This is a genomic window from Rubrivivax sp. A210, assembly GCF_904426505.1.
GTDB lineage: Bacteria > Pseudomonadota > Gammaproteobacteria > Burkholderiales > Burkholderiaceae_C > Rubrivivax.
On sequence record NZ_CAJGBN010000001.1, the window covers coordinates 225,542 to 282,633 of the forward strand.

Below are 57,092 nucleotides of genomic sequence, written 5' to 3' on the forward strand. Positions count from 1 at the left end.
CGCCACCTTCGTGGTCTGGCGCCCGGCCGACGACGAATTCCTGCTCGCCTGCAGCGCCGATCTGCTGCCGGCCGTACTCAAGCGCCTGACGATGTTCGTGCTGCGCGCCAAGTGCAAGCTGAGCGACGCCACGGCCGAACGGGCGCTGTGGGGCGCTGCCGGCAGCGCAGTGGGCGAGCTCTGCGCAGGGGCAGATGCCGCTGCAGCGTGGACCTGCATCAAGGGGCCGGCGGGTGACGCCATCGTGCTGCCGGCCGCCGTGGTCGACGGACTGTCTATCCCGCGCGTGTTGCTGGCGCGTGCGCCCGATGCGCCGCTGCCGCAGACGCTGGCACCCGCGGCCTGGCAGTGGCTCGAAGCGCGCAGCGGCGTGGCGCGGGTGATGGCGGCCACGTCCGAGCAGTTCGTGCCGCAGATGGTCAATCTCGAACTTGTCGGCGGCGTCAATTTCCAGAAAGGCTGCTACCCGGGCCAGGAGGTGGTGGCGCGCAGCCAGTACCGCGGCACGCTCAAGCGCCGCGGCCTCGTCGTCGACAGCGCCACGGCGCTGCAGCCGGGCCAGGACATCTTCCACAGCGCCGACCCCGGCCAGCCGGCCGGCATGGTGGTGCTGGCGGGATCGCTGGGCGAAGACCGCCATGCGGCGTTGGTCGAGCTCAAGCTCGCGGCCATGACCGGCGGAAGTCTGCATGCCGGCAGCGCTGACGGCCCGCTGCTGCAACTGGGCGAATTGCCTTACGAGATTCCGGCCGAGGCGGCTTGAGCGGCGAGATCTTCGTCTACTGGCGCGTGGGCCCCGAGGCTGCGCCAGCCGCCATCGCTGCGGCACGCGATTTTCAGGCTGCGCTGCAAGCCTCTCATCCAGGATTGGCGGTGCGCTTGTACCGCCGCGTCGACGTCGCCCGCGGCCAGGTCACGGTGATGGAGACCTATGCAGCGCCGGACGTCGTGAGTGAAGCGCTGTTGGGCCGGGTGCGGGAGGCCGCATGGTGCCCCGCCGAGCGTCACGTCGAGGTCTTCGAAGCCCTGGCCTGATCCAGGCGCAGGCGCATCGCCTGGTGCGGCAGGCCGGCTTCGACGTAGACGGGGCCTTCGGCGACGAATCCGGCGCGGCTGTACAGCGGCACGGCATCGATGGCTGCTTCAAGCCTCACCTCGGTGCAGCCACGTTCGGCCGCCGCGCCCAGCAAGGCTTCGAGCATGGTGCGGCCTACGCCGGCGCCGCGCACGCCGGGCAGCGCGGCCATGCGGGCAAGCCGCGCCACCCTGCCCTCGTCGGCCCGCTCGTCCATGCTCAGCCGGCCGCAGCCCACCGCCGCGCCCATCCGGTTGAGCGCCAGCAAGTGCAGGGCCGGTACGTCGCTTTCGTCGCCCGCCAGCTGCGCCGGCAAGCCTTGCTCGTCCACCAGAACGGCCTGGCGCACGGGGCTGATCTGCGCGCCCAGCGCCGCCCAGTCGCCCAGTTGCAGCGTCACCATCGCCGCGCCCGACTCAAACGCCAGGATGGCCTCGCGCAGCGGTGCCGGCAGCGGCCTGGCGGTCTGCGTTGCCGGGTCAGCATAGACGTAGACCAGCTCACCGTGTACCAGGCGCCGCTCGCCGCGAAAGACGGCTGCCTGCAGGCGCATCGAGCTGTTGCCCTGGTGGATGCAGCGCACGCCGATGTCCAGCCGCTCATCGAAACGCGCCGAGCCCTCGTAGTCCAGCGTCGCCTTGCGCACGAAGAGATCGCCCCCCAGGCCGGCCAGCGTCTCGGCATAGGGCAATGCGAGCGCGCGCCACCAGCCGGCCACCGCAGTGTCGACGTACATCAGGTAATGGCCGTTGAAGACGATCTTTTGCAGGTCGACCTCGGCCCAGCGCACGCGCAGGCGTTCGAGGTGGCGGAAATCGCTGCGTTTCATGTCGGGCTGGCCTGGCGCAATGCCGCGGCCGCGGCGTCCAGGGCGGTCACGGCTTCCTTCAGAGCACGCCCCATCTTGATGAAGTCGTGCGTCACGCCGCGATAGAGCTCCAGTTGCACCGGCACGCCAGCCATGCGAAGGCGGTCGCCATAGGCCAGGCCCTCGTCGACCAGCGGATCGCACTCGGCCAGCACGATGCACGCGGGTGCAACGCCGTCGAGATCGGCCTCCAGCGGGGCGAAGCGCCAGTCGCGCCGGTGGTGGTGGGGGATGGTGTGGTCGAACATCCAGGCGATGGTCACGGCGTCGAGCAGAAAGCCGTTGGCAAAGAGGCGGTGCGACGCGGTGTCGGCGTGGGCCGTGGTGCCGGGCGTGATCAGCAACTGCAGCGCCAGCGGCAGGCCGCGGTCGCGCGCATGCAGGGCGCTCACGGCCGCCAGCGTGCCGCCGGCGCTGTCGCCACCGACGGCGGCGAGCTTGGCGATGCCGTGTCGGGCCGGGTCGGCGGCCAAGGATTCCATCGCGGCCCAAGCATCGTCGACCGCGGCCGGAAACGGGTGTTCGGGCGCCAGCCGGTAGTCCAGCGCCACCACGGCCCAGCCGCTGCGCCGCGCGAGCTGGCGGCACAGGCTGTCGTGGGTCTCCAGGCTGCCGATGACGAAGCCGCCGCCGTGCAGGTAGAGCAGCGCGGGTCGCGGCTCGGGGCCGGCTGCATAGAGACGGGCCGGGCGCGGCGCGCCGCCGCCACCCGGCAGGGTGAAGTCCTCGACGCGGGCCAGCGGCGCGCGTGGCAGATCCAGCACCTCGGCGGCGCGTTCGTAGGCCTGGCGAGCCTCGGGCGGCGTCATCGCGTGCAGCGGGGTGCGGACGGCGCGCTGGATGCGGTCTAGCAGGCCGGCCATCTGCGGGGTGAGAAGCTGGGTGGTCATCGCTGCCGAGAGCATACTTTCAGCTCCGCATCCGCACACCGAAGGCCATGGCGCGCATCCTCTACCTGACCCAGATTGACATCGACCACGGCGCCGTGCGCCTGCTGGCGACCGAGTGCCAGCGCATCGGCATGCGGCGGCCTCTGGTGGTGACGGACGCCGGCGTGCGTGCCGCCGGCGTGCTGCAGATGGCGCTGGATGCGCTGGGCGACCTACCGCACGCGGTGTTCGACGGCACGCCGTCCAACCCCACCGAGGCCGCCGTGTACGCCGCGGTGGCAGTGCTGAAGGAAGCAGGCTGCGACGGCCTGGTGGCGGTGGGCGGCGGCTCCAGCATCGATCTGGCCAAGGGCGTGGCCATCGCCGCCACCCACGAAGGGCCGCTGAAGACCTACGCCACCATCGAAGGCGGCAGCCCCTTGATCAGCGACCGCGTGCTGCCGCTGATTGCCGTGCCCACCACGGCCGGCACCGGCAGCGAGGTGGCGCGCGGGGCCATCGTCATCGTCGACGACGGCCGAAAGCTCGGCTTCCACAGCTGGCATTTGATGCCCAAGGCGGCCCTGCTCGACCCTGATCTCACCGCCGGCCTGCCGCCGGGCCTGACGGCGGCCACCGGCATGGACGCCATCGCCCACTGCATGGAGACCTTCATGGCACCGGCCGTCAACCCGCCGGCCGACGGCATTGCGCTGGACGGCCTGGCGCGCGGCTGGGGCCATATCGAGCGCGCCACGCGTGATGGCACAGACCGCGAGGCGCGCTGGAACATGATGAGCGCCAGCATGCAGGGCGCGCTGGCCTTCCAGAAGGGCCTGGGCTGCGTGCATTCACTCAGCCACAGCCTGGGCGGCGTCAACCCGCGCCTGCACCACGGCACGCTGAACGCGATGTTCATGCCCGCGGTGGTGGCTTTCAATGCCCAGGCCGACAGCATCCGGCGCGAGAAGCGCCTGCCGCGCATGGCGCAGGCCATGGGCCTGGCCGGCTGCGACGAGGCCGGCACCGAGCTGATCGCGGCATTGCGGGCGATGAATGCACGCCTGGGCCTGCCGGCCGGCCTGGCTGCGATGGGCGTGGGCGAAGACGTTTTCGAGCGCGTGATAGCCGGCGCGATGGCCGACCACTGCCACAAGACCAATCCGCGGCTCGCCAGCTGCGACGACTACCGCGCGTTGCTGGCCGCCTCGATGTAGCGGCCGGCCCGGGGACCGGCCGGCCCCCGGGCGCTAGGCCGGGGTCGCCTCAGCCTTCGGCTTGTCGCTTTTCTTGGGCGGCTGGATGTCGAGTTGCACCGCTTCCTTGTCGTCGATGTCCACTGTCAGTCGGCCACCGTCGACCAGGCGACCAAACAGCAACTCGTCAGCCAGCGCGCGGCGTATCGTGTCCTGGATCAGGCGCTGCATGGGACGCGCGCCCATCAGCGGGTCGAAGCCCTTCTTGGCCAGGTGCTTGCGCAGCGCATCCGTGAAGGTGACTTCCACCTTCTTCTCGGCCAGCTGGCCTTCAAGCTGCAGCAGGAACTTGTCGACCACGCGCAGGATGATGTCTTCATCGAGCGAGCGGAAGTTGATGATGGCGTCGAGCCGGTTGCGGAACTCGGGCGTGAACAGGCGCTTGATGTCACCCATCTCGTCGCCCTGCTCGCGCTTGTTCAGGAAGCCTATCGTCGCCTTGTTCATGGTCTCGGCGCCCGCATTGGTGGTCATGATGATGATCACGTTGCGGAAATCGGCCTTGCGCCCGTTGTTGTCGGTCAGCGTGCCGTGGTCCATCACCTGCAGCAGCACGTTGAAGACGTCGGGGTGCGCCTTCTCGATCTCGTCCATCAGCAGCACCGCGTGCGGCTTCTTGCTGATGGCCTCGGTGAGCAGGCCGCCCTGGTCGAAGCCGACATAGCCCGGGGGCGCGCCGATCAGGCGGCTGACGGCGTGGCGCTCCATGTACTCCGACATGTCGAAGCGGATCAGGTCTATGCCCATCACATAGGCCAGCTGCTTGGCGACCTCGGTCTTGCCGACGCCGGTGGGGCCGCTGAAGAGGAAGCTGCCGATGGGCTTGTCGGGCTTGCCCAGGCCCGAGCGAGCCATCTTGATGGCCGCGGCGATGGCATCGATGGCCGGGTCTTGCCCGAAAACCACGCTCTTGAGATCGCGGTCGAGCAGCTTGAGCTTGCCGCGGTCATCGCTGGAGACGCTGGCCGGCGGGATGCGCGCGATCTTGGCGACGATCTCCTCGACCTCGTTGCGCGTGATGGTCTTCTTGCGCTTGCCGGCCGGCAGGATGCGCTGGGCGGCGCCGGCCTCGTCGATGACGTCGATGGCCTTGTCGGGCAGGTGGCGGTCGTTGATGTACTTGGCCGAGAGCTCGGCCGCGGCCTGCAGCGCGCCGACCGCGTACTTGACGCTGTGGTGCTCCTCGAAGCGGGTCTTCAGGCCCTTGAGGATTTCTATCGTCTGCTCGACCGAAGGCTCGACCACGTCGACCTTCTGGAAGCGCCGCGAGAGCGCCGCGTCCTTCTCGAAGATGCCGCGGTACTCGGTGAAGGTGGTCGCGCCAATGCACTTCATCGTGCCATTGCTGAGCGCGGGCTTGAGCAGGTTGCTGGCGTCCAGGGTACCGCCGCTGGCGGCGCCAGCGCCGATGAGCGTGTGGATCTCGTCGATGAAGAGGATGGCGTTGGGGTGGTCTTTCAGCTGCTTGAGCACGCCCTTGAGGCGTTGTTCAAAGTCGCCGCGGTACTTGGTGCCGGCCAGCAGCGCGCCCATGTCCAGCGCGTAGACGGTGGCATCGCCCAGCACCTCGGGCACGTCGTTCTGGGTGATGCGCCAGGCCAGGCCCTCGGCGATGGCGGTCTTGCCCACGCCGGCCTCGCCCACCAGCAGCGGGTTGTTCTTGCGCCGGCGGCACAGCACCTGGATCACGCGCTCGACCTCGAGCTCGCGGCCGATCAGGGGGTCGATCTTGCCGTCGCGCGCCAGCTGGTTGAGGTTCTGGGTGAACTGCTCGAGCGGCGAGCCCTTGGCGTCGCCGCCCTCTTCCTTCTCGCCCTCGTTGTTGCCATTGGCCTCATTGCTCTTGGCCGGCTCGGGCGGGTCGTTCTTCTTGATGCCGTGGGCGATGTAGTTCACCACGTCCAGCCGCGTCACGCCCTGCTGGTGCAGGTAGTAGACAGCGTGCGAGTCCTTCTCGCCGAAGATGGCCACCAGCACATTGGCACCGGTGACTTCCTTCTTGCCGCTGCCGGTGCTCTGCACATGCATGATGGCGCGCTGGATGACGCGCTGGAAGCCCAGCGTCGGCTGGGTGTCGACCTCGTCGCTGCCGCCGACGGTGGGCGTGTTTTCCTTGATGAAGCCGGCCAGGCTCTTGCGCAAATCATCGATATTGGCGGCGCAGGCGCGCAGCACTTCGGCGGCCGAGGGGTTGTCGAGCAGTGCCATCAACAGGTGCTCGACCGTGATGAACTCGTGGCGCTGCTGGCGCGCCTCGACGAAGGCCATGTGCAGGCTGACTTCTAGCTCTTGGGCGATCATGCGGCCTCCATAATGCATTGCAGCGGGTGTCCTTCACGGCGGGCCGCCGTGAGCACCAGTTCGACCTTCGTCGCGGCGACGTCCTTGGGGTAGACGCCGCAGATGCCGCGCCCTTCGTGGTGGATCTTCAGCATGATGTGCGTGGCAGTATCCGCATCACGCTGGAAATAGTGCTGCAGCACCATCACGACGAATTCCATCGGTGTGTAATCGTCGTTGAGCAGCACCACCTGGTACAGCGATGGCGGCTTGACGCGCGCCGCCTTGCGCTCGGCCACCACCGAACCGCCGCCGTCCTGATCGGGTGTCACGGGGGGCTGCGTAGGTGGCGATGGCGGTGTTTCCTCGGGCATGAGGCATTCTATCGAGTTGGGTTCTGGCTGCACGGTGCCGGGATTAAGGCCGGCCGATGGCGTGATGTTGGACTGATTCGGCGGCCTTCAAGTCGGCAATCTGCAACCGTCCGGATACATCCGCTTGCAAGCAACGGGCCACCCTGAGCATCGAGATGCCAGTTAGATACATGCCAGCGGTGGCAATCTCGTCAAATTCTTGACACCTTTTCCACGGCACGCGCAGAATTTGCCGCTGTCAGAAGGGGCACATCATGATGTCAGGCACGGTCAAGTGGTTCAACGACGCCAAGGGCTTCGGTTTCATTGAACCCGACGGCGGCGGCGCCGACGTCTTCGCCCACTTCTCGGCGGTGCAGATGGAAGGCTTCCGCACCCTCAAGCAGGGTGGTCGGGTGAGCTACGAATTGGTGCAGGGCCCCAAGGGTGACCTGGCCCAGAACATCCGCGCGCTCGTCGCCGACGGCGATACCGCGGCACCAACTTCGCCGCAGACGGCGGTCGGCACGATAGCCTGAACCGCGCGGCTCAGGCCGCTTCCAACCGCCACATCCCGAAGGCCGGCCCCGACGCTGGCAGGGTGATGCAGTCGTCGGCATCGGCACGCAGGTCTGCCGTGCCGGCGATTCCCGCAAGTTCTGCCCCAAGCACCGCCACCGGCAAGCGCACCGGCGCGTGTACGGCCCGGGCGGCATGCACCAGGATGGACTCGCCTGGCGCCTCGCGCAAGAAGGTGATCGCGTCGTCGGCCACGTTGAGCCAGCGCAGGCCACCGCGTCGCAGCGCCACGCTGCCGGCGCGGGCCGTGAACAACGCCCGCGTGTGGGCCAGGCGGCGCGGATCCCAGCGCTGAGCTTGCGCCCAGGGCATGGGGATGCGGGCTTGCTCAGGCCCCAGGGCGGCCAGCCCGATCTCGTCGCCGGCATAAATCATGGGCACGCCGGGATAGGCGGCCAGCATGCCGAAGGCGACGTCGACGAGGCCGGCATCACCCAGCAGCGATGCGACGCGGTGGGTGTCGTGCGAGCCGATCAGGTTCATCGCGTGCAGCGTGCCCTGCCAGGGCGTGACACCGGCGAACTCACGCATGGCCTCCACCACCAGGCGGCCCGCCAGATTGGGCAGCGTCGGGTACTTGCCGTGGGCATAGGGCCGGGCCTGGGGCGGCAGCAACCATTGCCACAGCGGCCGCGTGAAGGCGGCGTAGTTCATCGTGCCCTGGTAGCCGTCGCCCAGCAGGTCGCGGCTGGCGTCATGGTTGGACTCGGCCTGCAGGAAGGACTCTTTCGCCACCTGCGCCATCGTGCGCCGTATGGTGGTGGCCACCTGATGGCTGAGGTTGATGTCGCCGTGGATGCCGGTCATGTTGGCGACGTCGATACGCCAGGCGTCCAGTGCATGCGGGCCCAGCCACCGGGCCACCACCGAATCGGGCCCGTCGTAGAGGCGGCGGCGCAATTCGGCGCTGCGGTGATCGAAGATGGGCATTTCCTTCATGCCCCACCAGCCAGCGTACTTGTCGGGATGCTGCTCGAAGAAGAAGAAGCCGGCCTCGGGTGATTTCGGGTCGGCCACCGCGGCGCGGAACCACTCGTGGGTGTCGCCGCCGTGGTTGGTGGTGAGGTCTCCCATCAGCCGCATGCCGCGCGCACGGGCGGCGGCGGCCAGGCGGGCCATGGCTTCGTCGCCACCCAGCAGCGGATCGACGCGGCCGAAGGTCGAGGCGTTGTAGCGGTGGTTGGATGCGGCCGGAAAAAAGGGCGTGAGGTAGATCGTGCCCACGCCCAGCGAGGCGATGTGGTCGAGATGGGCCGCGATGCCGTCGAGATCGCCGCCATAAAGCTGGCGCGGCGTGTCGGGGCCAACGCCGATGACCGGGTCGTCCCAGGCCGCCGGCCGGGCCCAGGGCGGCGCCGGGCGCTCGCAGGACTTGGCAAAACGGTCGGGAAAGATCTGGTACATGGTGCCGGTGGCCCAGTCGGGCGGCGGCGTGTAGGTGCTGAGCCTGAAATCGGCCGCGTCAGCGACATCGCGGCCGTGCAGGCCCGTGCCGTTGAGCCACTGATAGCCCTGGCTGCCGCCGTCCAGCAGCCAGCGGTAACTGAGCACCGGGTTGACGACGGGCACGCGGGCTCGTAGCCAGGTGTCGCGGCTTTCCCGGCGGTCAACCGTGGCAGGCACCAGTTCGGGCTCGCCGTCGCTGATCACGCGCACCCAGGCCTGGCTGACATCGCTGGCGCGCGGAACGCGCAGGAAGACGTCGACCTTGCCGCCGAGCCTGGGCGTCGGATCCGGCACATAGAGCGCCGACCCGTCGTGGTGGGCGCGCGTCCAGTCGGCAGCCTGCATCGCCGTCTCCTCGGTGGGTTCTGCCAGGTCGGGTCAAGCCGGACGGTGCCAGCCTTCCAGCCGCGCCATCAGGCCGGCGGTCGAGCCATCGAGGCCGCGGGTGTCGCCGCTGGCCAGGCGCGGCAGCAGGTCGCCGGCCAGCGCCTTGCCGAGCTCGACGCCCCACTGGTCGAAGCTGTTGATGCCCCAGAGCGCGCCGCTGGTGTAGACGCGATGCTCGTAGAGGGCGATCAGCGCGCCCAACGAGGCCGGGGTCAGGCGGTCCAGCAGCAGCGTGGTGCTCGGCCGGTTGCCGGGAAAGGTGCGGTGGCGGGCCAGGGTCTCGGGCGCCAGCGTCTTCGATGCCGTGGGCGCCTTCTCGGCCGCGGCCTGGGCCGTGGTCTTGCCCAGCATCAGCGCCTGGCTCTGCGCCAGGCAGTTGGCCAGCAGCTTGGCATGCAGGTCATGCAGGCCGTGGGCCGGGCACTTGACGGCGATGAACTCGACCGGGATCACATCGGTGCCCTGGTGCAGCATCTGGAAGTAGGCGTGCTGGCCGTTGGTGCCCGGCTCGCCCCAGACCACCGGACTGGTGCCGAAGGGCAGCGGCTCGCCATTTAGGTCGACGCACTTGCCATTGCTTTCCATCTCCAGTTGCTGCAGATAGGCTGGCAGCCGCTTGAGGCCCTGGTGGTAGGGCGCGACGCTGCGGCTGGTGAAACCGTGGAAATTGCGGTACCAGACATCGAGCAGGCCCAGCAGCACCGGCAGGTTGCGCTCGAGCGGCGCGCTGGCGAAGTGGCGGTCCATCGCGTGGGCGCCGGCCAGCAGCGCACGGAAATTGTCGGCACCGATGGCGATGGCGATGGGCAGGCCGATGGCGCTCCACAGCGAATAGCGCCCGCCCACCCAGTCCCAGAAGCCGAAGGTGGTGGTGATGCCGAAGGCCGCTGCCGCCTCGACATTGGTGGTGCTGGCGGCGAAGTGGCGCGCCGTGTCGGTGCCGCCCTGGGCCAGGAACCAGTCGCGCGCCGCATGGGCATTGGCCATCGTCTCCTGGGTCGTGAAGGTCTTGCTGGCGACGATGAACAGCGTCTCTTCGTGCTTCAGGCCGCGCAGCACCGGCGTGATGTCGTGGCCGTCGACATTGCTGACGAAGTGGAAGCTGAGGCCGCGGTGGGCGAACTCGTCCAGCGCCGGCAGCACCATCTGCGGCCCGAGGTCGCTGCCGCCGATGCCGATGTTGACGACGTGGCGGATGCGGCCGTCGGCGCGGATGCGCTCGGCATAGGCCAGCATCGCGTCGAGCACGCCATGCACTTCGTCGCTGTGCGGCCCCTGCCCGCGCGGCGCGCGCAAGGCGGTGTGCAGCACGGCGCGGCCCTCGGTGGTGTTGGTGGGGGCGCCGGCCAGCATGGCGTCGCGTCGCGCCTCCAGATCGCAGGCGCGCGCCAGGGCCAGCAGCAATTGCAGGGTGTTCGCGTCGACCAGGTTCTTGGACAGGTCGGCAAAAACCTCGGGTGCCTCGACACCCAGGGCCTGGAAGCGGCCGCGGTCGGTGGCAAAAGCCTGGCGCAGGTCGAAGGCGCGCCCCTGTGCTTCATAGTGGGCGCGCAAGGCCTGCCAAGCGGGGGTGCGGTCGCAGCGGGGTGCGGTCATGGTGTTCTCCGTTCTAGGCATTCAGAGGGACTCATTGTTCTTCGCCCCAGACAAAGCCGTCGCGCGCCACCAGGGCGCTGGCCGCGGGCGGGCCCCAGGTGCCGGCGCCATAGGGGCGCGGGCCAGCTTCGTCGGCCTGCCAGGCGGCCAGGATGGGCTCGACCCAGCGCCAGGCCTGCTCCTGCTCGTCGCTGCGCACAAAGAGGTTGAGCCGGGCCGCGATGGCGTCGAGCAGCAGGCGCTCGTAGGCGCCGATGCGGTCGGCCGGGAAGGCGCGGTCGAAGTCGAGGTCGAGGAAGACCGGCGCCAGCGCGTCGGTGGTGCCGCTGCCCTTGGCGGCCAGCAGGTGCAGTTCCAGCCCGTCCTCGGGCTGCAACTTGATGACCAGCTTGTTGGGCGTGTGGCTGCCGGGGAAGATGGGGTGGGGCACGGGGCGGAAGTTGACGACGATCTGGGCGTCGCGCGCCGCCAGGCGCTTGCCGGTGCGCAGGTAGAAGGGCACGCCGGCCCAGCGCCAGTTCAGAACCTCGGCGCGCAGCGCGACGAAGGTCTCGCAGCGGCTGTCGGCCGGCACGTTGATCTCTTCCAGATAGCCCGGCACCTTGGCGCCGTCCACCGTGCCGGCCTTGTACTGGCCGCGCACGACATCGCGCGCCACGCTCTCGGCCGTGAAGGGGCGCAGCGCGTGCAGCACCTTGAGCTTCTCATTGCGGATGGCGTCGGCGTTGTTGCTGGATGGCGGCTCCATCGCGATCATGGTCAGCAACTGCAGCGCGTGGTTCTGGATCATGTCGCGCAACGCGCCGGTGCGGTCGTAGAAGTCGCCGCGCGTGCCCACGCCCAGATCCTCGGCCAGCGTGATCTGGATGTTGGCGATGCTCTCGCGCCGCCACAGCGGCTCGAACAGCGCATTACCGAAGCGTAGCGCCATCAGGTTCTGCACCGCCGACTTGCCCAGGTAGTGGTCGATGCGCAGCGCCTGCTGCTCGCTGAACACCGCCTGTACGGCGCGGTTGATGGCCTGGGCGCTGGCAAGGTCGTGGCCCAGCGGCTTCTCGAGCACGATGCGCACGCGCGGCCCGTTCAGGCCGCTGGCGCCGAGCTGCTGGCAGACCATGGGAAACAGATGCGGACTGGTGGCCAGATAGTGAACCACGGTGCTGGCCGCGCCGCCGGGACGGCCATCCACCCAGACGTGCAACTGCTGGTAGTCGTCGGTCTGGGACAGGTCCATGCGCCGGTATTGCAGCAGCGCGAGGAAGCGGGTGAACGCATCCTGGTGAGGCAGGCGGTCGGAGACGCCGTCGTCGAAGCGTTTTTGCAGCCAGGCGCGGTAGCTTTCGTCGCCATGCTCGTCGCGCGCCACGGCGAGGATGCGGCCGTCAGCCGGCAGGCGCCCCTTGCGGAAGGCGCGGAACAAGGCCGGCATGAGCTTGCGCCAGGCCAGGTCGCCAGTGCCGCCGAAGAGGATCAGATCGAAGGACATGCTGAGGCTCCGGGTCTGGGTGTCCGGCTGGCGGCCGTCACCGCGCACGCGGCCGGCCGCCGGGGGAAGGCGCCGAAAGTGCCGCACAGGGCAACGGCCCGGGCCCTGCCGTGCTACCGATAAGGTGGTGAATCTTGCGCATCAAAAGCGCTTTGAATGATATCCCAAACGCTTTGGGCATCACTCAGGACTTTTTTGCAGAACCTGCGGGGCCCTCAGACCGGCGTCGCCACGCGCTCGTAGAGGGCCAGGTAGCGCGCCGCCGCGGCGTCCCAGTCGAAGTGCTGGGCCATGGCGCGGGCCTGCACCAGGCGCCAGTCGGCGGTGCGCCGGTACAGCGCGATGGCGCGGCGCAGCGCGGAGACGAAATCGGCGCGCTCGAAGCGGTCAAAGACCATGCCGGTGGCAAGGTCGTCGTCCAGGCTTTCCAGCGTGGCGTCGACCACGGTGTCGGCCAGGCCACCAACGCGGCGCACCAGCGGCAAGCTGCCATAGGCCAGTCCGTAGAGCTGCGTCAGGCCGCAGGGCTCGAAGCGCGAGGGCACCATGATGACGTCGGCGCCGGCGACGATGCGGTGGGCCAGGGCCTCGTCATAGCCCAGGCGCAGCGCCACCTGTTCCGGGTGTTGCGTGGCCGCGGCACGCAAGGCGGTTTCGAGAGCCGCGTCGCCACTGCCGAGCACCACCAATTGGGCGCCGCGCTGCAACAGGTCGGGCAGGCCGGCCAGGACCAGGTTCATGCCCTTTTGCTCGGTGAGCCGGCTCACGACGCCGAAGAGCGGCGCCGCGGTCTGGTCGCCGAGGCCGAACTCGGCCTGCAGCGCGGTGCGGCAGCGCGCCTTGCCGGCCATGTCCCGGGCACTGTAGTGGGCGGCGATGTGGCTGTCGGTGGCCGGGTTCCAGACCGCCGGGTCGACGCCGTTGAGGATGCCGCTCAGGTCGTGGGCGCGCGCCCGCGTCACGCCGTCCATGCCGCAGCCCTGCTCTTCGCCCTGGATCTCCTGGGCATAGGTGGGGCTCACCGTGGTCACCTTGTCGGCATAGACCAGGCCGGCCTTCATGAAGCTCACCTGGCCGTGGAATTCGAGCCCCTGGACGTGGAAGAAGTCGCCCGGCAGGCCCAGTTCGGGCACGACGCCAAGCGGAAACAGGCCCTGGAAGGCCAGGTTGTGTACGGTGTAGACCGAGCCCGCCAGGCGCACGCCCCGCCGCGCCGAGGTTTCCTGCAGATAGGCCGGCGCCAGGCCGGCATGCCAGTCGTGGCCGTGGACGACCTGCGGCTTCCAGCTTGCATCCAGCCCGTCGGCCAGCATGGCCGCGGCACTGCCCAGCATGGCGAAGCGCAGATGGTTGTCGGCATAGGCCAGACCATCGGCGCCGGCATAGGGGTTGCCTTCGCGCTCATAGGCGGGGTGGTCGACCAGAACGCAGGGCGTGCCGTCGGGCAAACGGCCCTGCAGCAGCCGCGTGCCGGGCAGAGGCAGATGGCCCGGCAGGCCCTCGGCCAGCGGCCTCACATCGGCCACGCCGCGCTTCACGGCCGGAAATGCCGGCAGCAGCACGCGCACCTCGCAGCCGCGCGCTCGCAACGCCGCCGGCAGCGCGCCGCAGACATCGGCCAGGCCGCCTGTCTTGAGCAGCGGAAACAACTCTGCGCAAACCTGCAGTACCTTCATGGCCTGGTCCTCCGGTGGATGGGGCGCCTCTGTTCCCGCAGCGCCTGCGGACCTGACGGTTTCAGAGCGAGTTCAGGATCTCGCGCCGCTTGTTCTGGTATTCGGTCTCGTCGATCAGGCCCTGCTCGCGCAGGCGCTTGAGGCCCTTGAGCCTTTGCTCCTGCTGCTCATAGAAGGCGGCGTCGCGGGCCGCGGGCGGAGCGGGAGCTGCGGCGGCCGCCGGCGCCAACGCAGGCAGGGCAGCGCCCGCCGGCACGGCCACGGCCGGAATGGCAACCGCGGCGGGAGTGACGGCGGCGGGGGCCGCGGCAGCCGGCGCCGCCAGCGGCAGCGCGAGCCAGTCGCCACGCACCTCTGTGGCACGCGCATGGCGCAGCACCGCAGCGCCCTGCTTTGAACGCGAGCCGTAGCTGAACTCGGGTGTGCGGTTGCTGCCCCGCATCGCGTTGTAGAACTCGAAGCGCGTGTCGCGCACGATGAGCTGCAGCCGGCCCTCGGCCACGAAAAGCCGCGCCGTCACCGCGATGGGTTGCATCATGCGGACTTCGCCGCGCCGCGCACTGCTGACCAGCAGCAGATCTTCTTGCGGGCCGGCCTGTCCCAGTGCCTCGGCCAGGGGCACGGCCAGTTCGGCAGCCTCGTCGGCATCGAACAGTGCGCGGCGGCGGCCACCGTCATCGAAGGTGATATCGATCAGTTGCCGACGCAGCCACTCGGGCTCGAGCGCCGCCGGGTGCTGGTTGGGCACGACGCCAGCCTCGCGTGGCACGAGCCGAATTTCGCTCTGATCCCGGATGACCCACAGGCGCTGCGTCGCTGGCGCGCGCCGGCCCGAGACATCAGCCGCCGCCAGCACCATGACGGGCTCTGCAGTTGCGGCGACCGCGGGGGTGGAAACGGCTACCTGGCCACTGGCCATGGCCGCGCACAGGGCCAGCGTGCCCGGAAGCCGCGCGGCACGCTGGCAGCGCATGGCGCGTCGTGTGAACTCGAAGTCATTCATGCAGTTGCCCGAAGTTGGGCTCGGGCACGGCGCGCAGGCCGCCGTCGAGCGAAGGCCGGAAAGGCGGGCACTGTAGTCGAATTCATGCAGGGCGCAGCCACCGCTGACGCCCGCGCGTGGTTACGTGAAGGTTACATGTTGCTTGCGCGCACACCTAGCGCAAACCCGAGTTGGGGCGCGGGTCAAGCGATGCCTACATTGCCGACCGTCTTCGATGAGGATGCTGATCGGAGGTCGGATGTTGCGGGACTGATCAACCAGCCTGCGATTGAGGGCCTGGCTTCCCGACAACGACGGTACGACCTTGTCCTGTCCGGATCAAGTCCGGTGGGACATCGGAAACCGGCGGTGCCGCCGACACTTCGCGATCGACGGCAATGCCGTGTTTTTTCCAAAACGTTTTGAGGAGATAAACAATGAAATTCCGGACCACCTTTCTTGCCGCTGCGGCGCTGAGTGTCCTTTCCACCGCCGCCAGCGCCGTCGACTGGGGCGGCTACACCCGCATCGGCCCGGGCCAGAAGTCGACCTGCTACAACGGCGGCGGCGCCAGCGGTTTCGGTTCGCAGGCGCCCGGACACGGCGGCATCGGCCGCCTGGGCAATGAATGCGAGACCTATGGCGAGTTCGCGCTCAGCCAGGGCATGGATGCCGGCGGCGTCAACTACAAGGCCCTGCTGATGACCAACTTCTTCAGCTCCGGCTCGACGCCCCTGCGCAACACCGACCCCACCGGCGGCAACAACGACAACACGCCGCGCATCGCGCAGCTCTATGTCGAAGGCAAGGGTTTCGACGTGATGCCCAACGCCAATTTCTGGGTCGGGCGCCGCTTCTACCATCGTGCTGACGTGCATTGGGACGACAGCTTCTACGTGATGGGCGGCCTGCAGGGCAGCACCGGCGCCGGCGTCGACGGCATCTCGGTCGGTGGCGGCTCGCTGGGCGTGGCCATCTTCCGCTCGCCCGACGAGGCCTCGGTGACCAATGCCGGCACACTGATCAACATCGATCTGCAAGGCATTTCGGTGAACCCGGGCGGCAAGCTGCGTGCAACGCTGTCGTTCAGCAAGTTCGGCGGCACGGGTGGCGAGAACGGCTCGGGCCTCAGCCTGCAGCACAACCAGTCCATCTTCGGCGGCGAGAACACGCTGTGGGTCCAGTACTCGCAAGGCTCGACCTGGCTGGACATGGGCTTTGCCGGTGCCACCGACGATTCGAGCAAGAAGCGCTGGCGCATCGCCGACAGCTTCGCGCTGCTCAACGGCCCGCTGACCGCACAGACGCTGATCCACTACGGTGAGGTCGATGCCGACACCAACGGCAAGAAGGCCAAGACCTTCTCGCTCGGCGGCCGTGTCGCCTATGCCTTCACGAAGAACTTCAAGCTGCAGGGCGAGGTCGGCTACGCCACCACCAAGAACGAGCTGACCGGCAACAACAACGAGAACGTCACCAAGTTCACGATCGCCCCGACGCTGACGGTGGGCCCGAACTACTACGACCGTCCGGAACTGCGCTTCTACGTCACGCAGTACAGCATGAACGAGAACTACCGCCTGGCCAATGGCGCCGCCAAGAAGAACAAGACGGCCTTCGGCTTCCAGGCCGAGATCTGGTTCTGATGCACTGACGGCATCGCGCCCCGTGCTGGCGCCGCAACCCAACCGGGTTGCGGCGCCTTTTGCTTCATGTGGCCCGCTTCACCAGTTCCAGCGGCAGCTTGCGTGGCGTGGCGCCGTCGAGCAGCACGCGCACGCACAGCTCGCCCTTGCGGAAGGGGTCGTGCCTGATCGTCGTCAGGCCCGCGGCCGCGGCGGCCGGGATGTCGTCGAAGCCGACCAGGGCCACCACCTTGATGCCACGCCAGCCGCGCACCACGCGCTGGGCGGCCAGCGCGATGCGGTCGCTCATCGCCACCAGCGCCACGCGCGTGCCCGCTGCCAGCTGCGGGCGCAGTGCCGCCACCCGTTCGGCGGCCGTCTCGGGCGCCCAGTCGTCCACCGTCAGCCAGCGCATGCGTTCGCTCGGGAAGCCGGCCCGCAAGGCGCCCAGGGCATAGCCGGCGGCGCGCTCGGTGCCGACGAAGGCGGTGGCGGGCACCTCGCGCAGCAGGCCGGCGCGCCTGCCGGCTTGCGTCCGCGGTGGCTCGGAATGCGGCAGGCTCAGCACCACCACCACGTCGGGTGCGGCGGCCAGGGCGTGCGCCATCGCCAGTGCCGCGCCCTCACGATCCGGGATGCCCACCGAGGCGAAACCCGCCACCATCGAATCGACCAGCACCACCGGCTTGCCCGCCGCGTTCAGCTCGGGCACCAGCTCGGGGCCGATCTCGGCATGCACGATCATCGCGTCGGCCGTGGTCTGGAAGGCCGCGCCGAGCAGCAGCTTGCGGCCCATCTTGGGCACCAGCTGCAGTGTCAGCTGGCGCGCGTCAAGTTCCTTGGCGACGCCGGCCAGGAAGCGCAGGCTGGTCGGGTCCGACAGCGCGTAGCTCAGATCGTGGTGGAAGATCACGCCAACCTCATGCAGCCCGCCGCGGCGCAGTGCCCGGGCCCTGGGATCGGGCCCCCAGTAGCCCAGCTCGCGCGCCTTGCTCAGGATGCTGTCGCGCAATTCTTCCGAGAGCTGGCCCGGCCGGCTGAAGGCATTCGACACGGTGGTGCGGCTGACCCCCATCGCCTGCGCCACATGCTTGAGGGTGAGCCTGCCGCCGCCGTGGGCGTGCGGGGATGGTGCGTTGCGCGTGGAAGGAGGAACGGCCATGACGGGTTGGAATCTGTGTGCGTCAGCGGGCATTCCGGGGCCCGCTGCTGCCGGCTCGAATGCTGACGAGCTTTCGCCGCGGCGCAAGCCCGGACAGCCTGGGGAAAGCCCGGAGCAGGGGCAGATTGACTTTGTTCTTGATCGATCAAGAATAGCGCGATTCGACAGCGTCCGAACCGTTTCGGATGCCGCTCATTCTTCAGGAGAGCAAGATGGCAAAGACGATGACGCCGCGCAGCGTGGCGACTTTCGGCGCGGTGGCCTTGCTGCTGGCACCGGCCCTGCCGGCCGGCGCCGCCGAAGCCGGCAAGCTGCTGGTGTGGTTCAGCGTCGACGGCTCCAAGGGCGTGCAGAAGCTGGCCGAGGAGTTCACCAAGAAGACCGGCGTGCCGGTGACGGTGGAAGCGCCCGAGGACGGCCCCGGCAAGTTCCAGCAGGCCGCGGCTGCCGGCAAGGGCCCCGACATCTGGATCTGGGCCCATGATCGCATCGGCGAGTGGATCTCCGGCGGCCTGCTGCAGCAGGTGTCGCCCAGCAAGAAGCTGCTGGCCGACATCGACCCGCTGGCCCAGAAGGCCTTCACGGTGGGCGGCAAGCTCTGGGGCTATCCCTTCTCGATCGAGGCGGTCTCGCTGGTCTACAACAAGGCCCTCGTCAAGACCCCGCCCAAGAGCTTCGAGGATGTGATGGCGCTGGACAAGCAGTTGTCGGCCCAGGGCAGGAAGGCCATCCTGTGGGACTACACCAACACCTATTTCACCTGGCCGCTGCTGGCCGCCAACGGGGGCTATGCCTTCAAGCTCAAGCCCGACGGCACCTACGACGCCAATGACACCGGCGTCAACAACGCCGGCGCGCTCAAGGGCGTGGAACTGCTCAACAAGCTGCTGCGCGAGAAGTACATGCCCGAAGGCAGCGGCTATGCCGAGATGGAAGGCGGCATGGCCCAGGGCAAGGTCGCGATGATGATCAACGGCCCCTGGTCCTGGGACAACCTGCGCAAGGCCAAGATCGACTTCGGCGTGGCCCGCATCCCGACCGTCGGCGGCAAGAAGGCCGCGCCCTTCGTCGGCGTCAAGGGCATCATGATCAACAAGGCCACGCCCAACAAGGATCTGGCCGTGGAGTTCATCGAGAACTACATGCTCACGCCCAAGGGCCTGAAGACCATCAACGAGGCCGAGCCCATCGGCGCGCCGGCGAGCAAGGCCTTCTACGCCGAACTCAAGAACGATCCCAACATCGTGGCGGTGATGGAGTCGGCACAGGATGGCGCACCCATGCCCAACAACCCCGAGATGGGCCGCTTCTGGTCGGCCATGGTGTCGGCCCTGGGCAATGTGATGGAGGCCCGCCAGTCGCCCAAGGAAGCGATGGACGGCGCGGCCAAGCGCATCCTGTCCAAATAAGGCTGCCGGCCTGCCGGGAAGGCCTCCCGGCGGGGCCCATGGGTCTCGCCGGAGTCCTGCAGCGCGCGCATGTCCATGCGGAAGGCAATCGTGAGCAAGCCATCATCTGCAAGCCGCCTTGTCGGCCCCGCGCTGGTCGTCCTGGTCTGCCTGGCCGCGCTTTACCTGATAGGCCTGGTCTACGCCGTCGGCCAGACACTGCTGGCGGCCACGCTGCTGGTGATCGTGGCGCTGGCGCTGTGGACCTACACCTCGCGCCATACCTTGGCATTGCGCTACCTGTTCCCCGGCGTGGCCGCGGCAGTGATCTTCGTGGTCTTCCCGATGATCTACACGGTGGCCACCGGCTTCACCAACTACAGCTCGCGCAATCTGCTCGACCTCGAACGTTCGCGCCAGTACCTGCTCGACGAGACGATACGTGACGAAGGCCCGGCCTACGGCTTCACCCTGCACCGCGACCTGCACCAGTACCGCCTGCGCCTGGAGGACCTGGATGACGACAAGCGCGCCTTCGTTTCCAGCCCGCTGGCGCTGGCCAGACGCGCCGCGATCACCGTCGAGTTGCTGCCCGAGGCCGACGCCAAGACCGTGCTGGGCGACGCACTGACGCTCAAGGACGTGATCGCGCAACAGGCGGATTTGAAGAGCCTCGCCCTCAGGCTGCCCGACGGCAAGCTGCTGCGCATGACCTCGCTGCGCGAATTCGCCCAGGTGCGGCCGGCCTACAAGGTCAACCCCGACGGCACGCTGGTCAGCCAGGCCGACGGCGGCGTGCTCAAGCCCAATCCCACCACCGGCTTTTTCGAGACCGCCGCCGGCGAGGCCAAGGGCCCGGGGTTCAAGGTCAACATCGGCTTCGCGCACTACGCGCGCATCTTCACCGACCCCAAGTTCAGCGAACCCTTCATTCGCATCTTCATCTGGACGGTGCTGTTCTCGGGCCTGACCATCGTCTTCGCCGCCAGCATCGGCGTCTTCCTGGCCGTGCTGCTCAACTGGGAAGGCCTGCGCTTCAAGGGCGTCTACCGCCTCATGCTCTTCCTGCCCTATGCCGTGCCGGGGGTGATCTCCATCCTCATCTTCAAGGGCTTGTTCAACCAGAACCTGGGCGAGGTCAACCAGATCCTGGGCGCGCTGTTCGGCATCAAGCCGGCCTGGTTTGCCGATCCGCTGCTGGCCAAGACCATGCTGCTGATCGTCAACACCTGGCTGGGCTTTCCCTACATGATGGTGGTCTGCATGGGACTCATCAAATCGATCCCGTCAGACCTCTACGAGGCCTCGGCCGTGGCCGGCGCCGGGCCGTTGACCAATTTCTTCGTCATCACCGCGCCGCTGATCCTGAAGCCGCTGACGCCGCTTCTCATCGCTTCCTTCGCCTTCAATTTCAACAACTACGTGCTGATCGCCCTGCTCACCGGCGGCCGGCCCGACTTCCTGGACATCAGCGTGCCCGGCGGCACCACCGACATCCTGGTGTCCTACACGCTGCGCATGGCCTTTGGCGATTCGGGCCAGCAGTTCGGCCTGGCCTCGGCCATCTCGACGGTGATCTTCCTCATCGTTGCCGCCATCACCCTGCTGCAGATGCGCTTCACGCGCCTGGCGCAGGACGACAAGCGCTGAAGGGGGGCCCACACCATGGCCATGGTCGTCGACAAGTCCCAGCGCTGGCGCGTGCTGGCCGCGCACGCCTTCCTGATCTGCTTGTGCCTGCTGGTGATCTTCCCCTTCCTGGTGGTGCTTTCGGTGTCGTTCCGGCCCGGCAACTTCGCCTCGGGCAGCCTGCTCCCCACCACCATCAGCTTCGAGCACTGGCGCTATGCCTTCGGCCTGCCCTACCAGGCGGCCAACGGCCAACTGGTCGAGCCCGACCTGCCGGTCCTGCGCTGGCTCTGGAACTCCATCAAGGTGGCCACGCTCTCGGGCCTTGTCACGCTGCTGCTGTCCACCACCGCGGCCTATGCGCTGGCGCGCATGCGCTTCAAGGGGCGCTCACAGGTGCTCACCGGCCTGATGCTGATGCAGATGTTCCCGGCCGTGCTGGCCCTGGTGGCCATCTACGCCATCTTCGACCGCATCGGCGCGGCCTTCCCGGCCTTCGGCATCGATTCGCACTGGGCCTTGCTGCTGGCCTACTCGGGTGGCCTGGCCATGCATGTGTGGACCATCAAGGGCTATTACGAGACCATCCCGTATGAGATCGAAGAGGCGGCCAAGGTCGACGGCGCCTCGCCCTGGCAGGCCTTCCGCCTGGTGCTGCTGCCCATGGCCCTGCCCATCCTGGCGGTAGTCTTCCTGCTGTCCTTCATCGGCGTGGTCATCGAATACCCGGTGGCCTCGGTGCTGCTCAATCAGCAGGAAAATCTCACGCTGGCGGTGGGCATCAAGCTCTTCGTCAACGAGCACAACTTCAAGTGGGGCGATTTCGCCGCCGTGTCCATCCTCTCCGGCCTGCCCATCACGGTCGTCTTCCTGCTTGCGCAGAAATGGATGATCGCCGGGCTCACCGCGGGCGGCACCAAAGGCTGAGCGCCCGCGTCTTCCAGAGCCATTTCCAACACGCATGAGGAGTCAACGCATGAGCTTCCAACGCCATTCACTCGCCCGCCTGCTGGCCGCTGCCGGCCTCGCGCTGGCCGTTTCCGCGCCCGCACTGGCCGCGCCGCCCGAAGGCAAGATCGTCATCAACTACAACCGCTGCGACAAGAACTATGAGGGCTGGGGCGCCCACCTCTGGAAGTACCCCAGCTTTCCCCTGGAAGGCATCGAGTGGGGCAAGCCCATGCCGCCCAGCGGCACCAACGATTTCGGCGTCTTCTGGCAGGTTGACCTGGCCGCCTTCGGCAGCACCGGCAGCGTCAACTACATCATCCACAAGGGCGACATCAAGGAGCAGGGCGGCAAGGACATGAAGTTCGACGGCAAGACCAAGCGCGAGGCCTGGGTGCTCGGCGGCGACAGCAAGATCTATTTCAGTGCCGAAGACGCCGCCAAGGCCCGCGGCGAAAAGCCCTGCCCCTGAGCCGCGGCCGGCCCTGTCCGATGGCTCTGCCGCGCGCCTTCCGCGCCCCAAGCGCCTGCCTGGCCTCGGCCCTGCTGTGCGGCGCGCTCGCGGCCTGCGGCGGCGGGGGGGGCGGTGGTGCGGCGACCGAGCCACCGCCGGTAGACGTATCGGCCGTGGCCGCGGCCGACCCGGGCACGGCGCTGCCGGCCAGCTGGAAGAACGGCGCCTTCATGGAGATCCATGTGCGCGCCTACAAGGACAGCGACGGCGACGGCAAGGGTGACCTGCGCGGATTGATCCAGAGCCTGGATTACCTGCAAGGCCTGGGCATCACCGGCCTGTGGCTGATGCCCGTCACCGACAGCCAGGACCGTGACCACGGCTATTCGGTCAGCAATTACCGCGGCATCGAACGCGATTACGGCAGCCTGGCCGATTTCGACGAGTTGCTGGCCCAGGCCCATGCCCGCGGCATCGGCGTGATCATCGATTACGTCATCAATCACAGCGCCTTCGACAACCCGATATTCGCCCATTCGCGCAACTCGACGGCCAATGCCTACCGCGACTGGTACGTCTGGCAAGCCGTCGTGCCTGCCGGCTGGAGCATCTTCGGCAGCAACCCCTGGTACGGTGCCGGCACGGGCGCCTACTTCGCCGCCTTCTTCAGCCAGATGCCCGACTTCAACCTGCGCAACACGCAGGTGCTGGACTACCACCGCAGCAACCTGCGCTTCTGGCTCAACCGCGGCGTCGACGGCTTTCGCTTCGATGCCGTCGGCAACCTGGTCGAGAACGGCCCCGCGGCCTGGGAGAACCAGCCCGAGAACGATGAAGTGATGAACGCGATGCGCCAGGTCGTGGCCGGCTATGCCAACCGCTACATGGTCTGCGAGGCGCCGGGCGCGCCGCAGCGCTATGCCGCGCCCACCTCCTGCGGCGGCTCCTTTGCTTTCGGCCAGCAGTTCAACATGGTGAACGCGACCAGCGGCGATGTAGCAGCAGTGGCTGCCACTGCAACCTACTACAACACCGGTCCGACGAATCCCTCGGCGGCCACCTTGGCCGGTTTCCTGAGCAATCACGACAGCTTCGCCAGCTTCAATGGAAATCGTGTCTGGGACTGGGTCGGCGGCAACGCGGCCCGTTACCGCCTGGCCGCCGCCACCAATCTGCTGCAATCGACCACGCCCTTCATCTATTACGGCGAGGAAATCGGCATGGCGGGTGGCGCAGGCCTCAGCGGCGACCCGAAGCTGCGCACGCCGATGAGCTGGAACGGCAACGCCGTCAACGCCGGGTTCACGACCGGCCGGCCCTTCCGCGCACTCTCGGCCAATGTCGCTGCCAACAACGTGGCGGCACAAGAAGCCGACGCGAATTCGCTGCTCAGCTTCTACAAGGCAGTGATCTCGCTGCGCAAGTCGCGGCCCTCGCTGATGAGCGGCAGTTACGTGGCGGGTACGGCCAACGGCACCTTGGCGAGCTTCCGCCGCGTATTGGGTGCCGAACAAACCCTGGTGGTCTTCAATTACGGCAGCACGCCGGCCACGGCCACCATCGATGGCCTGCCGGCCGGCGTCACCCTGCCCCGCCTCTGGCCTGCCAGCGGCGGGGCGGGCAGTGTGGATGTCGCCGGCCAGGCCCGCATCGATCTGCAGGCCCAGAGCTTTGCCGTTTTCGCGGTCGGGCCCTGAGTCATCACCCACCTTGACGCAGCGGCCATGAAGAACCTGCATCCCCGGCTTGCCACCGCCCTGCTGCTGGCCGCCTTGCTGGCCGCTTGTGCGGCGCCGCAGTTCAGCCCCCCTGCCGCTCCCGCGTCACCTGTTGCCACTGCACCCACCGCCGCTGCACCGGCCCCGGCCGCCGCCCCCGCGCCGCGCCTGCCGCTGCAGGTGCCGGGGAGCTTTGCCGACAACCCCATCGTCTACTTCGTCGTCACCGACCGCTTCTACAACGGCAACCCCGGCAACGACGGCGCCTACGGCCGCAGGCGCGAGGACCAGCCCAAGGACGACGTCGGCACTTTCCACGGCGGCGACCTCGCCGGCCTCACGGCCAAGCTCAAGGAAGGCTGGTTCAAGGCCCTGGGCGTCAATGCGATCTGGATCACCGCGCCCTATGAGCAGATCCACGGCTGGGTGGTGGGCGGCAACAAGGAATTCAAGCATTACGCCTACCACGGTTATTACGCGCTCGACTACACCGTGCTCGACCGCGCCATGGGCACGCCCGACGAGCTGCGCGAAATGGTGGACACCGCCCACGCCCAGGGCATACGCATCCTCTTCGACGTGGTGATGAACCACCCGGGCTATCTCGACATCCAGACTGCGGTGGACCTGAAGGTGCCGGTGCTGTGGCCGGGGGCGCTGGAAAAGGCCAATCTGACGAACTACCACCGGCAGATCGACTACAACAACTTCGCCTTTGGCGACTGGTGGGGCCGCGCCTGGGTGCGCGCCGGCCTGCCGGGCTATATCGACGGCGGCAAGGACGACCTCACGGGCATGCTGGCCTATCTACCCGACTTCCGCACCGAGAGCACCGAGGCCGCCACCCTGCCCAGGTTCATCAAGAACAAGGCCGACACGCGCGCCGTCGACCTGCCGGGCACCACCGTGCGCGGCTACCTGGTGAAGTGGCTGTGCGACTGGGTGCGCGACTACGGCATCGACGGCTTCCGCGCCGACACCGTCAAGCACGTCGAGCCCGCGGCCTGGAGCGAACTCAAGGGCTCGTGCAGCCTGGCCCTGGCCGACTGGAAGCAGCGCAACCCGGCCAAAAAGGTCGACGACGCACCCTTCTGGATGACCGGCGAATACTGGGGCCACGGCCCCGAGCGCGGCAGGCTGCACGAGGCCGGCTTCGATTCGATGATCAATTTCGAATTCCAGGGCCGCGGCAGCGAATTCGCCCGCCCCGAAGGGCTGTTTGCCGGCTACGCCAGATTGCAGGCCGGCAAGCCGTCGCAGATGCTCAGCTACATCTCGTCGCACGACACCCGGCTCTTCCCGCGCGACCGCCTGCTCGAGGCCGGCAGTGCCCTGCTGCTGGCCCCTGGCGGTGTGCAGATCTACTACGGCGACGAGAGCGCGCGCCCGCCCGGCCCCGTGCCCAGCAGCGATCCGCAACAGGCCACGCGCTCCGACATGAACTGGGCCGGCATCGACCAGGCCGTGCTGCAGCATTGGCGGCGCCTGGGCGCCTTCCGCGCCCGCCATGTGGCGCTGGCCCGCGGTGAGCACCAGAAGCTGGCCGATGCACCCTATGTCTTCGGCCGCCTCGACCGCGCGAGCGGCGACCGCGTCGTCGTGGCGCTCGATGCGCCGGCCGGTGCCCGGCTGCCGGTGGGTGACTTCTTCGCCGAGGGCGAGGCCCTGACCGACGCCTACAGCGGCCAGCGCCTCACCGTCCAGGCCGGCACGGTGCAGTTGAATGCCGCCGCGCCCGCCGTGCTGCTGGAACGCCGCGCGCCCTGAGCGCGCGCAAACCATGAACCGATCATTGCCCGTCACGCCTAGACTCGTCGCTCATCCAAAGCGCTTCTGATCCATCAACACCCACCGAAGCACGCCATGTCACGCATAGACTTCAAGCAGGTTCACAAGCGCTACGCCCCCGGCCTGCCCACCACCATCAAGAACGCCAACCTGGTGATAGCGGACGGCGAGTTCTGCGTCTTCGTCGGCCCCTCGGGCTGCGGCAAGTCCACCCTGCTGCGCATGGTGGCCGGCCTGGAGGACATCACCGAGGGCGACCTGCTCATCGGCGGCGAGCGCGTCAATGACCTGCCGCCGGCCCAGCGCGGCGTGGCCATGGTGTTCCAGAGCTATGCGCTCTACCCGCACATGACGGTGGCCGAGAACATGGCCTTCGGGCTCCGGGTCAAGGGGGTTGCCAAGCCGGAGATCGAGCGCAAGGTGAAGGAGGCGGCCAACATCCTGCAGCTCGCGCCCCTGCTCGATCGCCAGCCCAAGGCGCTGTCGGGCGGCCAACGCCAGCGCGTGGCCATAGGCCGGGCCATCGTCACCGAGCCCAAGGTCTTTCTCTTCGACGAGCCGCTGTCCAACCTCGACGCCGCGCTGCGCGTGCAGACGCGGCTGGAGATCGCCAAGCTGCACCACGACATCGGCAGCGCGAGCATGATCTACGTGACGCATGACCAGGTCGAGGCCATGACCCTGGCCGACAAGATCGTGCTGCTGCACGCCGGCAAGCTGGTGGAAGAGCGCGGCAGCATCGCCCAGGTCGGCTCGCCCATGACGCTGTACCACCGCCCGGCCAGCCTCTTCGTGGCCGAGTTCATTGGCAGCCCCAAGATGAACGTGCTGCCGGCCACGATGGTCAGCGCCGAGGCGGCGCAATGCCTGATCGACGTTTCCGGCGTGCGGGTCCAGGTGGCGGTGGACGCGCGCCACATCGCCGCCGGCGCCAAGCTGAGCCTGGGCTTCCGGCCCGAGCATGTGGGCCTGGACGCCAGCGCAGCCGGCGCCGGCCTGCCGGTGCTGGTGCGCCATGTCGAGCGCCTGGGCGATGTCTCGCTGCTTTATGTGGACTACGGCAAGGCCTATGCGCATGTGCTGACGGTGCGCGTCGAAGGCAGCGTGCGCCCGGCCGTGGGCACCCAGCTCGAGCTGAAGCTGAGGCCCGAGAACCTGCACCTTTTCGACGAGGCCGGCCTGGCCTGCACCCGCACCGTGGAGCTGCCCGAATGAACGCACCCGCCGAACCCACCGCCCGCCTGCTGGCCGATGTCGGCGGCACCAATGCCCGCTTTGCCTGGCAGGCCGGTGCTGGCGCGCCCATAGGCGACGTCATCACCCTGCCCTGCGCCGACTTTCCCAGCCTGGCCGATGCCATCACCACCTATCTCGAGCGCCTGGGCCGCGCCGCGCCGGCGGCCTGCGCCATCGCCATCGCCAACCCGGTGACCGGCGACCAGGTCAAGATGACCAACCACCACTGGAGCTTCTCGATTGCCGCGCTGCGCCAGCAGTTCGGCTTTGCGCGGCTGCGCGTGCTCAACGACTTCACGGCGCTGGCGCTGGCGCTGCCGGCGCTGCTCCCCGACGAGTTGCGCCAGGTCGGCGGCGAGGCCGCGGTGGCCGATGCCGCCATCGCCCTCATCGGTCCCGGCACCGGCCTGGGCGTCTCGGGCCTGGTGCCCACCGGCAGCGGCGCCTGGGCGCCGCTGCAGGGCGAGGGCGGCCACGTCACGCTGGCGGGCTGCACGCCGCGCGAGCAAGCGGTGCTCAATCTCATCGCCACGCGCTACGGCCATGCCTCGGCCGAGCGTGCGGTCTGCGGCCAGGGCCTGGTCGACATCCACCTGGCGCTGCAGGCGCTGGATGCACCGCAGACCGTGCCGGTGGCGGTGGACGCCGCCGGCATCACCCAGGGCGCGCTGCAGGACGATGAGCCACGCTGCATCGAGGCCGTCAATCTGTTCTGCGCCTTCCTCGGCACCGCCGCCGGCAACCTGGCGCTGACCCTGGGCTCGCTGGGCGGCGTCTACATCGGCGGCGGCATCGTGCCCCGCCTGGGTGCCTTTTTCGCCGCCTCGCCCTTCCGCGAGCGCTTCGAGGCCAAGGGGCGCTTCCGCCCGCTGCTGGCGCGCATGCCGGTGTGGGTGATCGCGGCCGAGCAATCACCGGCGCTGCGCGGCGCCGCCAATGCACTGGACGCCGGCGGCGGCTGAAAGCCCTGCTCGCCCACAAGGAGAGTTTCCATGACCATCCATACCGTTGCCACCACCGCCTTTGCCGGCCAGAAGCCCGGCACCTCGGGCCTGCGCAAGAAGGTCACGGTCTTCATGCAGCCGGGCTATCTGGAGAACTTCGTCCAGGCCTTGTTCGACGGCCTGGAGGGCTGCGCCGGCCAGACCCTGGTGGTGGGCGGCGACGGCCGCTTCCACAACCGCGCCGCGGTGCAGACCCTGTTGCGCATGGCCGCCGCCCACGGCTTCGGCCGCGTGCTGGTGGGGCGCGGCGGCATTCTCTCGACGCCGGCGGCCAGCGCGGTGATCCGCAAGCACGGCGCCTATGGCGGGGTCATCCTCTCGGCGAGCCACAACCCGGGCGGGCCGGATGGCGACTTCGGCATCAAGTACAACATCGGCAATGGCGGCCCCGCGCCCGAGAAGATCACCGACGGCATCTACGCGCGCTCGCAGACGATCACCCACTACCGCATCAGCGATGCCAGCCCGGTGGACATCGACACCCTGGGCCGCAGCAGCATCGAACAGATGGTGGTGGAGGTCATCGACCCGGTGGCCGACTACGCGGCGCTGATGCAGGAATGCTTCGACTTCCCGGCCATCCGCCGCCTCTTCGCCGGTGGCTTCCGCATGCGCTTCGACGCCATGAACGCGGTCGGTGGCCCCTACGCCCACGCCATCGTCGAAGGCCTGCTCGGCGCGCCGGCCGGCACCGTGGTCAACGGCAGCCCGCTGGAGGACTTCGGCCATCTCCACCCCGACCCCAACCCGGTGAATGCCGAAGACCTGATCGCCCACATGTCGGCCACCGATGCGCCCGATTTCGGCGCCGCCACCGATGGCGATGCCGACCGCAACATGATCGTCGGCCGCGGCAGCGCGGGCGAGGCCTTTGCGGTGGCGCCCTCCGACAGCCTGGCCCTGCTGGCTGCCAATGCCACGCTGGTGCCGCGCTACCGCGGCGGCATCGCCGGCATCGCGCGTTCGATGCCCACCTCGGCGGCGGCCGACCGCGTCGCCCAGGCCCTGGGCATCCCCTGCCACGAGACGCCCACGGGCTGGAAGTTCTTCGGCAACCTGCTCGACGCCGGCGCAGTGACGCTGTGCGGCGAAGAGAGCTATGGCACGGGCTCGGAGCATGTGCGCGAGAAGGACGGCGTCTGGGCCGTCCTCTTCTGGCTCAACATCCTGGCCGCCACCGGCCAGTCGGTCGAGCAACTGGTGCGCGCGCACTGGGTCCGCTACGGCCGCAACGTCTATTCGCGCCACGACTACGAGGGCGTGGACAGCGCCGCCGCCGACACGCTGATGGCCGGTCTGCGCGCCCAGTTGCCGGCGCTGGCCGGCCAGGTGCTCGAAGGCCGCCGCATCGCCAAGGCCGACGACTTTGCCTACACCGACCCTATCGACGGCTCGCGCTCCGAGCGCCAGGGCGTGCGCATCCTGTTCGACGACGGCGCGCGCATCGTCTTCCGCCTCTCGGGCACCGGCACCGAGGGCGCGACGCTGCGCGTCTACCTCGAGGCCGTCGAGGCCGATGTGGCACGCCACCAGGTGCCAGCCCAGCAGGCGCTGGCGGGGCTGATCGCTGGCGCCGAGCAGCTGGCCCGCATCACCGAACTCACAGGCCGCGCCAGCCCGAGCGTGATCACCTGATCCCGGCCTGCCGCGCCCTCACCTTGCCGAAAGACCACCATGCTGGACTCCACCGAGATCGACCTCATCCGCAATGCCGCCCACGGCGACCCCTTCGGCGTGCTGGGCCTGCATGAACTGCCCGGCAACGGCCTCTGGCTGCGCTGCTTTCTGCCCGGCGCCAATCTGGTGGTGGTGCAGGACGGCGCCGGACGCCTGCTGCACCCGGGCCTGGTCAAGCGCCACGCCGATGGCGTTTTCGAGGGCCGTTTCGACGCCAAGCTGAGCCGTGCCGAAGTCGCCGACTACCGCCTGCTCGTCACCTGGCACGACGGCCAGCAGGGCGTGGTCGACGACCCCTACCGCTTCCCCCAGGTGCTGGGCGAGATGGATGTCTGGCTGATGGGCGAAGGCACGCACCTGCGTCCCTTCGAGGTGCTGGGCGCCACCCAGCGCGAGATGCTGGGCGTGGCGGGCACGGCCTTCGCGGTGTGGGCGCCCAACGCCACCCGCGTCAGCGTGGTCGGCGACTTCAACTTCTGGGACGGCCGCCGCCATGCGATGCGGCTGCGGCGCGAATGCGGCGTGTGGGAAATATTCCTGCCCGGCGTCGGCGCCGGCGCCGCCTACAAGTACGAGATCCGCAGCCGCGAAGGCCATCTGCTGCCGCAGAAGGCCGATCCCTTTGCGCTGCAGGCCGAACTGCGCCCGGCCACGGCCAGCATCGTCGGCGCCCTGCCGCCGCTGCTGCCGCCCTCGCCCGAGCGCCAGCGCGCCAATGCGCTGGACGCGCCCATGAGCATCTACGAGGTGCACCTGGGCTCGTGGCGGCGCAAGCCCGAGGAAGGCAACCGCTGGCTGACCTGGGACGAGCTGGCCGACACCCTGGTGCCCTATGCCGCCGACATGGGCTTCACCCACCTCGAACTGCTGCCGGTGAGCGAGCACCCCTTCGATGGCTCCTGGGGCTACCAGCCCGTGGGCCTGTACGCGCCCACCGCGCGCTTCGGCGATGCCGCGGGCTTTCGCCGCTTCGTCGACCGCTGCCATGCGGCCGGCATCGGCGTGCTGCTCGACTGGGTGCCGGCCCACTTTCCGAGCGATGCCCACGGCCTGGGCCACTTCGACGGCACGCCGCTGTACGAGCACGCCGACCCGCGCGAGGGCTTCCACCAGGACTGGAACACGCTGATCTACAACTTCGGCCGCACCGAGGTGCGCAACTTCCTGGTCGGCAATGCGCTTTACTGGGTCGAGCGCTACGGCATCGACGGCCTGCGCGTCGACGCCGTGGCTTCCATGCTCTACCGCGACTACAGCCGCAAGGCCGGCGAGTGGGTGCCCAACGTACACGGCGGGCGCGAGAACCTCGAGGCCATCTCCTTCCTGCAGCGCATGAACGAGGTCGTCGGCGTCGAGCGCCCGCAGGCGGTGACGCTGGCCGAGGAATCGACCGCCTTCCCGCAGGTCTCGCGCCCGGTCTATGCCGGCGGACTGGGCTTCCACTACAAGTGGAACATGGGCTGGATGCACGACTCGCTGCAGTACATCGAACGCGACCCGCTGTACCGCAAGCACCACCACGGCGAGATCACCTTCTCGATGGTCTATGCCTTCAATGAGAACTTCGTGCTGCCGATCTCGCACGACGAGGTGGTCCACGGCAAGGGCTCGATGCTGGCCAAGATGCCGGGCGACCGCTGGCAGCAGTTCGCCAACCTGCGCGCCTACTATGGCTTCATGTGGGGCCACCCGGGCAAGAAGCTGCTCTTCATGGGCTGCGAGTTCGCGCAGGACCGCGAGTGGAACCACGAGCAGAGCCTGGACTGGCACCTGCTGGAAGACCCCGCGCATGAGGGCGTGCGCCGCCTGCTGCGCGACCTGAACGCGCTCTACCGTGCCACGCCGGCGCTGCACCAGCGCGACTTCACGCCCGACGGCTTCGAGTGGATAGACCACGGCGACGCCGAGCGCTCGGTGATCAGCTTCGTGCGCCGCGGCAACGAGGCCGGCGCCTTCATCGTCGTCGTCTGCAACTTCACGCCGGCGGTGCATCAGGGCTACCGCCTGGGCGTGCCCGAGGCCGGCATCTACCGCGAGCGCATCAACACCGATTCCATGCACTACGGCGGCAGCAATGTCGGCGCGCCCTTCGGCGAGATCACCGCCCAGCCGGTGGCCTGGCAGGGCCGCGCCCACAGCATCGAGCTTGCGCTGCCGCCGCTGGCCACCGTGATCTTCGAGTGGCGTTCTGCCTGACCTTCCGCCAGGACCCCGACCATGCGTTTCCCCCGCGCCAGCGGCGTGCTGCTGCATCCTTCTTCCCTGCCCGGCCCCCACGGCGCCGGTGACCTGGGCCCGGCCGCCTACCACTTCGTCGACTGGCTGGTGGCCGGAGGCCAGAGCCTGTGGCAGATCCTGCCGCTGGGCGGCCTGGGCCCGGGCAACTCGCCCTATATGAGCAGCTCGGCCTTTGCCGGCAATGTGCTGCTGATAGCCCTGGACGAACTGCAGCAGCGCGGCTGGCTCGATGCCGACGACGTGGCGCCCGTGCCCGGCCTGGACGGCGAGCGCATCGATTTCGCCGCCATGGTGCCCCACCGCATGGAGCGCATGGCGCGCGCCGCGGCGCGCTTCGAGGCCCAGGCCACCGAGCAGGAGCGCGCCGAGCTGCAGGAGTTCTGCGCCGAGCACGGCAACTGGCTGGACGACTACGCCCTCTTCATGGCCCTGGCCGAGCACAACCAGCAGCGCGACTGGTGCGAGTGGGACGCCCCACTGGCCACGCGCAAGGCCGCAGCGCTGCGTGCCGCGCGCACCCAGCACGCCCAGCGCATTGCCTTCTGGGTCTTCTGCCAGTGGTGCTTCTACAGCCAGTGGGCGCGGCTCAAGGCCTATGCCAACGATCGCGGCGTCAGAATAGTTGGCGACGCGCCCATCTTCATCGCCCACCAGAGCGCCGAGGTCTGGGCCCAACCCAAGCTGTTCGAGCTGGACGAGGGTGGCCGCCCCACCGTGGTGGCCGGCGTGCCGCCCGACACCTTCAGCGCCACCGGCCAGCGCTGGGGCAACCCGCTCTACCGCTGGCGCGCCCATGCGCGCGAAGGCTATGCCTGGTGGGTGGAGCGCATACGCCGCAGCTTCGAGCTGGTGGACATCGTGCGCATCGACCACTTCCGCGGCTTTGCCGGGTACTGGGAGATCCCGGCCAGCGAGCCGACGGCGATGAACGGCCGCTGGGTGCCGGGGCCGGGCGAAGCCCTGTTCGAAGCCATCGCCGAGGCCCTGGGCCCGCTGCCCATCATCGCGGAGGATCTGGGCGTCATCACCCCCGATGTCGACGCGCTGCGCAAGCAGTTCGACTTCCCGGGCATGCGCATCCTGCAATTCGCCTGGGGCGAGAAGGGCGAGGCCGAGACCCGCTTCCTGCCGCACAGCCACGAAGCCGACACCGTGGTCTACACCGGCACCCACGACAACGACACCACGCTGGGCTGGTGGACGGGCGCGCCGGAGGAAATCCGCCACCACCTGCGCGAATACCTGGCCACCGACGGCCGCGATGTCGCCTGGGATTTGATACGCGCCGCCTGCGCCAGCGTCGGCGACATGGCCATCTACCCGATGCAGGACGTGCTCTCCCTGGGTGGCGAGCACCGCATGAACTTTCCCGGCAAGGGCGAGGGCAACTGGGGCTGGCGTTTTGGCTGGCAGCAGGTGCAGCCCGGCCATGCCCAGCGCCTGCGCCGCCTGTGCCAGCTCTACGAGCGCCTGCCCAAGGCCGTCTGAGGCCGGGCGCGGGCAAGGGGCAAGCCGCATGGATCAGCCAGCGAATGCAGGGAGCTTCGACCATGTGGATTGGTGCCGCAGCGCCAACATCTACGAGGTCAATCTGCGCCAGTACACGCCCGAGGGCACGTTTGCCGCCTTCGAGCACCACCTGCCGCGGCTGCGGGCCATGGGAGTACACATCCTCTGGCTGATGCCCATACAGCCCATAGGCAAGAAGGAGCGCAAGGGCACGCTGGGCAGCTACTACTCGGTGGCCGACTATGTGTCGGTCAACCCCGAGTTCGGCACGCTGGCCGATTTCAAGCGGCTCGTCGCCGCCATCCATGCCGCCGGCATGCGCGTGATCATCGACTGGGTGGCCAACCACACGGCCTGGGACCACGCCTGGGTGGCGCTGCACCCCGACTGGTACCAGCAGAACGCGGCCGGCGAGATCGGCTCTTGCGAGTACTTCAACGGCCGCGAAACCGAGAGCTGGACCGATGTGCTGGGCCTGGACTACCGCCAGGCGGCGCTGTGGCCTGCCATGACCGAGGCCCTGCTCTACTGGGTGCGCGAGTGCGATATCGACGGCTACCGCTGTGACGTGGCAAGCCTCGTGCCCACGCCCTTCTGGGAGCAGGCGCGCGATGCGCTCGAGGCCGTCAAGCCGGTCTTCATGCTGGCCGAGGCCTCCGACCCCGCGTTGCACCGCAAGGCCTTCGACATGACCTATGACTGGGAGCTGCTCGACGCGCTGCTCGCCAGCATCCAGGGCAAGGGCGCGCCGACGCTGCTGCTGCAGGGCTGGCTCGAGCGCCGCCAGGCCCACTACCCGGCCGACGCGCTGCGCATGAGCTTCACCAGCAACCACGACAAGAACAGCTGGGAAGGCCACGATGTCGAGCGCTTCGGCCCCGCCTTCCAGGTCTGCGCCGTGCTGGCCGCCACCCTGCCCGGCATGCCGCTGATCTATGGCGGCCAGGAGGCGGTGCTGGATCGCCGGCTGGCCTTCTTCGAGAAGGACGCCATCGCCTGGAAGGGCTGCGAGCTGGCGCCCTTCTACGCCGGACTGTTGAAGCTCAAGCACGAGCACCCGGCGCTGTGGAATGGCGCCGCCGGCGGCGATACCGAAGTTCTGGCCAGCGGCAGCGAGGCCGTCTTCGCCTTCCGCCGCCGCCGGGGCGACGACAGCGTCACGGTGCTGGCCAATCTCTCGGCCCAGGCGCAGACGGCGCGGGTCGAGGGGCAGGCCAAGGCGCTCGCACCCTGGTCCTGGCACATCGAGGCCTCGACACCCCGCGGCTGAGCGCCGGCCCACCACCCGACGAGGAACCCAGAACATGCCCACCGTGGGACACCGCCATCTGGACGCCGAACACTCCGAGTTCCGCGTCTACGCACCCGGCAAGAACAGCCTGGCCGTCGTGCTGCAGGCCGACGGCTCGCGCCACCCGCTTACGGCCGCCGCCGACGGCTGGTGGACCGGCCGCCTGCCGCGCCTGCTCGCCGGCACGCTCTACCGCATTGCGGTGGACGGCCGAGCCCTGCCAGACCCGGCCTCGCGCTACCAGCCCAAGGGCGTACACGGGCCTTCGATGGTGGTGGAGGTCGAGCCCGCCCACAGCCCCGGCTGGACCGGCGTGGCCATGGCCGACGCCATCATCTATGAGCTTCACCTGGGCACCTTCACGGCCGAGGGCACGCTGGCCGCGGCCCAGGCCCGCCTGCCCTATCTGCGTGACCTGGGCATCAACGTCGTCGAACTCCTGCCCATCGCGGCCTTTCCGGGCGAGCGCAACTGGGGCTACGACGGCACCTACCTGTTCGCGCTGCATGCCGGCTACGGCAGCTGGGCCGATCTCAAGGCCTTCATCGAGGCCGCCCACGAGCAGGGCCTGGCCGTGGTGCTGGACGTGGTCTACAACCATTTCGGCCCCGAGGGCAACTACGCCGGCGCCTTTGCCCCCTACACCAAGGCCGCGGCCACGCCCTGGGGCGCGGCGATCAACTTCGACGACGCCTGGAACCACGGTGTGCGCGAGTTCTTCCTCGAGAACCTGCGCTTCTGGCTCGAGGACGTCGGCTTCGACGGCCTGCGCATGGACGCGGTGTCGCTGATCTTCGACAACATGCCGGTGCACATCCTGCGCGAGTTCACCGACCTGGCGCGCGAGATCGCCCGCCGCCAGGAGCGCGAGATCATCACCATCGCCGAGCACCTGCGCAACAACCGCCACGTCACGGCCGACCCGGGCTTCAACTACCACGCGCAGTGGAACGACGACCTCAACCACGCCCTCTACGCCCATCTCACCGGCGAGACGGCGCGCCACTACGCCAACTTCGGGCGCTTCGACGACGTGGTGAAGGCGCTGCAATCGGGCTTCGTGCTCGACGGCACGCGGCTGTGCCACCACTACCACTACTTCCTGGGCACCGACGGGCGCCAGACCCAGGCCAGCGAGCATGTGGTGCACATCCAGGACCATGACCAGGTCGGCAACCGGCCGCTGGGCGACCGCATGATCGCCACCCACGGCCGCGACAAGGCACTGCTGGGCATCACCGCGGTGATGGCCAGCCCCTTCGTGCCCATGCTCTTCATGGGCGAGGAGTACGGCGAGACCGCGCCCTTCCTGTTCTTCGAGGACTTCTCCGACCCGGCCATCGTCGAAGGCTGCCGCGAGGGCCGCAAGGCCGATGTCGGCGGCCGGGTCGTGCCGCCCGACCCGCACGCGCGCAGCAGTTTCGTGGCCTCCAAGCTCAACTGGGCGCTGGCGGACAGCACAGGCGGCGCCGGCGTGCTCGACTACTACCGGCAGCTGATCGCGCTCAAGCGCAGCGGCTCCCTGGGGCCGCGCGACATGGCGGCGGTGAGGGTGCGCGGCGACGAAGCCAGCGGCCTCATCACCGTCGAGGCCCCGCGCACGCTGACCCTGATGAACTTCTCGGACCAGTCGTTGGAATGCCCTCTGCCACCGGGCTGGGTCCCCCAACTCTCCAGCGCCAGCGGTGCCACCAGCAACCGCCAGTTGCCGCCTTACACGGCCCTGATCTGCCGCCGCGCCTGACGGAGCCAAGCGCTTTGGGCCGGAGCGCCGAGCCGGAATCTGTGGCAATACGGCAACGTACCAATTGGTTAATTTCAGACTCTGACAGCTAGAGCATGGGGTTTACCCTATACTGCACTGCAACACGAACCGCTTTGGCCTCGTGTATGCAGAGAAGGAGTCATCACCATGACGAACCAACAAGCCCTCCCGTTCGAACGCCCCGTGCGCACCGCCAGCATCCACCCGTCGGTGGCCCTGGCCGCCATTGGTGCCGCCACCCTGGGGCTCATCCGCAAGCTGGACAACTGGCTGTTCGCTTCGCCGCTGGACACGCCGAGCAATGCCGCCGAGCTCGTGGCCCTGGCGGACCGCCTGGAAGAGTCGCAGCCCAGCTATGCCGCCGACCTGCGCGCCGCAGCGCTGCGCGCCCAAGGCCTCGACACGCAATAAGCCCCCAGAGCGACCCGGGCCGCAGGCACACGGAGGCAGTCTCCAGGGACTGCCCCGTGACCGGGCTCAGGCCGAGATGTTGTCGATCATCGGCTGGGTGATCAGGCAAACGCCCTTGTCGGTGCGGCGGAAGCGGCTGGCATCCAGCGCCGGGTCTTCGCCCACCACCAGGCCCTCCGGTATGACCACCCCGCGGTCTATCACCACACGCTTCAGGCGCGCGTTCCGGCCCACCGTCACATAGGGCAGGATCACCGCTTCGTCGATGGTGGAATAGGAATTGGCGCGCACGCCGGTGAAGAGCAGCGAACGCCGCAGCTCGGTGCCCGAGACGATGCAACCACCCGAGACCAGCGAGCTGATGGCGTGGCCGCGACGGCCGTCCTCGTCGTGGACGAACTTGGCCGGCGCCGTGAGTTCGCTGTAGGTCCAGATGGGCCAGTCGGTGTCGTAGATGTCCAGCGCCGGCATGATGGCCGTGAGGTCGATATTGGCCTCCCAGTAGGCGTCGACCGTGCCGACATCGCGCCAGTAGGCCTCGGATTCGTGGGCCGAGCGCACGCAGCTGGCGCTGAAGCGGTGGGCCACGGCCTTGCCGCTCTTCACCACATGCGGAATCAGGTCCTTGCCGAAATCGTGGTCGGAGCTGGGGTTGGCCGCGTCGGCCTTGAGCAGGTCGAACAGAAACTTGGTGTCGAAGACATAGATGCCCATCGAGGCCAGCGCCATGTCGGGCCGGTCGGGGATGCCCGGGGGATCGGCCGGCTTCTCGATGAAGCTCTTGATGGTGTCGTGCTCGTCAACGTGCATGACGCCGAAGCCGGTGGCCTCCATGCGCGGCACCTCCAGGCAGCCCAGCGTGACATCGGCGCCGCTGTCCACATGCTGCTGCAGCATGACCTCGTAGTCCATCTTGTAGATGTGGTCGCCGGCCAGCACCACGATGTAGCGCGGCGAATAGCTCTCGACGATGTCGATGTTCTGGAACACGGCGTCGGCCGTGCCACGGTACCAGGCGTCCTCGGACACGCGCTGGCTGGCCGGCAGGATGTCGAAGCTCTCGTTGCGCTCGGCGCGCAGAAAGCTCCAGCCGCGCGTGAGGTGGCGGATCAGGCTGTGCGCCTTGTACTGCGTGGCCACGCCGATGCGGCGGATGCCGGAATTGAGCGCGTTGGACAGCGCGAAATCGATGATGCGCGTCTTGCCGCCGAAAAAGACGCCGGGCTTGGCGCGCCGGTCGGTCAGCTCCATCAAACGGCTGCCGCGGCCGCCGGCCAGCACGAAGGCCATGGCGTCGCGCGCCAGGCGTGAGGATTTCTGGTTGGCGCTCATGGCGTCTCCTGGTGCGGGCGGTCTGGGCGGTCTGGGCGAAAAGGCCCGGGCGTGGACGAAAAAGCGGGCCGGCGCTCAGGCCGGCAGCTTGGGCGTGCGGCGAAAGGCCTTGCCGGCCGCATCGAAGAGATGGCAGTGCTCGGCGCGCAGGCGCAGCGTGATGGCCTCGCCCGAAGCCTGCATCGCATGGCCTTCCAGGCGCAGCGTCACCAGCGGCGCGTCGGGCGCGATGTCCATGTAGAGCAGCGATTCGTCGCCCAGGCGCTCCATCTGGCGCAGCTTCACATGCACCTTGCAGCCCTCGCCGTCTTCGCCGGCCAGCAGGTGCTCGGGGCGGATGCCGATGCTGATGGGCGAGCCGGCCGCGGTGCCGCGGGCGTCCACCGCCACCGTGATCTGCTCGCCGTGGACTTCGACCACCGCGTGCTCGGGCTCGGCGCGCACCAGCTTGCCGGGCATCACGTTCATCTTGGGGCTGCCGATGAATTCGGCGACGAAGAGGTTCTGCGGCCGGTGGTACAGGTCCATCGGCGTGCCGAACTGGGCCACGCTGCCCTCTTCCTGCACGCCCTTGCCGGCGCGCAACAGCACGATCTTGTCGGCCAGCGTCATGGCCTCGACCTGGTCGTGCGTCACGTAGATCATGCTCGAGCGGCCGATGTCGTGGTGCAGCTTGGCGATCTCCAGCCGCGTCTGCACGCGCAATGCGGCGTCCAGGTTGGACAGCGGCTCGTCGAAGAGAAAGACATCGGGCTCTTTGACGATGGCGCGGCCGATGGCCACGCGCTGGCGCTGGCCGCCCGACAGCGCCTTGGGCAGGCGGTCCAGCAGGGCGCCGAGCTGCAGGATGTCGGCCGCCTTCTTGACCTTGCGCTCGATCTCGGCCTTGTCGGCGCCCATCACCTGCAGGCCGAAGGCCATGTTCTGCGCCACCGTCATGTGCGGGTAGAGCGCATAACTCTGGAACACCATGGCCACGCCGCGCTTGGCCGGCGGCAGGTCGTTGACGCGCTTGTCGGCGATGCTGATGTCGCCCGAGGTGATGGACTCCAGCCCCGCCACCATGCGCAGCAGCGTGGATTTGCCACAGCCCGACGGCCCCACGAAAACGCAGAAATCGCCCTGGCCAATGGCCAGGTTGGCGTTGTTGATGGTTAGCGCCAGGCCCGGGGCGTACTGCTTGCAGACGTTCTTGAAGTCGATGCGTGACATGGCTCGCTCTTGGGGTGTGGGGGTGGCGTGTGGGGTCAGGCCAGGCGCGCGTGGAGCACGCCCCAGGCGTCGAAGTCGAGGCGGCCGTCGACCACCCGGCCCCCGCTGGCGCCGCTGCCCTCGAGCGGTGTCAGCGCACCGGGTGCGGCCAGCGTGGCCGGGCCATCGCTGAAGTTGAAGGCGCACAGCAGGCGCTGCCCCTGGTGGCTGCGCACGAAGGCCAGCACCTGGGGATGGCGGGGCAGCAGTTCCATCTCGCCATGCACGAGGGCCGGCTGGGTGCGGCGCCAGGCCAGCAACTGGCGGTAGAAGTTCAGCAGCGATTGCGGATCGCCCTCCTGGCGGTCAACGGCCAGAGCTCGCTGGCTCTCGGCCACCGGCAGCCAGGGCCGCGCACCGTGGGCCGTGCCGCCGAAGCCGAGGTCGGGCGGCCCGGCCTCCCAGGGCATGGGCGTGCGGCAGCCGTCGCGGCCCTTGAACTCGGGCCACATCGTGATGCCGTAGGGATCCTGCAAATCCTCGAAGGCGATCTCGGCCTCGGGCAGGCCCAGTTCGTCGCCCTGGTAGATGCACAGCGAGCCGCGCAGGCTGGCCTGCAGCGCGGCGGCGGCCCTGAGCAAGGCAGGCAGGGCCGCCGGCGCCGCCACTCCACTCCAGCGCGTGGCCACGCGCGTGATGTCGTGGTTGCTGATCGCCCAGCAGGGCCAGCCGCTGCCCGCGACCTCGGCAAAGCGCGCGAACACGCGGTGCAGGAAGGGCGCGTCGTGAGCCGTGCCCAGCAGGTCGAAGCAGTAGGCCATGTGCAACTTGTCGCCACCGCTGGTGTACTCGGCCACGCGCGCCAGGCCGTCGTCGTCGCCGATCTCGCCCACCATGGTGGTGTCGGGGTAGGCGTCGACCAGCGCCCGCAGGCGCTGCAGGAAGGCCAGGTTCTCGGGCTGGCTCTTGTCGTGGCGGTGCCACTGCCAGCCATAGGGGTTGGCTGCGGGCACGGCGGGGTCGCTGCCGTCGGGCGCGCCGCGCGCCGGGTTGTCGCGCAGCAGGCGGTCATGGAAATAGAAGTTGACGACATCGAGCCGGTAGCCGTCGACGCCGAAATCGAGCCAAAACTTCACGCAGTCCAGCACCGCCTGCTGCACCTCGGGGTGGTGGAAGTTGAGGTCGGGCTGGCTGGTGAGGAAGTTGTGCAGGTAGTACTGCCTGCGCCGCGTGTCCCACTGCCAGGCGCTGCCGCCGAAGATGGACAACCAGTTGTTGGGCGGCGTGCCGTCGTCCCTGGCATCGGCCCAGACATACCAGTCGGCGCGCGCATTGCTGCGGCTGGCGCGGCTCTCGACGAACCAGGGGTGCTGGTCGGAGGTGTGCGAATAGACCTGGTCGACCATCACTTTCAGGCCGAGCGCGTGGGCGCGGTCGACGAGGGTGCGGAAATCGGCCAGGGTGCCGAACATCGGGTCGACATCGCGGTAGTCGCTGATGTCGTAGCCGAAGTCCTTCATCGGGCTCTTGAAGAAGGGCGAGAGCCAGATCGCGTCGGCGCCCAGGCGCGCCACATGCTCGAGCCGCCGCGTGATGCCCGGCAGGTCGCCGATGCCGTCGCCATTGCTGTCCTGGAAGCTGCGCGGGTAGATCTGGTAGATGACGCCGCCGCGCCACCAGCCGTTGTTGGCTGCCTTCATGGCGACATCAACCCTTGACAGCGCCGGCCGTCAGGCCCGAGACGATCTTGCGCTGGAACAGCAGCACCAGGATCACCAGCGGCACCGTCACGATCACCGAGGCAGCCATGATGCTGCCCCAGGGCACCTCGAAAGCGGTGGCGCCGGTGATGAGCGAGATGCTCACCGGCACCGTGCGCTCGGTGTCCTCGTTGACGAAGGTCAGCGCAAACAGGAACTCGTTCCAGGCGCCGATGAAGGCGAGCAAGCCGGTGGACACCAGGGCCGGCCACAGCAGCGGCATGAAGACCTGGAAGATGATGCGTATGGGGCCGCAGCCGTCCATGATGGCGGCCTCTTCCAGCTCCTTGGGCAGGCCGCGCATGAAGGTGGTGAGCACCCAGACCGTGAAGGGCAGCGTGAAGATCGTGTAGGGCACGACGAGGCCGATGGCGCGGTTGTAGAGGCCGATGGCCTGCATCAGCTCGAACATGCCCGACAGCACCGCCACCTGCGGGAACATCGACACCGCCAGGATCAGCAGCAGCAGCGTGGCCTTGCCCTTGAACTGGATGCGGCCCAGCGCATAAGACGCGGTGATGGCCATCAAGAGCGCCACCGTCACCGTCACCGTCGACACCATCACCGAATTGAGCAGGTGGCGCCCGAAGGGCTGGCGGCCCTCGAACAACTGCACGTAGTTGCGGATGGTCGGTTCCTTGGGCAGCAGCGAGGTGTCGAAGAGCGCAGTGCCGGTCTTGAACGAGGTCGCCACCGTGTACAGGAAGGGGTAGACCGAGATCACGACCACGAGGGCCGCGAGCGCGTACAGCACGATGCTGCCGAGGAGGGGGCGCTGGTCATTCAATTCGATTCCTCCGACAGCTTGACCCGCGCCGCGCGCATGAAGAGCACGGCCGAGATGAAGATGATCAGCGTCAGCGAGGTCGAGGCCGCCGAGCCGAAGCCGAGGTTGCCGTTGTCGACCATCTCGCGGCGCACGAAGCCCGACATGCTGATGGTGCTGCCGCTGTTGGAGGTGAGCACGAAGATGAGGTCGAAGATGCGCAGCGCGTCGAGCAGGCGGAAGATCACCGCCACCATCAGCGCGTGCTTGATCAGCGGCAGCGTGACCTTAAAGAACACGCGCAGCGGGTGTACGCCATCGACGCGCGCCGCCTCGTAGCAATCTTTCGGCAGGGTCTGCAGCGCGGCCAGGATGAGCAAGGCCATGAAGGGCGTGGTCTTCCAGACGTCGACGGCCACCACCGTCCACAGCGCATAGGCGGGGTCGGCGGTCCAGGCGATCTTCTGCGCGATCAAGCCCCAGTCGACCAGGATCTGGTTGATGAGGCCGAACTGGTCGTGCAGCATCCAGCCCCACATCTTGGCCGAGACGATGGTCGGGATGGCCCACGGCACGAGCACCGCGGTACGCACCAGCATGCGGCCCTTGAACTCCTGGTTCAGCAGCATCGCCACGCCCAGGCCGGCCAGCGTCTCCAGGATCACCGAGACGATGGAGAACTTGAAGGTGTTGGCGATGGCCGTGCCCCAATCGCTGGCCCAGAAGCCGTCGGTGTAGTTGGGGTTGAAGAAAAGCCCGTACTCGCCGATGAAATTGCCCAGCCCGACGAAGCGGCTGGCCGACATGTCGTTGATGTTGGTCTCGGTCAGGCTGAACCAGATCGAGCGGGCCAGCGGCCAGCCCGCGACCAGCGCCATCAGGGCCAGCATGGGGACGAGAAAAGTCCAGGCGGTGCGCGTGCGGTCGTTCATGGCGTCCTCGGGCAGGGCTGAGGGGGCGACGGCGGCTCCTCCCGGAGCCGGCACGCCGCCGCGCGGATCAGGCGATCACCACTTGTCGCGCTTGACCTGCTTGAGCTTGCCTTCGAGCCGCTTGACGGCGTCGGTGCCATTGCTCTTCTTCTCGAGCACGTCGTGCGCGGCGTCCCAGAAGGCGCGGCTGACCTCGGGGTACTTCAGGCCGGTGACGGTGGCCGGGCGCGCCACGGCGCCGGTGAAGACGTCGAGCAGCTGACCCATGAAGGGGTTGGCCGCCAGCACTTCCTTGTCCTTGTAGAGGTCGGGAATGGTCGGGTTGTAGGAGCCGCCGATGGCGCGCTTCTTCTGGATGTCGGCGCCGGCCATGAACATCACCAGATCGGCCGCCGCATCGACGTTCTTGGAGTACTTGGACACCGCCAGCTGCCAGCCGCCCAGGGTGGCGGCCTTGCCGCCGCTGCCGGCCGGCAGCGGGGCCACGCCGACCTTGCCCTTGATGGGGCTGTCGGCGGCCTGGCTCAAGGCCCAGGCATAGGGCCAGTTGCGCATGAACAGCGCCTTGCCGTTCTGGAACACGCCGCGCGCATCTTCCTCGCCGTAGTTGAGCACGCCGCTGGGAGCGATGGTGCCGATCCAGGCCGCCGCCGTGTCCAGCGCCTTGGCGGCATTGGGGTTGTTGATGGTGATGTTGCCCGCCTTGTCGACGATGGTGCCGCCGCCGAAGCTGGCCACCCATTCCACCGCATCGCAAGTCAGGCCTTCATAGGCCTTGGCCTGGAAGACGAAGCCCTGGAAGTCGGCGTTGCCGGCGGCGCGCTCGGCGTCCATCACCTTCTTGGCGGCGGCCGAGAGCTGGTCCCAGGTCTCGGGCGCCTTCAGGCCGTGCTTGTCGAGCAGATCCTTGCGGTAGAACAGCAGGCCGGCATCGGTGAACCAGGGCATGCCCAGCAGCTTGCCGTCGACGGTGTTGTTGGCCACGATGGCCGGGAAGTGCTTGCCCTCGGCGCCCTTGCTGTACTTCTTGAGGTCGACCAGGTGGTCCTTGATGACGCCGGGCCAGACGACGTCGATCATGATGACGTCGATGTCGGCCGACTTGGCGGCGAACTGCTGGCGCAGCAGGGCCAGGTTGTCGGTGGTGCTGGCCGGCGGCGAGTACATCTTCACCGTGTGGCCGTTCTTCTTGCCCCACTCTTCGGCGAACTTGCCGCAGAACTCGACGTCGGCGGCATTGGAGCCGCAGGAGATCGTCAGGGTGGCGGCCTGGGCGCCGGCGAATCCGGCTGCCAGCAGCGCAGCGGCGGCAATTCGGGTGAGGTTCTTGGTCATCGGGGGTGTCTCCGGAAATGGGGGCTGACAAGGGGCGGCCTGCGGCTGGCGCGGCGCCTGGGAAGGCCGGATACGGCCGCTCTCTGCGCCCCGGGGCCAAAAATCAAAAGCGGTTTGGATCGTATCCAAACCGCTTTTGAAATCGATACGGTATTTACCCCTGTGGGCTTGCCGGAGCTTGCCCGGAGCCCGCGCGGCGGCCCTCAGGCGCGCGGCGGGCCGACCGAATTGCCGTCGCTGTAGACCGGCTGGAAGAGCTTCTGGGCCTGCTCGAGCGGGCGCCGCTCGATGAGGGCGCGGATCATCGCGCCCATGGTCTGGCCTGAGCGGTAGGCCGTGGGCTGCTTCACCGCCGCCACCACCAGGTCGGAAAACAAGGTGTCGGCCGGCAGGCCCTCATTGACGATGATGGAGATGTCGCGCCCGATCTCGAGCTTGGCGTCGAGCAGCGCGCGGATCAGGCCGACGCCACTGAGGTTGTTGTCCACCAGCACCGCGGTCGGGCGCGGCGACAGCGCCAGCAGTTGCCGCCCGGCGGCATGGCCGGCGCGGCGGTCGAGGCTGCCGCCCACCACCATGCCGGGGGGCACCGCCAGGCCGGCCTCGGCCATCGCCGCCAGGAAGCCGGCATGGCGCTGGTGGGCGAAGTTGTATTCCAGCGGCGCGTGCACATAGGCGATGCGACGGTGGCCCAGTTCGACCAGGCGGCGCACGCCCAGGGCCGAGCAGGTCTCGTTGTCGAAGTCGAGCCAGGGGAAGTCGGCCGGCTGGGCCGTGCGGCCATAGGCCACGAAGGGCATGCTGGACTTGCGCAGGTAGGCGATGCGCGGGTCGTCGCGCAGCGTGTGGGCGACGATCAGGCCGTCGACGCGGCGGCCTCGCACCATGCGCTCGTAGACGTGCAACTCGTTCTGGCGCGGCGCCGCCGCCAGCAGCAGGTCGCAGGAGAACTCTTCGAGGCTGTGCGCCAGGCCCTCGAGCATCTCGAGGAAGCTGGGGTTGCCAAGAAACTCATTGGCCGGCGAGTAGACGATGCCCACCGCGTCGGCGCGGCCCATGGCCACCTGGCGGGCGGCGCGGTTGGGCTGGTAGCCGAGTTCGCGGGCCAGCAGTTCGACCCGCTCGCGCGTGGTCGGGCTCACGTCGCGGTAGCCGCTGAGGGCCCGGCTGACCGTCGTGGGCGACAGACCCAGCCGGGCGGAGAGCTCTTTGAGGTTGATGCTCACGCTGGGTTTCGGCGCTCCGTGTCAGAACCCGGATGATATGTAAGTCGGGTTGACTTGAAGCTTGCGGCCGGCCCGCCCCGGGGCCCGCGGCGGCGAAAGGGCTGCGGGGCCTGGCGCTCAGCCCACCGCCAGCCAGAGCATCTGGTAGGGCGCCAGCCAGAGGCCGGCGCGCAGGTTCATGCGCGCGCCCGTGACCAGCTCGTCGGCCGTGGCCGGCTGGGCCTGCAGCACCTCGGCCTGCACCGCCTGGGCGTGCTCGCTGAAATTGGCCAGCACCAGCACGCTGCCCGCAGCGCACGGCCGCGTGTAGCCCAGCACGCTGCCGTTCCTGGTGTTGAAGCCGATCAGCCGCCCGCCGGCGAAGGCCGGCGTCGCGGCGCGGGTGGCGATCAGGCGCCGCAGGCCCTGGTAGATGCGGCCGACCGGGGTGGTGGGGTCGTCGCGCTGGGCGTCGCGGGCCGGGTCGCGCGGCGGCCGGTGGACCCAGCGGCTGTCGCCGGCCTTGCCCGGGTCCTGCAGATAGCCGGGGTCGTTGGGCATGCCGATCTCGTCGCCCAGGTAGATCAGCGGTATGCCGCCGGCCGAGAGCGCGATGCCGTGCAGCAGCAGCATGCGCGCCACCGCATGCGGGTCGCCCTGCTCCAGCCCGCACAGCGAGGCGCAGGTGCCGCTGATGCGGCAGTCGCCGGTGGCCGGGTTGTCCTGGAAGGGCACGCCGCGCGCAAAGCTGCCGGGGAAGCGGTTGACGTAGTAGCGGTTGAGGAACTGGCGGTGGTCGAAGCCCTTGATGCCGAACTGCGCCGCGTCTTCATCGGCAAAGGTCCAGCCGATGTCGTCGTGGCTGCGCACATAGTTGACCCAGGCGGTGCCGGCCGGCAGCGCATGGCGGTTCTCCAGCGCCTGCTGCAGCAGGTTGACCTCGCGCGTGGCCAGGCTGTTCCACAGCAGCGCCATCTGCAGCGGGTTGTAGGAAACCTGGCATTCGGTGGGCGCGATGTACTTCACCACGTCGTCGGGGTGGACGATGGCCTCGCTCTTGAACAGCAGCGACGGCGCGGCGATGCGCGCCAGCGCGTTGTAGGCACGCAGCAGGGTGTGGGCCTCGGGCAGGTTTTCGCAGCCGGTGCCCAGGCGCTTCCAGATAAAGGCCACGGCGTCCATGCGCAGGAATTCCACGCCCAGGTTGGCGATGAACAGCATCTCGCCGGCCATGGCCGAGAACACCGCCGGGTTGGCGTAGTTCAGATCCCACTGGTAGGAGTGGAAGGTGGTCCAGACCCAGCGTCCGTCGGCCAGCTGCGAGAAGGCGCCGGGGTGCTCGTCGGGAAAGATTTCGCGCAGCGTGTACTCGTAGCGGTCGGGCTCGACGCGGTCGGGAAAGATGAAGAAGAAGTCCTGGTACTTCGGGTCGCCGGCGGCGGCGGCCAGCGCCCATTCGTGCTCGTCGGCCGTGTGGTTGAAGACAAAGTCCAGCACCAGCGAGATGCCGGCCTCGCGCAGCCTGGCCGCAAGGCGGCGCAGATCGCCTATCTTGCCCAGGCGCGGGTTGACCTCGCGGTAGCTGCTCACCGCATAGCCGCCGTCGCTGTGGGGATCGGGGCACTTGAAGGGCGGCATCAGGTGCAGGTAGCTGAGGCCCAACTCCTTGAAGTAGGGAATGCGGGCCTCGACGCCGGCGAAGTCGCCCGCGAACAGATCGACATAGCAGACACCGCCCAACAGGGCTTGGGACTGGAACCACTCGGGGGCGCCCTCGCGCTGCGCGTCCAGCGCCTTGAGCGCGGCGTCGCGCGAGCGCCAGGAGGCGAAGGCCTGCTCCAGCAGGTTGACGACGAAACTCTCGAAATCGGCGCGGCGGCCGTAGAGCAGCGCCAGTTCGTCGCGCAGCCGGCCCAGGTGGGCGCGCACGCGGCCGTCGAAGGCGGGCCAGTCGGCGGCGCCGCCGCAGCGCTGGTGGAGGGCAGCCCAGAGGCGGGCCAGGCCGGCATCGGCGGGCTTCCAGGGCGTCTGAAGCGACGGGGCAGGTGTCTGAAGCATGGAACCCGACCTCTATCAAAGCGTTTTGGCGATTCTCCAAAACGCTTTGGCGACCCGGTACTAGGGATAGTTCGGAGTCGCCCCAGGGCCGCCGCCCGGCCCCGTCAACGGTTCAGGGTATGCGCCGCGCCCCGAGAGCCAGCACGGCCGCGGCCACCGCCACCAGCGACATGGCCGCCGTCAGCGACCAGACCTGGGCCACGCTGCCGATCAGCGGCGGGCCGATCAGAAAGCCGGCATAGCCTATCGACGACACCGAGGCGATGGCCGCCGGGCGGCTGACGCCCGGCACCTTGGTGGCGGCGTTGTAGAGGATGGGCACGACCAGGGCCAGGCCGGCGCCGACCAGCACGTAGCCGACAAGCGCCAGCAGCGGATGGCCCACCAGCAGCAGCGCGGCCATCGCCACCGCCGCCAGCGAGGCGCCCACCACCACCAGGCGGCGCTCGGCAAAGCGCTGGCGCAGCGCGTCGCCGCCGAAGCGGGCCAGGGCCATCGCGGCCGAGAAGGCGGCAAAGCCCATGCCGGCCTGGGCCTGGGCCATGCCCAACTCCTGCTTCAGGTAGAGCACGCACCAGTCGTACATCACACCCTCGGCCGTCATGCCGGCGAAGATCAGCAGGCCGATGACCAGCAGCAGGCCGTGCGGCCACGCGAAATGGGCCTGTTCGCCGTCCTCCTGCGGATGGGCCTCGAGCATCTGGCGCGCGGCCAGCGCCGCCAGCAGCGCCACGGCCACCGCCACGGCACCCAGTTGCAGCGCGGCGCCGACCTCGGCGCGCAGCAGCACGGCCGCCAGCGCCGCGCCGGCCATGCCGCCAAGGCTGAACATGCCGTGCAGGCCGCCCATCACGGCGCGCCCGCCCAGGCTTTCGAGCGCCGTGCCCTCGGTGTTGATGGCGACGTCGTAGAGGCTCATCGCGGCACCGAAGGCCACCATGGTGGGCAGCAACCAGGGCAGGCCCGGCCAGTGCAGGGTCAGCGCCAGCATCGCCGCCATCAGCGCCGCCGACAGCACCAGGGCCGGGCGCAGACCCAGGCGTCCGATCAGGCGGCCGGCGAACAGCAGCGACAGCACGGCGCCGCTGGCGGCGGCGAACAGCACCAGCGACAGCGCCGCCTCGCCCAGGCCGTAGCGCGCCTTCACCGAGGGAATGTGTACGCCCCAGGCGCCGCCCATCATGCCCAGCACCAGAAAGTGCAGGCGGCTGGCCCAGAGCGCGCGCCGAAAGCGCGCTATGCCGGGGTGCAGCGGGTCGGCCGCCACCACCGGGCCGGCCGCGGGCAGATCGAGCGGGCTCACCGCGCTCATCGCGGCTTCCTCGGGCCGGCGCTCAGCCGGAAAAGAAAAATGCCATAAATCCTGGAGCGCAAAGCAGACCTTGATCGTGAACCGACGGTGCGCCAGCATAGGATGAACAGACAAGGTCGGCCAGCGACAGCACTAGCAGAAAGCCGCAGACGATGAAACAAATCCTGGACGGAACCTGCGCAATCCCGGTGGCCACCGCCAGCTCACCGCATGCCGACGCCGCTCGCGACGCACGGATGCGCGTCGCATTGCAGGCCTTTGCCGCCGCGGCCGCCGCCGGCAGCCTGCGACTCCACCTTCCGCAGCGGCTGACCGAACCCACGGCGCGCGGAGAGGGTCATTTCCACCTCGCGCCCGAGCTCTTTCTGCAAACCTCGGGCTGGACCGATTTCCGCTTCCCCACCGGCGGCTGCCGGCTGCGCACGGGCGAGGCCCTGGTGCTGCCGTCGCAGTTGCGCCACGCCGAACGTGTCGGCGCCGACCGGGGCGATGCGCCGTTCGAGAACCTGGTGGTCTTTGCCGAGGCCCCCCTGCTCACCTGCCACCAGGCGCATGAGCAGGCGGCCGGCGAGCCTGGCGTCGCCTACCTGCAAGCGCGCCGCCATGCCCAGGCCGCACGCATCCATGAATGGCTCTGCGACGCCTCGCGTCAGGGCGCGGTCGACGATGACTGGGCGCAGCCGCAGGCACGCGCGCTCGTTGCAGCCGCGCTGGCCGGCGTGTTGCGCGCGCTGGACCAGGACGAGGGCCGCGAGGCCGGCGAGCCGGCCCTCGTGGCCCGCCTGCGCGTGCTGATCCAGAACCAACTCGGCGACGCCGCGCTGAGCGTGCAGCGCCTGGCCCAGCAGTCGGGCGTCAGTGCCGATCACCTGGCGCAGCTGTTCAGGCGCAACGCCGGCGAGCCGCTCGTGGCCCACATCAACCGCCTGCGCATGGAACGCGCGGCGCGGCTGCTGCGCGAGACCGGGCTGAGCGGCAAGGAGGTCGCCTGGGCCTGTGGCTTCGGCGGCCACAGCTACTTCATCCGCGTCTTCCGCCGCCACCACGGCTTGGCGCCGCACGAATGGCGTGAACGCGCATCGCGGCCGGTACCGTTCTGATACATCGCCCCACCCACCCAGCCATGGGATTGCCGACAGCCGCCGACGATTGGAGGATGACGCCGTGGACGATCATCAACACCCCAGTGCCCGGCCCGACCCGGCCCAGATGCAAGCCCTGCAGGATCTCGTCGCCCTGCGCGACGAACTGCTGGAGCTGAACACCCGCCTCGAATACCTGCGCCTGGTGCTCAGGCTGCAGCAGCCGCGCCCCCAATAGTTAGAGGCAGCGGCGGCTCAGCGCCGCCAGGGGTCGCCGGGATGGCGGTCGTGGCGGTTGGGCACGCCGTCACCGTCGCGGTCCCAGCGCCAGCCGTCCTGGCGATCGACGAAGCGCTCACGGCGGTCGGGAATGCCGTCGCCGTCGCGGTCCCAGCGCGGCGGGCGCACATAGACCGGCGGCGCCTGCACATAGACCGGGGCCGGCCGCATGTAGACCGGCGCGGGACGCACATAAACCGGGGCCGGCTCGACGTACACCGGCGCCGGCTGCACGTAGACAGGCGCGGGTTGCACATGGACCGGCGCCGACTGGCCGTGAATCAGCAGCAGCGGCGCCCCTATGGTCAGCGACCACTGCACATCGGGCCGTGCCTGCGCCGCGCCCGTGGCGGCGGCCAGGACCAGCGCCACGCTGGCCATCGTCTTGAGGTTCATACCGGCTCCTGTCGTGTTGCGGGGCCCCGCGGGGTTCGCGAGGCCACCTGTACACAACGGGGCGCGGGCCGGGCCGGCCGACCGAGCGCGCCGCCGCGCTTGTAAAACTGCGTGAACCGCCGTCACCAATTTTCTAGGGGGGTAAGGCCGGGTTTTCCCGCCTGGTGCGGTATCTGCCCCCGCAAGTGCCTCTCTGTCGCCTCGGGGCGCGCGAGTCCAGCGCCGTTCGCGGGGAATCCGAATGAAGCTGACCATTGTGGGAACCGGCAGTGTCGGTCTGGTAACCGGGGCCTGCCTGGCCGAACTGGGCAACGAAGTGTTGTGCGTCGACCCCGACGCCACGCGCGTTGCCCGCCTGCAGCGCGGCGACCTGCCGGTGCGCGAGGCCGGTCTGGCCGAGATCGTGGCGCGCAACCGCGCCGCCGGCCGCCTGCATTTCACCACCGACCCGCACGAAGGCGTGGCCTTCGCCGCCATCCAGATTCTCGCCATCGTCGTGCCGCCCGAGTCCGACGGCACGGTCGACATGGGGCCGCTGCTGCGCGCCGCGCAGAGCATCGGACGCCACATGAGCGACTACAAGCTGGTCATCAACCGCGGCACCGTGCCGGTGGGCACCGCCGAAGCCGTTCATGCCGCCATTGCCGACGGCCTGGCCGAGCACGGGCGCGACCTGCCTTACAGCGTGGTCTCCAATCCCGAGTTCGGCGTCGAGGGTGCGGCTGTCGATGCCTGCCTCAACCCTGACCGCATCGTCGTCGGCCTCGATGAGGGCGACGCCCGTGCCCGCCACCTGATGCAGGCGCTCTGGGCGCCGCTGCAGCGTGCGCGCGACCGCATGGTGTGGATGAATGTGCGCTCGGCCGAACTCAGCCGATATGCCACCAGCGCCATGATGGCGATGCGCCTGACCTTCATGAATGAGCTGGCGCGGCTGGCCGGCAAGCTGGGCGCCGACATCGACCAGGTGCGGCAGGGTGTCGGGGCCGACCGCCGCGTCGGCCCTGACGGCCTGCAGGCCGGCTGCGGCTATGGCGGCACGGGCCTGTCGCGTGATGTCGAGGCCCTGCTCTACACCGCCCAGGCCCTGGACGAGCCGATGATGCTGCTCAATGCCGTCGAGTGTGCCAACGAGCGCCAGAAGCGCCTGCTGGTCGAGCACATCGTCGGCCGCTTCGGCGACAACCTGCAGGGCCGCCGCTTCGCGCTGTGGGGCCTGGCCCACCAGCCCGACAGCTGCGACATGCACGAGGCGCCGAGCAAGGTGGTCATCAACGAACTGCTGCGCCGCGGCGCCCAGGTCCTGGCCTACGACCCGATGGCCATGTCGGAGGCGCGCCGCCTGTATTTCGGCGTGCCGGGCCTGGGCTTTGCCATCAGCCCGCTCGAGGCCGCCGCCGGGGCCGATGCGCTGGTGGTGATGACCGACTGGCCGGTCTTTGCCTCGCCCGATTTCGACCAGTTGGCCACCGTGCTGCGCCAGCCGGTGATCTTCGACGGCCGCAACATGTATGCGCCAGAGACCATGCGCGATCTCGGCTTCGACTATGTCTCGATAGGGCGCGCCGCGGCCTCGACCGGGGTCGAACCGGATTCCGTCCACGTCGATCTTCCGCTCGCCGCCTGAGCGTGGCCGCGGGCCGGCCGCAGCGCTACCTCTGTCTCTGCCTGAACCCGCTCGGCGGCCAGGCGCTGGCCTGCGTCATGCGGGTGGTCGAGGAACTGCTGCCCCATGCCGATGTGGACCTGGTCCACGGAGGTGGTGACGCCAGCGATCCGCCTTCGCGCCCCAGGTTGCGCAGCCTGCACCTGGCAGACCCGTGGCCCGCGATGGACGGCCAGGCCGTCGCGCGCTTCCTTCGCCCGCCCTATGGCGCGGTGCTGGTCGAGGGCCACCCCTTCGGCGACGGGCGTTTGGCGCGTGCGATCCAGGCCTTGCTGCAGGCGGCAAACGCGGGCGGCGTCGCGCCCCACCTCTTCAGCACGGTGGACGACACGGTGGCGCCGTTGCCGCTGGTGCGGCAGCGCCAGGTGGTCGAGGCCGTACACCGCCAGATCCACACCGTGCTGGTGCGCGGCGATCCCGAGGTCGTGGGCCTGAGCGAGTCGTTCGCGCTGGCAACGGCCATGGGCGAGCGGCTCTGCTACACCGGCTACACGGTGGCACCGCCGCCGACCGCGCGGCCCCTGAGGCGGCGCCAGGTGCTGGTCAGCCTGGACGGCAGCCAGCACGGCCGCGTGCTGCTGCAGGCGGCCACGGCAGCGGCGGCCCTGATGCCCGGGCACGACTTCCTGCTCGCCGGCAGCGCAGCGGCCAGGGGCGAGGAGATGACGGCGCTGCGCGAGAGCGCCCACAGCCCCAATGTGCGCGTCTTGTCCCACCCCGCGCAGCGGCTGCATCTGCTGGCCGAATGCGAGCTGTCGATCCATGCCGGCGGCGGCGACATCCTGGTCGAGCAGCACGCCGTGCGCACGCCGGGCCTGGCCTGGCCCGACCCCGGCCAGGCGCGCGAGGCGCTGCGCATCGCCGGCTTTGCGCGCAAGGGGCTGGTCGGCGAACTCGCACCCGCCGACCTGGCGCCGGTGCGGCTGAAGGCGCGCATCGAGGCCGCCCTGCGTGCGCCCTACCCTAGTGCCCGCATCGCCATGCACGGCGCCCGCGAGGCCGCCGAGCGCATGCGCGCCGTCGTCGACGGCCATCTCGCCTAGGGCGCAGGCTCGCTGAGGGCCGCTGTCGCGCCGGCGCCGCAGGGCACGGTTTGCCTGCGGCGAACATGATCGACCGCAAAAAGTCCTGTTCAGGGGCGGGAATAAGATCGCCGCTTCCTTATCTGGGCCGTCCAACTTCCGGACGCCAGGCACAAGAACAGGAGCGAAAGCCCATGAGAACCCTGATGCGCGGCAGACTGCTGTTTTTCGGCTCCTTCACGGCCATGGCACTGACGCTGCTGGGCGTGGCCGTGTTCGGCGCAGTCGGCATTGCCGGCTGGGAGTACACCAACAGCAATGCCTTCTGCGCCACGATGTGCCACAACGTACACCCGGAGGAGATCGCTTCCCATCAGGTCAACGTGCATGCCCGCGTCAACTGCGTCGAGTGCCACATGGGCCGCAATTCCACGCTGCACCTGATGGCGCTCAAGCCCACCCACGCCAAGGAGCTGTGGGGCATGATCGCCGGTTACGAGCGCCCCATCACCTCGGGCACGCTGCGCCCCTCGCGCGAGGCCTGCGAGGGCTGCCATCTGCCCACGGCCGAGCACCGCGACGGCGTCGACGTCAAGGTCCACTACGCCAGCGACGACAAGAGCACCGAGTCGCGCACCAAGATCGTCCTGCACACCGGCATGGAGGCCATCCGCGAGGGCTACAGCAAGGGCATCCACTGGCACGTCAAGAACGAGGTGCGCTTCGTCTCGCCCGACCCGCAGCGGCGCGAGATCCCCTGGGTCGAGGTTGTCAAGGCCGACGGCAGCAAGGTCACCTACACCGACGCCGAGACCAAGCTCAAGCCCGATGAGCTGGCGGCGCTGAAGCCGCGCGCCATGGCCTGCTACGACTGCCACAACTCCATCGGCCACCCCTTCCCCAACCCCGAGAAGACCGTGGACGAGGCCATCCGCACCGGCCGCATCGACCGCTCGCTGCCCAACGTCAAGGCACGCGCCGTGGCCCTGGTGGGCAAGCTGGGCGACATCACCGGCGAGACCGAGGCCCGCCAGGCCCAGGTCGACAAACTGGTGGCCGAGGCCGCGGCCAAGGCCGCCACGCCCGTCGACAAGAAGGCGGCTGAGGACAAGTTCAACAAGAGCATGGGCGAAATCCTGATGGCGGCCTCGTTCCGCGAGAAGGGCTTCAGCTGGAAATCCTTCCCCAACCACACCGGCCACGCCGACACCCCGGGCTGCTTCCGCTGCCACGATGGCAAGCATTTCAACGACAAGGGCGAGGCGATCCGGCTGCAATGCACGCTGTGCCACGCCATGCCCGAGGTGATGCGCGAAGACGGCAAAGGCACGGTGGCTTCGCTGGTGCCGGCCAAGGCCGGCGAGAAGCAGCCCGAGAGCCACCAACGCCCCAACTTCATGCACACCCACGCCGACGACGTTGGCCCGACCTGCGAGGAATGCCATGGCACGCCGCTCAAGCGCGGCAAGCAGGGCGGCAACTTCTGCGCCAACCCGGCCTGCCACGGCCGCACCTGGCCGGGCCTGAACATGGTCGAGCCGCCCAAGAAGGCGGCCACTGCGGTTGAGTTGCCGAAGAAGAGCTGAGGTCTAGCGCCCACCCCCCAAGCAAACGCCGGCACTGCCGGCGTTTGCCCTTGCAGCGCCGATCAGGTGCCGATGAGGATGGCGCGGAAGTCGTTGACGTTGGTCAGCGTCGGCCCGGTCACCACGGCATCGCCCAAGGCGCCGAAGAAGCCGTGGCCGTCGTTGTTGGCCAGGCTGTCGCGCGGGCGCAGGCCCTGGGCCCAGGCGCGCGCCAGGCTGTCGGGCGCGGCGATGGCGCCGGCGATCTCTTCCTGGCCGTCGACGCCGTCGGTGTCGCCGGCCAGTGCGTGGATGCGGCCGTGGCCTTCGAGCGCGACTGCCAGCGACAGCAGGAACTCGACATTGCGCCCGCCGCGCCCCTTGCCGCGCAGCGTCACCGTGGTCTCGCCGCCCGACAGCAGCACGCAGGGCGCGGCCACGGGCTGGCCGCGCTCGGCCACCTGCAGCGCGATACCGGCCATGACGCGGCCGACCTCGCGCGCCTCGCCCTCGATGGCATCACCCAGGATGTGGGCCGCCACCCCGGCCTCGCGCGCCACGGCGGCGGCGGCTTCCAGCGCCATCTGCGGCGTCGCGATCATGCGCGTCTCGCAGCGCGCCAGACGCGGGTCGCCCGGCTTGGGCGATTCGCCGCGCCCGCTTTCCAGCACCTCGCGCACCGCCGCTGGCAGCTCTATGCCGTAGCGGCGCACGATGTCCAGCGCGTCGGCGCAGCTCGTCGGGTCGGCCACGGTGGGGCCCGAGGCGATGTCGATGGGGCGGTCGCCCGGCACGTCGGACAGCAGAAGGGTCAGCACGCGCGCCGGGTGGCAGGCCGCCGCCAGGCGCCCGCCCTTGATGGCCGAGAGATGCCGGCGCACGACGTTCATCTCGCCGATGCTGGCACCGCTGGCCAGCAGGGCGCGGTTGACGGCCTGCTTGTCGGCCAGCGTCAGGCCCGGCAACGGCAGCGGCAGCAGCGAAGAGCCGCCGCCGGAGATCAGGCACAGCACGAGGTCGTCTTCGCCCAGGCCCGAAACCACCTGCATCAGCCGCTCGGCCGCCGCCAGGCCGGCAGCATCGGGCACCGGGTGGGCGGCTTCGACGATCTCGATGCGGCTGCAGGGCACGCTGTAGCCGTAGCGGGTGACGACGAGGCCCGTGAGCGGGCCGGCCCAATGGTCCTCGACCGCACGCGCCATCGCCGCCGAGGCCTTGCCGGCACCAATCACGACGAGCCGCCCGCGCGGCGGCTGCTCCGGCAGGTGGCGGGGTACGCACAGTGCCGGTTGCGCCGACGCGATGGCGGCATCGAACATGCGGCGCAGCAGGGCGCGCGGGTCTGAGGGTGGGTTCAAGGCAAGCTCCCGTCGCGGGCCAGGCGGGCGCCTGACCGATGCGGAAGTTTGCCAGCGTCTGGCGCGCACACACCATGGCAGAGCGATCCCTGGCCTTGCCGCCATGGGCGGCGCGCCGGGCCCCAAGCCTGGGGCAGCGGTGGGCGCGTTGGCTCAGCCGGGTTGCAGCAGGTCGAGCAAGGTGCGCGCGACAACCCGGGTGGCGCGGCGCAGGTCTTCCAGCACCAGGTGCTCGTCGGCGCGCTTGGCATTGCTTTCGAACACCGTGCGCGGCCCGGCGCCGTAGAGCACGGCCGGGATGCCGCGGGCGCTGTAGAGGCGGGCGTCCGTATAAAGCGGCGTGCCCATCACCGGGATTTCGACGCCGAACAGCGCCTGCGCATGCGCCTGCAGCGACTTCACCGCGGCGGCATTGCCCGCCAGCGGCTCCAGCGCATGGGCCAGCAGGATGCGCCTGACCTCGACCGTGATGCCCGGCCGCTGCGCCGCCGCTTCGGCGATGACGCGGCGGAGTTCGGCCTCCACCGCCACCGGGTCTTCCTCGGGGATCATGCGGCGGTCAAGCTTGAGCACCACCTTGCCCGGCACCACATTGGTATTGGTGCCGCCCTCGATGCGGCCGATGTTCAGGTAGGGATGGGTGATGCCCGCCACTTTTGAGGTCACCTGCTTGTAGAGCGTGTTCTGCGCGTAGAGGGCCTGCAGGATGGGCATGGCACCCTGCAGCGCATCGATGCCGGTGTCGGGGATGGCGGCATGGGCCATGCGGCCCTGCACCGTCACCTCCAACTGCAGGCAGCCGTTGTGCGCGGTGACAACCTGGTAGCTGAAGCCGGCGGCGATCAGCAGGTCGGGCTTCGTCAGGCCCTGGCGCAGCAACCAGCCCGGGCCCAGTTCGCCGCCGAATTCCTCGTCGTAGGTGAAGTGCAGCTCGATGCCGCCCTTGAGCGGCAGGCCCAGCGATTCGAGCGCGCGCATTGCAAAGGTGTAGGTGCTGAAATCCGACTTGCTGACCGCGGCGGCGCGGCCGTAGAGGCGGCCGTCGACGATTTCGCCGCCATAGGGCTCGTGGCTCCAGCCCTCGCCCGGTGGCACCACGTCGCCGTGGGCGTTGAGCGCGATGGTCGGCCCCTCGCC

Annotated in this window: 46 protein-coding genes (2 of these 46 running past the window's edge); 24 read left to right on the plus strand and 22 right to left on the minus strand. The window is 69.0% G+C overall.

Annotation, left to right across the window (positions count from 1 at the left end; genetic code table 11):
• Both JMV16_RS01000 and JMV16_RS01005 read left to right on the plus strand, forming a co-directional pair.
• Positions 1-763 carry the 3' portion of a YgfZ/GcvT domain-containing protein gene (locus tag JMV16_RS01000; RefSeq protein ID WP_201492289.1) on the plus strand. 185 nt of this gene lie to the left of the window's left edge, so 763 of the gene's 948 nt are visible here — the last part of the coding sequence; the start codon falls outside the window, past its left edge; it ends in the stop codon at positions 761-763.
• Positions 760-1,035, plus strand: coding sequence for a DUF4936 family protein (locus JMV16_RS01005; protein WP_201492290.1), 276 nt, complete (start codon positions 760-762; stop codon positions 1,033-1,035). Before JMV16_RS01000 ends, JMV16_RS01005 begins: the two co-directional genes overlap by 4 nt.
• Here JMV16_RS01005 and JMV16_RS01010 read toward each other — a convergent pair.
• Both JMV16_RS01010 and JMV16_RS01015 read right to left on the minus strand, forming a co-directional pair.
• Positions 1,005-1,904, minus strand: coding sequence for a GNAT family N-acetyltransferase (locus tag JMV16_RS01010; RefSeq protein WP_201492291.1), 900 nt, complete (start codon positions 1,902-1,904; stop codon positions 1,005-1,007). The genes JMV16_RS01005 and JMV16_RS01010 overlap by 31 nt on opposite strands.
• A complete protein-coding gene (locus tag JMV16_RS01015) occupies positions 1,901-2,806 on the minus strand; it encodes an alpha/beta hydrolase (RefSeq protein WP_201492798.1) in 906 nt (301 codons plus the stop codon). The genes JMV16_RS01010 and JMV16_RS01015 overlap by 4 nt, the downstream gene beginning before the upstream one ends.
• 74 nt (positions 2,807-2,880) lie before the next feature.
• On the opposite strand from JMV16_RS01015, the gene JMV16_RS01020 reads away from it, so the two are divergent.
• On the plus strand, positions 2,881-4,029 hold the full coding sequence (locus tag JMV16_RS01020) for an iron-containing alcohol dehydrogenase (RefSeq protein ID WP_201492292.1): 1,149 nt from the start codon (positions 2,881-2,883) through the stop codon (positions 4,027-4,029).
• A 33-nt stretch (positions 4,030-4,062) separates the two neighbouring features.
• On the opposite strand, the gene clpA is transcribed toward JMV16_RS01020, so the two are convergent.
• Together clpA and clpS are read right to left on the minus strand one after the other, a co-directional pair.
• The gene (clpA, locus tag JMV16_RS01025) at positions 4,063-6,369 is read right to left on the minus strand and encodes an ATP-dependent Clp protease ATP-binding subunit ClpA (RefSeq protein ID WP_201492293.1); all 2,307 of its coding nucleotides are present in this window, start codon (positions 6,367-6,369) and stop codon (positions 4,063-4,065) included.
• Positions 6,366-6,722 carry an ATP-dependent Clp protease adapter ClpS gene (gene clpS, locus JMV16_RS01030; protein ID WP_201492294.1) on the minus strand — a complete coding sequence of 119 codons (357 nt, stop codon included), beginning with the start codon at positions 6,720-6,722 and terminating at the stop codon, positions 6,366-6,368. The genes clpA and clpS overlap by 4 nt, the downstream gene beginning before the upstream one ends.
• A gap of 254 nt (positions 6,723-6,976) precedes the next feature.
• On the opposite strand from clpS, the gene JMV16_RS01035 reads away from it, so the two are divergent.
• Positions 6,977-7,240 carry a cold-shock protein gene (locus JMV16_RS01035; protein WP_201492295.1) on the plus strand — a complete coding sequence of 88 codons (264 nt, stop codon included), beginning with the start codon at positions 6,977-6,979 and terminating at the stop codon, positions 7,238-7,240.
• 10 nt (positions 7,241-7,250) lie between these two features.
• Here the strand turns inward: JMV16_RS01035 and JMV16_RS01040 are convergent, their stop codons facing one another.
• The 5 genes from JMV16_RS01040 to JMV16_RS01060 form a co-directional block, all read right to left on the minus strand.
• Positions 7,251-9,071, minus strand: coding sequence for an alpha-amylase family glycosyl hydrolase (locus JMV16_RS01040; protein ID WP_201492296.1), 1,821 nt, complete (start codon positions 9,069-9,071; stop codon positions 7,251-7,253).
• 33 nt (positions 9,072-9,104) lie between these two features.
• Positions 9,105-10,709, minus strand: coding sequence for a glucose-6-phosphate isomerase (pgi, locus tag JMV16_RS01045; protein ID WP_201492297.1), 1,605 nt, complete (start codon positions 10,707-10,709; stop codon positions 9,105-9,107).
• A gap of 31 nt (positions 10,710-10,740) precedes the next feature.
• Positions 10,741-12,195, minus strand: a complete 1,455-nt coding sequence (gene zwf / locus JMV16_RS01050; protein WP_201492298.1) for a glucose-6-phosphate dehydrogenase — start codon at positions 12,193-12,195, stop codon at positions 10,741-10,743.
• Positions 12,196-12,410: 215 nt separating this feature from the next.
• Entirely contained in the window at positions 12,411-13,871 is a 1,461-nt protein-coding gene (gene glgA, locus JMV16_RS01055) for a glycogen synthase GlgA (protein ID WP_201492299.1), read from the minus strand.
• A gap of 61 nt (positions 13,872-13,932) precedes the next feature.
• Positions 13,933-14,874 carry an SHOCT domain-containing protein gene (locus JMV16_RS01060; RefSeq protein ID WP_201492300.1) on the minus strand — a complete coding sequence of 314 codons (942 nt, stop codon included), beginning with the start codon at positions 14,872-14,874 and terminating at the stop codon, positions 13,933-13,935.
• A 416-nt stretch (positions 14,875-15,290) separates the two neighbouring features.
• Between JMV16_RS01060 and JMV16_RS01065 the strand changes: the two genes are divergently transcribed.
• Positions 15,291-16,499, plus strand: a complete 1,209-nt coding sequence (locus JMV16_RS01065) for a carbohydrate porin (protein ID WP_201492301.1) — start codon at positions 15,291-15,293, stop codon at positions 16,497-16,499.
• 64 nt (positions 16,500-16,563) lie between these two features.
• Here JMV16_RS01065 and JMV16_RS01070 read toward each other — a convergent pair whose 3' ends face one another.
• A complete protein-coding gene (locus JMV16_RS01070; protein WP_201492302.1) occupies positions 16,564-17,640 on the minus strand; it encodes a LacI family DNA-binding transcriptional regulator in 1,077 nt (358 codons plus the stop codon).
• Positions 17,641-17,852: 212 nt separating this feature from the next.
• Here JMV16_RS01070 and malE point away from each other — a divergent pair, with 212 nt between their 5' ends.
• From malE to JMV16_RS01140, 14 genes are all read left to right on the plus strand, one after another.
• Positions 17,853-19,049 carry a maltose/maltodextrin ABC transporter substrate-binding protein MalE gene (gene malE, locus JMV16_RS01075; protein ID WP_236580295.1) on the plus strand — a complete coding sequence of 399 codons (1,197 nt, stop codon included), beginning with the start codon at positions 17,853-17,855 and terminating at the stop codon, positions 19,047-19,049.
• A 90-nt stretch (positions 19,050-19,139) separates the two neighbouring features.
• Positions 19,140-20,678, plus strand: coding sequence for a maltose ABC transporter permease MalF (gene malF, locus JMV16_RS01080; RefSeq protein WP_236580296.1), 1,539 nt, complete (start codon positions 19,140-19,142; stop codon positions 20,676-20,678).
• A 15-nt stretch (positions 20,679-20,693) separates the two neighbouring features.
• Complete coding sequence (gene malG / locus JMV16_RS01085) at positions 20,694-21,584, plus strand: maltose ABC transporter permease MalG (protein ID WP_201492303.1); 891 nt, start codon at positions 20,694-20,696, stop codon at positions 21,582-21,584.
• Positions 21,585-21,633: 49 nt separating this feature from the next.
• The gene (locus JMV16_RS01090) at positions 21,634-22,077 is read left to right on the plus strand and encodes a pullulanase-associated domain-containing protein (RefSeq protein ID WP_201492304.1); all 444 of its coding nucleotides are present in this window, start codon (positions 21,634-21,636) and stop codon (positions 22,075-22,077) included.
• A 20-nt stretch (positions 22,078-22,097) separates the two neighbouring features.
• Positions 22,098-23,756 (plus strand): alpha-amylase family glycosyl hydrolase, encoded by a 1,659-nt coding sequence (locus JMV16_RS01095; protein WP_201492305.1) that lies wholly within the window; start codon positions 22,098-22,100, stop codon positions 23,754-23,756.
• 27 nt (positions 23,757-23,783) lie between these two features.
• Complete coding sequence (locus JMV16_RS01100) at positions 23,784-25,544, plus strand: alpha-amylase family glycosyl hydrolase (protein WP_201492306.1); 1,761 nt, start codon at positions 23,784-23,786, stop codon at positions 25,542-25,544.
• A 96-nt stretch (positions 25,545-25,640) separates the two neighbouring features.
• A complete protein-coding gene (locus tag JMV16_RS01105; RefSeq protein ID WP_201492307.1) occupies positions 25,641-26,780 on the plus strand; it encodes an ABC transporter ATP-binding protein in 1,140 nt (379 codons plus the stop codon).
• Entirely contained in the window at positions 26,777-27,763 is a 987-nt protein-coding gene (locus tag JMV16_RS01110; RefSeq protein ID WP_201492308.1) for a glucokinase, read from the plus strand. The genes JMV16_RS01105 and JMV16_RS01110 overlap by 4 nt, the downstream gene beginning before the upstream one ends.
• 30 nt (positions 27,764-27,793) lie before the next feature.
• Positions 27,794-29,440 (plus strand): alpha-D-glucose phosphate-specific phosphoglucomutase, encoded by a 1,647-nt coding sequence (locus JMV16_RS01115; protein ID WP_201492309.1) that lies wholly within the window; start codon positions 27,794-27,796, stop codon positions 29,438-29,440.
• A gap of 39 nt (positions 29,441-29,479) precedes the next feature.
• Positions 29,480-31,678 carry a 1,4-alpha-glucan branching protein GlgB gene (gene glgB / locus JMV16_RS01120; protein ID WP_201492310.1) on the plus strand — a complete coding sequence of 733 codons (2,199 nt, stop codon included), beginning with the start codon at positions 29,480-29,482 and terminating at the stop codon, positions 31,676-31,678.
• A 21-nt stretch (positions 31,679-31,699) separates the two neighbouring features.
• Positions 31,700-33,208 carry a 4-alpha-glucanotransferase gene (gene malQ / locus JMV16_RS01125; protein WP_201492311.1) on the plus strand — a complete coding sequence of 503 codons (1,509 nt, stop codon included), beginning with the start codon at positions 31,700-31,702 and terminating at the stop codon, positions 33,206-33,208.
• Positions 33,209-33,236: 28 nt separating this feature from the next.
• A complete protein-coding gene (locus JMV16_RS01130) occupies positions 33,237-34,499 on the plus strand; it encodes an alpha-amylase family glycosyl hydrolase (protein WP_201492312.1) in 1,263 nt (420 codons plus the stop codon).
• 34 nt (positions 34,500-34,533) lie between these two features.
• Positions 34,534-36,264 (plus strand): malto-oligosyltrehalose trehalohydrolase, encoded by a 1,731-nt coding sequence (gene treZ / locus JMV16_RS01135; RefSeq protein WP_201492313.1) that lies wholly within the window; start codon positions 34,534-34,536, stop codon positions 36,262-36,264.
• Between the two features lie 168 nt (positions 36,265-36,432).
• Entirely contained in the window at positions 36,433-36,696 is a 264-nt protein-coding gene (locus tag JMV16_RS01140) for a hypothetical protein (protein ID WP_201492314.1), read from the plus strand.
• A gap of 66 nt (positions 36,697-36,762) precedes the next feature.
• Here JMV16_RS01140 and glgC read toward each other — a convergent pair whose 3' ends face one another.
• The 9 genes from glgC to JMV16_RS01185 all read right to left on the minus strand — a co-directional run bounded on the left by glgC (position 36,763) and on the right by JMV16_RS01185 (position 48,587).
• Positions 36,763-38,028, minus strand: coding sequence for a glucose-1-phosphate adenylyltransferase (glgC, locus tag JMV16_RS01145; protein ID WP_201492315.1), 1,266 nt, complete (start codon positions 38,026-38,028; stop codon positions 36,763-36,765).
• A 75-nt stretch (positions 38,029-38,103) separates the two neighbouring features.
• Positions 38,104-39,240: an ABC transporter ATP-binding protein gene (locus JMV16_RS01150; RefSeq protein WP_201492316.1), complete on the minus strand. Its 1,137-nt coding sequence runs from the start codon at positions 39,238-39,240 to the stop codon at positions 38,104-38,106.
• Between the two features lie 35 nt (positions 39,241-39,275).
• Positions 39,276-40,919 carry an alpha-glucosidase family protein gene (locus JMV16_RS01155; protein ID WP_201492317.1) on the minus strand — a complete coding sequence of 548 codons (1,644 nt, stop codon included), beginning with the start codon at positions 40,917-40,919 and terminating at the stop codon, positions 39,276-39,278.
• 7 nt (positions 40,920-40,926) lie between these two features.
• Positions 40,927-41,766, minus strand: coding sequence for a carbohydrate ABC transporter permease (locus JMV16_RS01160; protein WP_201492318.1), 840 nt, complete (start codon positions 41,764-41,766; stop codon positions 40,927-40,929).
• The gene (locus tag JMV16_RS01165) at positions 41,763-42,677 is read right to left on the minus strand and encodes a carbohydrate ABC transporter permease (protein WP_201492319.1); all 915 of its coding nucleotides are present in this window, start codon (positions 42,675-42,677) and stop codon (positions 41,763-41,765) included. The genes JMV16_RS01160 and JMV16_RS01165 overlap by 4 nt, the downstream gene beginning before the upstream one ends.
• A 75-nt stretch (positions 42,678-42,752) precedes the next feature.
• Positions 42,753-44,012, minus strand: a complete 1,260-nt coding sequence (locus tag JMV16_RS01170; protein ID WP_201492320.1) for an ABC transporter substrate-binding protein — start codon at positions 44,010-44,012, stop codon at positions 42,753-42,755.
• 203 nt (positions 44,013-44,215) lie between these two features.
• The gene (locus JMV16_RS01175) at positions 44,216-45,238 is read right to left on the minus strand and encodes a substrate-binding domain-containing protein (RefSeq protein ID WP_236580297.1); all 1,023 of its coding nucleotides are present in this window, start codon (positions 45,236-45,238) and stop codon (positions 44,216-44,218) included.
• Between the two features lie 117 nt (positions 45,239-45,355).
• On the minus strand, positions 45,356-47,275 hold the full coding sequence (locus JMV16_RS01180; RefSeq protein ID WP_201492321.1) for an amylosucrase: 1,920 nt from the start codon (positions 47,273-47,275) through the stop codon (positions 45,356-45,358).
• 112 nt (positions 47,276-47,387) lie between these two features.
• Positions 47,388-48,587, minus strand: a complete 1,200-nt coding sequence (locus JMV16_RS01185; RefSeq protein WP_201492322.1) for an MFS transporter — start codon at positions 48,585-48,587, stop codon at positions 47,388-47,390.
• 152 nt (positions 48,588-48,739) lie between these two features.
• Between JMV16_RS01185 and JMV16_RS01190 the strand changes: the two genes are divergently transcribed.
• Positions 48,740-49,687 (plus strand): helix-turn-helix transcriptional regulator, encoded by a 948-nt coding sequence (locus tag JMV16_RS01190; RefSeq protein WP_201492323.1) that lies wholly within the window; start codon positions 48,740-48,742, stop codon positions 49,685-49,687.
• A gap of 64 nt (positions 49,688-49,751) precedes the next feature.
• The gene (locus JMV16_RS01195; RefSeq protein ID WP_201492324.1) at positions 49,752-49,907 is read left to right on the plus strand and encodes a hypothetical protein; all 156 of its coding nucleotides are present in this window, start codon (positions 49,752-49,754) and stop codon (positions 49,905-49,907) included.
• Positions 49,908-49,924: 17 nt separating this feature from the next.
• On the opposite strand, the gene JMV16_RS01200 is transcribed toward JMV16_RS01195, so the two are convergent.
• Positions 49,925-50,344: a hypothetical protein gene (locus JMV16_RS01200; RefSeq protein WP_201492325.1), complete on the minus strand. Its 420-nt coding sequence runs from the start codon at positions 50,342-50,344 to the stop codon at positions 49,925-49,927.
• Positions 50,345-50,585: 241 nt separating this feature from the next.
• Here JMV16_RS01200 and JMV16_RS01205 point away from each other — a divergent pair, with 241 nt between their 5' ends.
• The 3 genes from JMV16_RS01205 (at position 50,586) to JMV16_RS01215 (ending at position 54,618) form a co-directional block, all read left to right on the plus strand.
• The gene (locus tag JMV16_RS01205; protein WP_201492326.1) at positions 50,586-51,971 is read left to right on the plus strand and encodes a UDP-glucose dehydrogenase family protein; all 1,386 of its coding nucleotides are present in this window, start codon (positions 50,586-50,588) and stop codon (positions 51,969-51,971) included.
• 2 nt (positions 51,972-51,973) lie between these two features.
• Positions 51,974-53,053 (plus strand): glycosyl transferase, encoded by a 1,080-nt coding sequence (locus JMV16_RS01210; protein ID WP_201492327.1) that lies wholly within the window; start codon positions 51,974-51,976, stop codon positions 53,051-53,053.
• 173 nt (positions 53,054-53,226) lie between these two features.
• Positions 53,227-54,618 carry a NapC/NirT family cytochrome c gene (locus tag JMV16_RS01215; RefSeq protein WP_201492328.1) on the plus strand — a complete coding sequence of 464 codons (1,392 nt, stop codon included), beginning with the start codon at positions 53,227-53,229 and terminating at the stop codon, positions 54,616-54,618.
• Positions 54,619-54,680: 62 nt separating this feature from the next.
• Here JMV16_RS01215 and JMV16_RS01220 read toward each other — a convergent pair whose 3' ends face one another.
• Together JMV16_RS01220 and JMV16_RS01225 are read right to left on the minus strand one after the other, a co-directional pair.
• Positions 54,681-55,916, minus strand: a complete 1,236-nt coding sequence (locus JMV16_RS01220) for a glycerate kinase (RefSeq protein ID WP_201492802.1) — start codon at positions 55,914-55,916, stop codon at positions 54,681-54,683.
• Positions 55,917-56,108: 192 nt separating this feature from the next.
• Positions 56,109-57,092, minus strand: partial view of a M20/M25/M40 family metallo-hydrolase gene (locus JMV16_RS01225; protein ID WP_201492329.1) — the 3' portion only. 246 nt of this gene lie beyond the right edge of the window; only the last 984 of its 1,230 coding nucleotides appear in the window; its start codon lies off the right edge, out of view — the gene reads right to left on this strand; the stop codon is at positions 56,109-56,111.

What these genes read in the sequence shown, in the direction of transcription:
- JMV16_RS01010 (WP_201492291.1), bottom strand. Translation starts at nt 1,904, where the DNA reads ATGAAACGCAGCGATTTCCGCCACCTCGAACGCCTGCGCGTGCGCTGG.
- JMV16_RS01015 (WP_201492798.1), bottom strand. Translation starts at nt 2,806, where the DNA reads ATGGCCGGCCTGCTAGACCGCATCCAGCGCGCCGTCCGCACCCCGCTG.
- JMV16_RS01020 (WP_201492292.1), top strand. Translation starts at nt 2,881, where the DNA reads ATGGCGCGCATCCTCTACCTGACCCAGATTGACATCGACCACGGCGCC.
- clpA (WP_201492293.1), bottom strand. Translation starts at nt 6,369, where the DNA reads ATGATCGCCCAAGAGCTAGAAGTCAGCCTGCACATGGCCTTCGTCGAG.
- clpS (WP_201492294.1), bottom strand. Translation starts at nt 6,722, where the DNA reads ATGCCCGAGGAAACACCGCCATCGCCACCTACGCAGCCCCCCGTGACA.
- JMV16_RS01035 (WP_201492295.1), top strand. Translation starts at nt 6,977, where the DNA reads ATGATGTCAGGCACGGTCAAGTGGTTCAACGACGCCAAGGGCTTCGGT.
- JMV16_RS01040 (WP_201492296.1), bottom strand. Translation starts at nt 9,071, where the DNA reads ATGCAGGCTGCCGACTGGACGCGCGCCCACCACGACGGGTCGGCGCTC.
- pgi (WP_201492297.1), bottom strand. Translation starts at nt 10,709, where the DNA reads ATGACCGCACCCCGCTGCGACCGCACCCCCGCTTGGCAGGCCTTGCGC.
- zwf (WP_201492298.1), bottom strand. Translation starts at nt 12,195, where the DNA reads ATGTCCTTCGATCTGATCCTCTTCGGCGGCACTGGCGACCTGGCCTGG.
- glgA (WP_201492299.1), bottom strand. Translation starts at nt 13,871, where the DNA reads ATGAAGGTACTGCAGGTTTGCGCAGAGTTGTTTCCGCTGCTCAAGACA.
- JMV16_RS01060 (WP_201492300.1), bottom strand. Translation starts at nt 14,874, where the DNA reads ATGAATGACTTCGAGTTCACACGACGCGCCATGCGCTGCCAGCGTGCC.
- JMV16_RS01065 (WP_201492301.1), top strand. Translation starts at nt 15,291, where the DNA reads ATGAAATTCCGGACCACCTTTCTTGCCGCTGCGGCGCTGAGTGTCCTT.
- JMV16_RS01070 (WP_201492302.1), bottom strand. Translation starts at nt 17,640, where the DNA reads ATGGCCGTTCCTCCTTCCACGCGCAACGCACCATCCCCGCACGCCCAC.
- malE (WP_236580295.1), top strand. Translation starts at nt 17,853, where the DNA reads ATGGCAAAGACGATGACGCCGCGCAGCGTGGCGACTTTCGGCGCGGTG.
- malG (WP_201492303.1), top strand. Translation starts at nt 20,694, where the DNA reads ATGGCCATGGTCGTCGACAAGTCCCAGCGCTGGCGCGTGCTGGCCGCG.
- JMV16_RS01090 (WP_201492304.1), top strand. Translation starts at nt 21,634, where the DNA reads ATGAGCTTCCAACGCCATTCACTCGCCCGCCTGCTGGCCGCTGCCGGC.
- JMV16_RS01095 (WP_201492305.1), top strand. Translation starts at nt 22,098, where the DNA reads ATGGCTCTGCCGCGCGCCTTCCGCGCCCCAAGCGCCTGCCTGGCCTCG.
- JMV16_RS01100 (WP_201492306.1), top strand. Translation starts at nt 23,784, where the DNA reads ATGAAGAACCTGCATCCCCGGCTTGCCACCGCCCTGCTGCTGGCCGCC.
- JMV16_RS01105 (WP_201492307.1), top strand. Translation starts at nt 25,641, where the DNA reads ATGTCACGCATAGACTTCAAGCAGGTTCACAAGCGCTACGCCCCCGGC.
- JMV16_RS01110 (WP_201492308.1), top strand. Translation starts at nt 26,777, where the DNA reads ATGAACGCACCCGCCGAACCCACCGCCCGCCTGCTGGCCGATGTCGGC.
- JMV16_RS01115 (WP_201492309.1), top strand. Translation starts at nt 27,794, where the DNA reads ATGACCATCCATACCGTTGCCACCACCGCCTTTGCCGGCCAGAAGCCC.
- glgB (WP_201492310.1), top strand. Translation starts at nt 29,480, where the DNA reads ATGCTGGACTCCACCGAGATCGACCTCATCCGCAATGCCGCCCACGGC.
- malQ (WP_201492311.1), top strand. Translation starts at nt 31,700, where the DNA reads ATGCGTTTCCCCCGCGCCAGCGGCGTGCTGCTGCATCCTTCTTCCCTG.
- JMV16_RS01130 (WP_201492312.1), top strand. Translation starts at nt 33,237, where the DNA reads ATGGATCAGCCAGCGAATGCAGGGAGCTTCGACCATGTGGATTGGTGC.
- treZ (WP_201492313.1), top strand. Translation starts at nt 34,534, where the DNA reads ATGCCCACCGTGGGACACCGCCATCTGGACGCCGAACACTCCGAGTTC.
- JMV16_RS01140 (WP_201492314.1), top strand. Translation starts at nt 36,433, where the DNA reads ATGACGAACCAACAAGCCCTCCCGTTCGAACGCCCCGTGCGCACCGCC.
- glgC (WP_201492315.1), bottom strand. Translation starts at nt 38,028, where the DNA reads ATGAGCGCCAACCAGAAATCCTCACGCCTGGCGCGCGACGCCATGGCC.
- JMV16_RS01150 (WP_201492316.1), bottom strand. Translation starts at nt 39,240, where the DNA reads ATGTCACGCATCGACTTCAAGAACGTCTGCAAGCAGTACGCCCCGGGC.
- JMV16_RS01155 (WP_201492317.1), bottom strand. Translation starts at nt 40,919, where the DNA reads ATGAAGGCAGCCAACAACGGCTGGTGGCGCGGCGGCGTCATCTACCAG.
- JMV16_RS01165 (WP_201492319.1), bottom strand. Translation starts at nt 42,677, where the DNA reads ATGAACGACCGCACGCGCACCGCCTGGACTTTTCTCGTCCCCATGCTG.
- JMV16_RS01170 (WP_201492320.1), bottom strand. Translation starts at nt 44,012, where the DNA reads ATGACCAAGAACCTCACCCGAATTGCCGCCGCTGCGCTGCTGGCAGCC.
- JMV16_RS01180 (WP_201492321.1), bottom strand. Translation starts at nt 47,275, where the DNA reads ATGCTTCAGACACCTGCCCCGTCGCTTCAGACGCCCTGGAAGCCCGCC.
- JMV16_RS01185 (WP_201492322.1), bottom strand. Translation starts at nt 48,587, where the DNA reads ATGAGCGCGGTGAGCCCGCTCGATCTGCCCGCGGCCGGCCCGGTGGTG.
- JMV16_RS01190 (WP_201492323.1), top strand. Translation starts at nt 48,740, where the DNA reads ATGAAACAAATCCTGGACGGAACCTGCGCAATCCCGGTGGCCACCGCC.
- JMV16_RS01200 (WP_201492325.1), bottom strand. Translation starts at nt 50,344, where the DNA reads ATGAACCTCAAGACGATGGCCAGCGTGGCGCTGGTCCTGGCCGCCGCC.
- JMV16_RS01205 (WP_201492326.1), top strand. Translation starts at nt 50,586, where the DNA reads ATGAAGCTGACCATTGTGGGAACCGGCAGTGTCGGTCTGGTAACCGGG.
- JMV16_RS01215 (WP_201492328.1), top strand. Translation starts at nt 53,227, where the DNA reads ATGAGAACCCTGATGCGCGGCAGACTGCTGTTTTTCGGCTCCTTCACG.
- JMV16_RS01220 (WP_201492802.1), bottom strand. Translation starts at nt 55,916, where the DNA reads ATGTTCGATGCCGCCATCGCGTCGGCGCAACCGGCACTGTGCGTACCC.